55 protein-coding genes and 1 tRNA gene (2 of these 56 only partly in view) are annotated in these 56,806 nt (G+C 58.6%); 27 read left to right on the top strand and 29 right to left on the bottom strand.

Annotated features, from left to right (window positions below):
* Both groES and AC2TEL_RS11365 read right to left on the bottom strand, forming a co-directional pair.
* Positions 1-28, bottom strand: partial view of a co-chaperone GroES gene (gene groES, locus AC2TEL_RS11360; protein ID WP_010441779.1) — the 5' portion only. The gene continues 260 nt to the left of window position 1, outside the view; the window shows 28 of its 288 coding nt (coding positions 1-28); its start codon is at positions 26-28; the stop codon falls past the left edge of the window.
* 153 nt (positions 29-181) lie between these two features.
* A complete protein-coding gene (locus AC2TEL_RS11365) occupies positions 182-856 on the bottom strand; it encodes a DUF2161 domain-containing phosphodiesterase (protein WP_480903972.1) in 675 nt (224 codons plus the stop codon).
* Between the two features lie 127 nt (positions 857-983).
* Here AC2TEL_RS11365 and AC2TEL_RS11370 point away from each other — a divergent pair, with 127 nt between their 5' ends.
* The 7 genes from AC2TEL_RS11370 (at position 984) to AC2TEL_RS11400 (ending at position 7,306) form a co-directional block, all read left to right on the top strand.
* Positions 984-1,964, top strand: a complete 981-nt coding sequence (locus AC2TEL_RS11370) for a TraB/GumN family protein (protein WP_480903975.1) — start codon at positions 984-986, stop codon at positions 1,962-1,964.
* 110 nt (positions 1,965-2,074) lie between these two features.
* A complete protein-coding gene (locus AC2TEL_RS11375) occupies positions 2,075-2,995 on the top strand; it encodes a manganese-dependent inorganic pyrophosphatase (protein WP_480903978.1) in 921 nt (306 codons plus the stop codon).
* A 228-nt stretch (positions 2,996-3,223) separates the two neighbouring features.
* Positions 3,224-4,099 carry an HAD family hydrolase gene (locus AC2TEL_RS11380; protein WP_480843897.1) on the top strand — a complete coding sequence of 292 codons (876 nt, stop codon included), beginning with the start codon at positions 3,224-3,226 and terminating at the stop codon, positions 4,097-4,099.
* A gap of 101 nt (positions 4,100-4,200) precedes the next feature.
* A complete protein-coding gene (locus AC2TEL_RS11385; RefSeq protein ID WP_170763754.1) occupies positions 4,201-4,644 on the top strand; it encodes a MaoC family dehydratase in 444 nt (147 codons plus the stop codon).
* Positions 4,645-4,869: 225 nt separating this feature from the next.
* Positions 4,870-5,802, top strand: coding sequence for a bifunctional riboflavin kinase/FAD synthetase (locus AC2TEL_RS11390; RefSeq protein ID WP_480843898.1), 933 nt, complete (start codon positions 4,870-4,872; stop codon positions 5,800-5,802).
* The gene (locus AC2TEL_RS11395) at positions 5,799-6,272 is read left to right on the top strand and encodes a YcgN family cysteine cluster protein (RefSeq protein WP_480843899.1); all 474 of its coding nucleotides are present in this window, start codon (positions 5,799-5,801) and stop codon (positions 6,270-6,272) included. The genes AC2TEL_RS11390 and AC2TEL_RS11395 overlap by 4 nt, the downstream gene beginning before the upstream one ends.
* Positions 6,272-7,306 (top strand): threonine aldolase family protein, encoded by a 1,035-nt coding sequence (locus AC2TEL_RS11400; protein ID WP_480903980.1) that lies wholly within the window; start codon positions 6,272-6,274, stop codon positions 7,304-7,306. The genes AC2TEL_RS11395 and AC2TEL_RS11400 overlap by 1 nt, the downstream gene beginning before the upstream one ends.
* 12 nt (positions 7,307-7,318) lie before the next feature.
* On the opposite strand, the gene AC2TEL_RS11405 is transcribed toward AC2TEL_RS11400, so the two are convergent.
* Positions 7,319-7,924: a DsbA family protein gene (locus AC2TEL_RS11405; RefSeq protein WP_480903983.1), complete on the bottom strand. Its 606-nt coding sequence runs from the start codon at positions 7,922-7,924 to the stop codon at positions 7,319-7,321.
* Between the two features lie 108 nt (positions 7,925-8,032).
* On the opposite strand from AC2TEL_RS11405, the gene AC2TEL_RS11410 reads away from it, so the two are divergent.
* Both AC2TEL_RS11410 and rpiB read left to right on the top strand, forming a co-directional pair.
* Positions 8,033-9,052, top strand: coding sequence for a ribose-phosphate pyrophosphokinase (locus tag AC2TEL_RS11410; RefSeq protein WP_480843902.1), 1,020 nt, complete (start codon positions 8,033-8,035; stop codon positions 9,050-9,052).
* 21 nt (positions 9,053-9,073) lie between these two features.
* Positions 9,074-9,514 (top strand): ribose 5-phosphate isomerase B, encoded by a 441-nt coding sequence (gene rpiB, locus AC2TEL_RS11415; protein WP_480843903.1) that lies wholly within the window; start codon positions 9,074-9,076, stop codon positions 9,512-9,514.
* A gap of 36 nt (positions 9,515-9,550) precedes the next feature.
* Here rpiB and AC2TEL_RS11420 read toward each other — a convergent pair whose 3' ends face one another.
* The 7 genes from AC2TEL_RS11420 to AC2TEL_RS11450 form a co-directional block, all read right to left on the bottom strand.
* Positions 9,551-9,901 carry an H-type lectin domain-containing protein gene (locus AC2TEL_RS11420; RefSeq protein ID WP_480843904.1) on the bottom strand — a complete coding sequence of 117 codons (351 nt, stop codon included), beginning with the start codon at positions 9,899-9,901 and terminating at the stop codon, positions 9,551-9,553.
* A gap of 117 nt (positions 9,902-10,018) precedes the next feature.
* Positions 10,019-10,429, bottom strand: a complete 411-nt coding sequence (locus AC2TEL_RS11425) for a F0F1 ATP synthase subunit epsilon (RefSeq protein ID WP_170670045.1) — start codon at positions 10,427-10,429, stop codon at positions 10,019-10,021.
* A gap of 12 nt (positions 10,430-10,441) precedes the next feature.
* Entirely contained in the window at positions 10,442-11,866 is a 1,425-nt protein-coding gene (atpD, locus tag AC2TEL_RS11430) for a F0F1 ATP synthase subunit beta (protein WP_480843905.1), read from the bottom strand.
* Positions 11,867-11,884: 18 nt separating this feature from the next.
* Entirely contained in the window at positions 11,885-12,763 is an 879-nt protein-coding gene (locus AC2TEL_RS11435; protein ID WP_480843906.1) for a F0F1 ATP synthase subunit gamma, read from the bottom strand.
* A 12-nt stretch (positions 12,764-12,775) separates the two neighbouring features.
* On the bottom strand, positions 12,776-14,314 hold the full coding sequence (gene atpA / locus AC2TEL_RS11440; RefSeq protein ID WP_480903986.1) for a F0F1 ATP synthase subunit alpha: 1,539 nt from the start codon (positions 14,312-14,314) through the stop codon (positions 12,776-12,778).
* On the bottom strand, positions 14,315-14,875 hold the full coding sequence (locus AC2TEL_RS11445) for a F0F1 ATP synthase subunit delta (RefSeq protein WP_480843908.1): 561 nt from the start codon (positions 14,873-14,875) through the stop codon (positions 14,315-14,317).
* A gap of 312 nt (positions 14,876-15,187) precedes the next feature.
* Positions 15,188-15,922: a class I SAM-dependent methyltransferase gene (locus AC2TEL_RS11450; protein ID WP_480843909.1), complete on the bottom strand. Its 735-nt coding sequence runs from the start codon at positions 15,920-15,922 to the stop codon at positions 15,188-15,190.
* Positions 15,923-15,983: 61 nt separating this feature from the next.
* Here AC2TEL_RS11450 and gloB point away from each other — a divergent pair, with 61 nt between their 5' ends.
* From gloB to AC2TEL_RS11465, 3 genes are all read left to right on the top strand, one after another.
* Positions 15,984-16,751 carry a hydroxyacylglutathione hydrolase gene (gene gloB / locus AC2TEL_RS11455; RefSeq protein ID WP_480903989.1) on the top strand — a complete coding sequence of 256 codons (768 nt, stop codon included), beginning with the start codon at positions 15,984-15,986 and terminating at the stop codon, positions 16,749-16,751.
* 174 nt (positions 16,752-16,925) lie between these two features.
* Positions 16,926-19,250 carry an ATP-dependent Clp protease ATP-binding subunit ClpA gene (gene clpA, locus AC2TEL_RS11460; RefSeq protein WP_480903992.1) on the top strand — a complete coding sequence of 775 codons (2,325 nt, stop codon included), beginning with the start codon at positions 16,926-16,928 and terminating at the stop codon, positions 19,248-19,250.
* A gap of 160 nt (positions 19,251-19,410) precedes the next feature.
* On the top strand, positions 19,411-20,298 hold the full coding sequence (locus AC2TEL_RS11465; RefSeq protein WP_480903995.1) for a YHYH protein: 888 nt from the start codon (positions 19,411-19,413) through the stop codon (positions 20,296-20,298).
* An 18-nt stretch (positions 20,299-20,316) separates the two neighbouring features.
* Here AC2TEL_RS11465 and AC2TEL_RS11470 read toward each other — a convergent pair whose 3' ends face one another.
* From AC2TEL_RS11470 to AC2TEL_RS11480, 3 genes are all read right to left on the bottom strand, one after another.
* Complete coding sequence (locus AC2TEL_RS11470) at positions 20,317-21,996, bottom strand: peptidoglycan -binding protein (RefSeq protein ID WP_480903997.1); 1,680 nt, start codon at positions 21,994-21,996, stop codon at positions 20,317-20,319.
* A gap of 3 nt (positions 21,997-21,999) precedes the next feature.
* On the bottom strand, positions 22,000-23,178 hold the full coding sequence (locus AC2TEL_RS11475; protein ID WP_480903999.1) for a biopolymer transporter ExbB: 1,179 nt from the start codon (positions 23,176-23,178) through the stop codon (positions 22,000-22,002).
* Between the two features lie 69 nt (positions 23,179-23,247).
* Positions 23,248-23,778 (bottom strand): gamma-glutamylcyclotransferase, encoded by a 531-nt coding sequence (locus AC2TEL_RS11480; RefSeq protein ID WP_480904002.1) that lies wholly within the window; start codon positions 23,776-23,778, stop codon positions 23,248-23,250.
* 67 nt (positions 23,779-23,845) lie between these two features.
* Between AC2TEL_RS11480 and AC2TEL_RS11485 the strand changes: the two genes are divergently transcribed.
* Positions 23,846-24,847: a DUF2125 domain-containing protein gene (locus tag AC2TEL_RS11485; RefSeq protein ID WP_480904005.1), complete on the top strand. Its 1,002-nt coding sequence runs from the start codon at positions 23,846-23,848 to the stop codon at positions 24,845-24,847.
* Here AC2TEL_RS11485 and AC2TEL_RS11490 read toward each other — a convergent pair.
* From AC2TEL_RS11490 to AC2TEL_RS11505, 4 genes are all read right to left on the bottom strand, one after another.
* Positions 24,844-25,689 (bottom strand): extensin-like domain-containing protein, encoded by an 846-nt coding sequence (locus AC2TEL_RS11490; protein WP_480904006.1) that lies wholly within the window; start codon positions 25,687-25,689, stop codon positions 24,844-24,846. The genes AC2TEL_RS11485 and AC2TEL_RS11490 overlap by 4 nt on opposite strands.
* A complete protein-coding gene (locus tag AC2TEL_RS11495) occupies positions 25,689-26,606 on the bottom strand; it encodes a prephenate/arogenate dehydrogenase family protein (protein WP_480904009.1) in 918 nt (305 codons plus the stop codon). Before AC2TEL_RS11495 ends, AC2TEL_RS11490 begins: the two co-directional genes overlap by 1 nt.
* Positions 26,603-27,688 carry a histidinol-phosphate transaminase gene (hisC, locus tag AC2TEL_RS11500; RefSeq protein WP_480904011.1) on the bottom strand — a complete coding sequence of 362 codons (1,086 nt, stop codon included), beginning with the start codon at positions 27,686-27,688 and terminating at the stop codon, positions 26,603-26,605. The genes AC2TEL_RS11495 and hisC overlap by 4 nt, the downstream gene beginning before the upstream one ends.
* A 64-nt stretch (positions 27,689-27,752) precedes the next feature.
* Positions 27,753-29,168 carry an aminotransferase class V-fold PLP-dependent enzyme gene (locus AC2TEL_RS11505; RefSeq protein WP_480904014.1) on the bottom strand — a complete coding sequence of 472 codons (1,416 nt, stop codon included), beginning with the start codon at positions 29,166-29,168 and terminating at the stop codon, positions 27,753-27,755.
* 103 nt (positions 29,169-29,271) lie between these two features.
* Between AC2TEL_RS11505 and AC2TEL_RS11510 the strand changes: the two genes are divergently transcribed.
* A complete protein-coding gene (locus tag AC2TEL_RS11510) occupies positions 29,272-29,733 on the top strand; it encodes an Lrp/AsnC family transcriptional regulator (protein WP_480904017.1) in 462 nt (153 codons plus the stop codon).
* Positions 29,734-29,862: 129 nt separating this feature from the next.
* Here AC2TEL_RS11510 and rpsD read toward each other — a convergent pair whose 3' ends face one another.
* From rpsD to AC2TEL_RS11530, 4 genes are all read right to left on the bottom strand, one after another.
* Positions 29,863-30,483 (bottom strand): 30S ribosomal protein S4, encoded by a 621-nt coding sequence (gene rpsD, locus AC2TEL_RS11515; RefSeq protein WP_480843922.1) that lies wholly within the window; start codon positions 30,481-30,483, stop codon positions 29,863-29,865.
* A gap of 216 nt (positions 30,484-30,699) precedes the next feature.
* Entirely contained in the window at positions 30,700-31,206 is a 507-nt protein-coding gene (locus AC2TEL_RS11520; protein WP_480904020.1) for a hypothetical protein, read from the bottom strand.
* Positions 31,207-31,378: 172 nt separating this feature from the next.
* On the bottom strand, positions 31,379-33,661 hold the full coding sequence (locus AC2TEL_RS11525; protein WP_480904023.1) for an adenosylcobalamin-dependent ribonucleoside-diphosphate reductase: 2,283 nt from the start codon (positions 33,659-33,661) through the stop codon (positions 31,379-31,381).
* A gap of 28 nt (positions 33,662-33,689) precedes the next feature.
* Positions 33,690-33,797, bottom strand: a tRNA-OTHER gene (locus AC2TEL_RS11530).
* A 126-nt stretch (positions 33,798-33,923) separates the two neighbouring features.
* On the opposite strand from AC2TEL_RS11530, the gene AC2TEL_RS11535 reads away from it, so the two are divergent.
* Positions 33,924-34,355, top strand: a complete 432-nt coding sequence (locus AC2TEL_RS11535; RefSeq protein ID WP_480904026.1) for a DUF1489 family protein — start codon at positions 33,924-33,926, stop codon at positions 34,353-34,355.
* Between the two features lie 2 nt (positions 34,356-34,357).
* Here AC2TEL_RS11535 and hisG read toward each other — a convergent pair whose 3' ends face one another.
* The 3 genes from hisG to hisS are packed head-to-tail and all read right to left on the bottom strand — an operon-like array spanning position 34,358 to position 37,623.
* Positions 34,358-35,047, bottom strand: a complete 690-nt coding sequence (gene hisG, locus AC2TEL_RS11540) for an ATP phosphoribosyltransferase (RefSeq protein WP_480904029.1) — start codon at positions 35,045-35,047, stop codon at positions 34,358-34,360.
* Positions 35,044-36,132 carry an ATP phosphoribosyltransferase regulatory subunit gene (locus AC2TEL_RS11545; RefSeq protein WP_480843927.1) on the bottom strand — a complete coding sequence of 363 codons (1,089 nt, stop codon included), beginning with the start codon at positions 36,130-36,132 and terminating at the stop codon, positions 35,044-35,046. The genes hisG and AC2TEL_RS11545 overlap by 4 nt, the downstream gene beginning before the upstream one ends.
* Positions 36,133-36,135: 3 nt before the next feature.
* A complete protein-coding gene (hisS, locus tag AC2TEL_RS11550; protein ID WP_480904032.1) occupies positions 36,136-37,623 on the bottom strand; it encodes a histidine--tRNA ligase in 1,488 nt (495 codons plus the stop codon).
* A 158-nt stretch (positions 37,624-37,781) separates the two neighbouring features.
* On the opposite strand from hisS, the gene AC2TEL_RS11555 reads away from it, so the two are divergent.
* A complete protein-coding gene (locus tag AC2TEL_RS11555) occupies positions 37,782-37,976 on the top strand; it encodes a SlyX family protein (protein ID WP_480843929.1) in 195 nt (64 codons plus the stop codon).
* Positions 37,977-37,980: 4 nt separating this feature from the next.
* On the opposite strand, the gene AC2TEL_RS11560 is transcribed toward AC2TEL_RS11555, so the two are convergent.
* The 3 genes from AC2TEL_RS11560 to dnaE all read right to left on the bottom strand — a co-directional run bounded on the left by AC2TEL_RS11560 (position 37,981) and on the right by dnaE (position 42,154).
* Positions 37,981-38,328, bottom strand: a complete 348-nt coding sequence (locus AC2TEL_RS11560) for a hypothetical protein (RefSeq protein WP_480904034.1) — start codon at positions 38,326-38,328, stop codon at positions 37,981-37,983.
* A 26-nt stretch (positions 38,329-38,354) separates the two neighbouring features.
* Entirely contained in the window at positions 38,355-38,567 is a 213-nt protein-coding gene (locus tag AC2TEL_RS11565) for a YMGG-like glycine zipper-containing protein (RefSeq protein WP_480904037.1), read from the bottom strand.
* Between the two features lie 83 nt (positions 38,568-38,650).
* Entirely contained in the window at positions 38,651-42,154 is a 3,504-nt protein-coding gene (dnaE, locus tag AC2TEL_RS11570; protein ID WP_480904040.1) for a DNA polymerase III subunit alpha, read from the bottom strand.
* 28 nt (positions 42,155-42,182) lie between these two features.
* Between dnaE and AC2TEL_RS11575 the strand changes: the two genes are divergently transcribed.
* The 9 genes from AC2TEL_RS11575 to AC2TEL_RS11615 all read left to right on the top strand — a co-directional run bounded on the left by AC2TEL_RS11575 (position 42,183) and on the right by AC2TEL_RS11615 (position 53,386).
* On the top strand, positions 42,183-42,410 hold the full coding sequence (locus AC2TEL_RS11575; protein WP_480904043.1) for a hypothetical protein: 228 nt from the start codon (positions 42,183-42,185) through the stop codon (positions 42,408-42,410).
* Between the two features lie 88 nt (positions 42,411-42,498).
* Positions 42,499-43,860, top strand: a complete 1,362-nt coding sequence (xdhA, locus tag AC2TEL_RS11580) for a xanthine dehydrogenase small subunit (protein WP_480904046.1) — start codon at positions 42,499-42,501, stop codon at positions 43,858-43,860.
* Positions 43,857-46,271, top strand: a complete 2,415-nt coding sequence (xdhB, locus tag AC2TEL_RS11585; RefSeq protein WP_480904049.1) for a xanthine dehydrogenase molybdopterin binding subunit — start codon at positions 43,857-43,859, stop codon at positions 46,269-46,271. The genes xdhA and xdhB overlap by 4 nt, the downstream gene beginning before the upstream one ends.
* On the top strand, positions 46,271-47,206 hold the full coding sequence (xdhC, locus tag AC2TEL_RS11590) for a xanthine dehydrogenase accessory protein XdhC (protein ID WP_480904051.1): 936 nt from the start codon (positions 46,271-46,273) through the stop codon (positions 47,204-47,206). Before xdhB ends, xdhC begins: the two co-directional genes overlap by 1 nt.
* Positions 47,203-48,720 (top strand): ABC transporter ATP-binding protein, encoded by a 1,518-nt coding sequence (locus AC2TEL_RS11595; protein WP_480843937.1) that lies wholly within the window; start codon positions 47,203-47,205, stop codon positions 48,718-48,720. The genes xdhC and AC2TEL_RS11595 overlap by 4 nt, the downstream gene beginning before the upstream one ends.
* 63 nt (positions 48,721-48,783) lie before the next feature.
* Positions 48,784-49,866 carry an ABC transporter permease gene (locus AC2TEL_RS11600; protein ID WP_480904053.1) on the top strand — a complete coding sequence of 361 codons (1,083 nt, stop codon included), beginning with the start codon at positions 48,784-48,786 and terminating at the stop codon, positions 49,864-49,866.
* A 3-nt stretch (positions 49,867-49,869) separates the two neighbouring features.
* Positions 49,870-50,790, top strand: coding sequence for an ABC transporter permease (locus AC2TEL_RS11605; RefSeq protein WP_480843939.1), 921 nt, complete (start codon positions 49,870-49,872; stop codon positions 50,788-50,790).
* 35 nt (positions 50,791-50,825) lie between these two features.
* Positions 50,826-51,899 carry a BMP family ABC transporter substrate-binding protein gene (locus AC2TEL_RS11610; RefSeq protein WP_480904055.1) on the top strand — a complete coding sequence of 358 codons (1,074 nt, stop codon included), beginning with the start codon at positions 50,826-50,828 and terminating at the stop codon, positions 51,897-51,899.
* 128 nt (positions 51,900-52,027) lie between these two features.
* Positions 52,028-53,386 (top strand): MFS transporter, encoded by a 1,359-nt coding sequence (locus AC2TEL_RS11615; protein ID WP_480904058.1) that lies wholly within the window; start codon positions 52,028-52,030, stop codon positions 53,384-53,386.
* A gap of 45 nt (positions 53,387-53,431) precedes the next feature.
* Here the strand turns inward: AC2TEL_RS11615 and AC2TEL_RS11620 are convergent, their stop codons facing one another.
* Both AC2TEL_RS11620 and AC2TEL_RS11625 read right to left on the bottom strand, forming a co-directional pair.
* On the bottom strand, positions 53,432-54,664 hold the full coding sequence (locus tag AC2TEL_RS11620; RefSeq protein ID WP_480843942.1) for an HlyD family secretion protein: 1,233 nt from the start codon (positions 54,662-54,664) through the stop codon (positions 53,432-53,434).
* 3 nt (positions 54,665-54,667) lie between these two features.
* Positions 54,668-55,063 (bottom strand): hypothetical protein, encoded by a 396-nt coding sequence (locus AC2TEL_RS11625; RefSeq protein WP_480844005.1) that lies wholly within the window; start codon positions 55,061-55,063, stop codon positions 54,668-54,670.
* 188 nt (positions 55,064-55,251) lie between these two features.
* On the opposite strand from AC2TEL_RS11625, the gene AC2TEL_RS11630 reads away from it, so the two are divergent.
* Entirely contained in the window at positions 55,252-56,325 is a 1,074-nt protein-coding gene (locus AC2TEL_RS11630) for an NAD(P)/FAD-dependent oxidoreductase (protein WP_480904060.1), read from the top strand.
* On the top strand, positions 56,322-56,806 hold the 5' portion of the coding sequence (locus tag AC2TEL_RS11635) for a DUF938 domain-containing protein (RefSeq protein ID WP_480843943.1). Its footprint extends 166 nt past the window's final position; the window shows 485 of its 651 coding nt (coding positions 1-485); it begins with the start codon at positions 56,322-56,324; its stop codon lies off the right edge, out of view. The genes AC2TEL_RS11630 and AC2TEL_RS11635 overlap by 4 nt, the downstream gene beginning before the upstream one ends.

The raw sequence follows: 56,806 nt of genomic DNA on the forward strand, positions 1-56,806 counted from the left end.
CACGGTCATGAAGCGGTTTCAATGCCATCTTTGCAGCTCCTTGGGCTCAAAGTTTATCTATCCTCCCCTCACCGAATGGCGAGGCGTTAGCACTCGACCCTTGCGAGTGATAACGACGCATAGCTAGGAGGTCAGAAACCCTGAGTCAACAATCTGAGAGCGATTTTTTTTGTCATTTAGTTCAGTCAGCCTGTTCCCAACTGTAGGCCCAGTGTTTCAGGCCCTGGGTACCGGCATCCGACAGCATGTAGACGCCTTTTTCAACCTTGTCGAACCAGCCATAATGATTGTCCCTCATCAGACGCGTGGCCTCGGCCACACCGGTCGCTTTGGCTACTTCCGAGCCCTTGGTGGCGCCGTACTCGGCCAAGTGTGCCGCACATTTCAGCGCATCCTGTCGATAGGCCGTAACGATACCGTGCCGCGTGGCGCCGCCTGCATTTGGATCACCCTCCAGACGGTCGAATTCGCGAAGAAGCTGCGTGGCCTTGGCCTTGTTTTTGCGCGGCGCATAAGGACCCGGATCACACTGCACTTCAACCGCGCCGTCGGTACGAACAGTAATCAATCCCAGCCCCAGCCGACGGCACAGCGCAAGATTGTCCTTCAAGGCGCGGCGAGCCGTTCGCCCCTTTGGTTTACTGACACCAATATAGACTTGATCGGTGATCTTCAGTCGCGCGATGGCCTGATGGAACAGAGCAAGGCTGAACCTCAACTTCAACTCAACAATCACCGGCTCCTGCCCGTCGCGGATCGCGACAATATCGGCTGCACCAACCTCACCCTTGACGGTGTAACCTTGACGTTCCAACAACGCTTTGATCGGGGGATAGAGATCCTGCTCGCGGTTCATACAGGCATGCTATGCGGTTTCTCGTGGATTGCCAGATGCTATGTTCCGGGCACTCCGTCTTGCGCAGGCTTTGGTGCCGTGAATAAGTGATGAAACAATCGAAGAACTAAAGTCCGGGATGACCTTTATGCGCATTTTCAGCCTTATTCTATTTTTCCTTCTGCCCGCCTTTGCACATGCAGCCTGCGAGGGGCGTGATCTTAGGCTGGACATGAGTCCCGAAGACAAAGCCACACTGGAACAACGAGTCAGCAGTACCCTTTTCCCGGAAGGCAATCATTGGATAGCCCAAAAAGACGGGACAGTTCTGCATCTGATCGGAACACTGCACACCAACGATGAACGGATGGGAGCGATCGTCGAACGGCTGAAACCGGTACTCGGTCAGGCGGATGCCATCTACTTCGAAGTAACCGACGCGGACATGAACGCGTTCGAACAAGATCTGGCCAAGGATTTCAGCCCCGTTCTCATCACTTCAGGCCCGACACTGGTCGACCTGATGTCCGAAGAAGATTGGGCTGCCTTGTCCGTCACTCTGGCTGAGCGCGGCATTCCCAGCTGGATGGCCGCCAAGATGCGCCCCTGGTTCCTGAGCATGATGCTCGGCATTCCACCTTGCCTCATGGAAACACCCGAATTCGATCGCGGCATGGACAAACGCCTGAGCGAAATCGCCGAAGCGCTGGGTACGCCGCAGCATTCGCTCGAGCGGATTGCCGATCTGATTGCGATGTTCGACAGCCATCCGATAGAAGAGCAGGTCCAATCCCTGACGCGTCTGGCCGGGGCTCTGCATGCCGGGGACGATCAATTCATCACGATGGCCAACGCCTACATTGAAGAGCAGCATGCGCAGATTCTGCATCTCGCAAAAATGGAGGGTCTCGCGGCATCAGGACTGACGCCCGAGGAATTCGAAGAAGAGTGGGAAAGCTTCGAAGATCAGCTTTTGGTGCAGCGAAATACCAACTGGATGAAGACAATTCTGAATATTCAGGATCAATCCGTCGTCATTGCTGTTGGTGCAGGGCATTTGGGCGACGAGCACGGCCTTCTGAACATGCTACAAAAAGCCGGTTACTCCCTCAGCCGCGCCGCGTTTTGACCGGTACGAACGTTTCTTAAGACCAACAGTCGCAGAGCGCCTGCACCCGGGTGACAAGACCGTCTGGCAGTCCTATAAGGCGCGCAATTTCCATTCCTCAGGACGTTGACATGACAACCCTAGTATTTGGCCACAAGTCCCCCGACACCGATTCCACCGGCTCTCCAATCCTTTGGTCTTGGTATCTGAACGAAGTCAAAGGCGTACTGGCCGAACCTGTGCTGCTGGGCGAGCCCAACACCGAAGCCGCTTTCATGCTGGAAAACTGGGATCTGCCCAAGCCGCGCATTATCGAAGAACTGGCAGCGGATACACCGGTGGTTATCGTAGATACGAACAATCCTGCCGAGTTGCCCGCCAATATCAACGATGCAGACATCCGCGCCATAATCGACCACCACAAGCTGGTCGGCGGCCTGGAAACCAAAGGCCCAATCGACATCACGGTACGCCCGCTGGCCTGCACCGCCACGATCATGGTCGACATGATGGGCGACGATGCCGCCAAAATGCCCGATGCGATCAAAGGTGCAGCCCTGACCTGCATCCTGTCGGACACGCTGGAATTCCGGTCCCCAACGACTACGGAGCATGACCGTATGGTCGCGGAAAAGCTGGCGGCCGAGCTGGAGCTGGATATCTCGGCCTATGCGGCAGACATGTTCGCGGCCAAATCTGATGTCTCGTCATTCTCGGACGCCGAACTGATCCGAATGGACAGCAAGGAGTACGAAGTCGACGGCACCAAGTTCCGCGTCTCAGTGCTGGAAACAACGGCACCCGGCGTTGTATTGGATCGCAAGGCCAGCCTGGCGAACTCGATGGCGGACGTTGCCAAGGAAGATGGCGTCGATCAGGTTCTTCTTTTCGTTGTCGATATTCTGAACGAAGAAGCCACCTTGCTGGTGCCCAATGATCTGGTGAAATCCGTTGCGGAAAAAAGCTTTGGCGCTTCGGTTGACGGTGACGCCGTTGTTCTGCCTGGTATCATGAGCCGGAAAAAGCAAATCATCCCGAACCTCAAGGTTTGACATCCCAGCGTTCAGGGCGCCCAACTTGGGCGCCCTTCTTTTTGCGAGGCTCTGCCTCGCGCTCCGGGATATTTGAGGCCAGATGAAGCACGGATCCCCTGCTTCATCTGGCCAAAAGTATCCCGGGGGAGACGCCCGTAGGGCGGCGGGGGCAGAGCCCCCCTCTGGTCAAACGGAACAACCTCTGCCATAGGCTTGAACTGCCAATGCCCGCCAAAAGAGGCCCCAATGACCCAGATCATTCATTCGCTTGCCGAAATTTCCGACCGTTACCGGGCGCTTTTCGTCGACCTCTGGGGATGCGTCCACAACGGCATCACCGCGTTTCCCGAGGCCGTGGCGGCATTGCAGGCCTATCGGCAGAACGGAGGCGCAGTGGTCTTGGTCACCAATTCCCCCAAGCCGCGCGCAGGGGTTGCCGAGCAACTGGTTCAGTTCAACGTACCATCCGACGCATACGACACCATCGCCTCCAGCGGCGACTCGGCCCGGTCAGCCCTGTTCCGCGGCGCAGTTGGTGAGAAGGTCTATTTCATGGGCGAATGGCAGCGCGATGCGGGATTCTTCGAACCGCTGAAACTGCTGGACCATCCGCTGAAAATCGAACGCGTGCCTCTGAGCGAGGCCGAGGGTATCGTGTGCTGCGGTCCGTTCGACCCTATGGCGGATCCGTCCGTGAACAGGCCCGATTTCCTATACGCAAAGCAAAAAGGCATGAAACTGCTTTGCGCCAATCCGGATATTGTGGTCGACCGCGGGGAAACACGTGAGTGGTGCGCCGGTGCTTTGGCGCGGCTCTATACCGAAATGGGCGGTGAGAGTCTTTATTTCGGAAAACCGCATCCGCCGATCTACGATCTGGCAAGGCGCCGGCTACTTGCGCTTGGCATCGACGTCCCGGATTCGGAGATTCTGGCCATCGGTGACGGACCGCAAACCGATATTGCCGGCGGCATGGGTGAAGGTATCGATACTCTGTTCATCACCGGTGGTTTGGCCGCAGCAGAGACCAAAACGTCGCACCATCCGGATGAACACGCCTTAAGAGACCACAACGAAAAAGAAAATATCAATCCGACCTACTCGATCGGCCGGTTGCGGTAGTCAAAAAAGACTTGATTTTCTGCAAGTGCAAAGTAATAAAGTTGCTCAAGGGCGGCTACTGATGGTCTTTTGTTGCCCTTTCGATCTCGAGTGAGGGCAACATGTTGGACAATCTTCCGCGCGGAACGATCTGTATCGAAGACATCGAAATGGGCATGACCCGGCACCTGCGCAAAGTGGTGACCGACGAAGATATCGAGATGTTTGCCCAAGTCTCGACGGATCGCAATCCGGTGCATCTGGACGATGACTATGCCCGCGACACAATCTTTGAAGGGCGCATAGCCCACGGGATGCTGACCGCCGGGTTGATTTCAGCGGTGATCGGAGAGCAACTGCCCGGGCATGGCACTGTTTATATGGGGCAGTCGCTGAAATTCCTGGCCCCGGTACGCCCTGGCGACATGGTTTACGCCGAGGTCAAAGTCATCGACATCGATTTTTCCAAGAGGCGCGTAAAGCTGGATTGCCACTGTTCGGTCGAAGGAAAGAAGGTGCTTGTGGGCGAGGCGATGGTCCTGGCACCGTCGCGGAAGTTCGACTAACCCAACATCACTTGTTGACACCAAGGGCGCCTATATTGGCGCCTTTGACTTTGAAAGCCGTAGCAAGGCGTCAATCACGTGCCCACTCTGACAGCAAACCTGAAGGACGTTTTGAAAGGCAATTGGCCACCATGCGCTCTCTTGCACAAAACGGCAGGATCCAATCGGCGTCGGCATCTGAATCAGGTGCTTGAACCCAGTCCCTAGTCCCGCTAGGCAAACCACATGCAAATCATCCGGGATTTCCAGTTTGTTGAGCCAGAAGACCGCGGCGCCAGCGTTGCGATCGGCAATTTCGATGGCGTTCATGTCGGCCATCAATCCGTGATCGACATCGCCCGCAATGCGGCGCCTGAGGCTCCGCTTGGTGTACTGACCTTCGAACCGCATCCACGTGAGTTTTTCGCACCGAACTCGCCGCCGTTTCGCCTGATGCGCGGCAACACGCGGGCACACCGCTTGCAGAAGCTGGGCGTTCGGAAACTGTATGAACTTCCCTTTAATTCCGCACTGGCGGGTTTGTCACCCGAGGAATTTGCTCAAAACGTAATCTGCGATGGTCTTGGCTTGTCTCATGTGGTGGTCGGCGCGGATTTCTGTTTTGGCAAGGGCCGTAGCGGAACGGCCCAGGACATGAAGCGGTTTGGTGAAGAAATGGGTTTTGGAGTCACGATTGCGCCGCTTATGGAGCGATCCGAAAACGTTGTATCCTCAACCGCGATCCGCAGTGCATTGTCCGAAGGTCGTCCTCGCGACGCGGCGGCGATGCTGGGCCACTGGCACCGTATAGAAGGCGAGGTTGTGGGTGGCGAACAGCGCGGGCGCGAGCTGGGCTTTCCAACTGCCAACATGTCGATTGAAGGACTGCATCCGCCTAGATTCGGAGTATATGCGGTGTTGGTGGACGTGCTGGATGGTCCGCATCAGGGCAGCTATCACGGCGCAGCTTCTATTGGGACGCGACCAATGTTCAACGGCGAAATTCCGAATATCGAGACCTTCCTTTTTGATTTCTCCGGCGATCTGTACGGCACGACCTTGTCGATCGGACTGGTGGACTACCTGCGCCCCGAGATGAAGTTTGACGGGCTTGACGGCCTGGTTGCCCAGATGGAAGCGGATTGTGACAAGGCCCGTGAATTGCTGGCAGCCTCATGACCACCGACCCGATTGACCGCACAGGACTGGCCCCCCGCTTTTGGGAGCGCAAACCGCTGCAAAAGATGAACCCCCGCGAATGGGAGGCGCTGTGTGACGGTTGCGGAAAGTGCTGCCTGAACAAGCTGGAAGACGAAGACACCGGCGAAGTCGCCCTGACCTGCGTGGCCTGCCGCCTGCTGGACGATGAAACCTGCCGCTGCACACAATACGACATCCGGCACCAGTTTGTTCCCGAGTGCATCGTCATGAGGCCTGACAATATCGACGATCACGCCTATTGGCTGCCAGGGACCTGCGCCTATCGTCTGCTATGGGAGGGCAAGCCCCTTTACGACTGGCACCCCTTGTTGTCTGGTACGCCGGAAACGGTTCACTCCGCCGGTGTATCGGTCAGAGACCGCACCGTTTCCGAGTTCGAAACCCCCATTGAAGAGTGGGAAGACTACATTATCGAGGAGCCGAGCTGATGCACTTTGCCTCTGACAATTCCGGACCCGTACACCCCGAGGTTTTGGCCGCCCTCGCCGAGGCGAACCAAGGGTACCAGATGGCTTATGGCGCGGACACGCTGATGAATGAGGTGCGTGACAGGATTCGGGGGATTTTTGAAGCCCCTGGTGCAGCCGTCTATCTGGTGGCCACCGGCACGGCGGCGAATTCACTGGCTCTGGCCACGCTGTCCCAACCCTGGGAGACCATTTTCTGCTCGCCTGTCGCCCATATCCATGAGGACGAATGCAACGCGCCGGAGTTCTATACGGGTGCAAAACTGACCCTTGTGCCGGGCGGCGACAAGATGACACCCGATGCCTTGCGTCAGTCGATTGAAGGCGAAGAAACCCGGGGCGTCCACGGCCCGCAGCGCGGTCCGGTCTCGATCACGCAAGTTACGGAACGGGGATCTGTGTACTCTCTGGAAGAGCTACAGGCGCTGTGCGGGGTTGCTAAAGACTATGACCTGCCAGTGCATATGGACGGGGCTCGCTTTACCAACGCTCTGGTTGCACTGAATTGTTCACCCGCCGAAATGACCTGGAAAGCCGGTGTTGACGCCGTCAGCTTTGGTGGCACAAAAAACGGTCTGATGGGTGTCGAAGCCGTTGTTTTCTTCGACGAAAGCAAAGCGTGGGAGTTCGAATTGCGCCGCAAGCGCGGAGCGCATCTGTTTTCCAAACACAGATATCTCTCTGCGCAAATGGCGGCATATCTGCGGGATGAACTGTGGTTGAAATCCGCCCGTAAGGCGAATGACAATTGTGCGCGTCTGGCAGACGGGTTGCGTGCCGCAGGTGCTTCGTTCCTTCACGAACCTCAGGCCAATATCATTTTCGCCAGTTTTCCTCGCAGCCAACACAAACGCCTGCATGAAGCCGCGGCAGTTTATCACCTGTGGGGAGATTCTCTGGACGGCGAGGACGAGGATGAGATGCTCGCCTGCCGACTGGTGTGCGACTGGTCGGTCAGCGCCGACCAGATCGATCGCTTCCTGGCCCTTCTCTGACGGGATCGCGCGTTACGCCTTTCTCAATTCGGTCAAATGCCGGTCAAGATCGTCCAGACGGTCTTGACCCCAGAACCGCTGGTCATCCGGCGTGATGTAGAACGGCGCGCCAAATACGCCGCGATCCACGGCTTCTTCAAGATTTGCAGCATAAGTCTCGGCGCCGACCAGCAGGCCGCTGTCTGCCAGGTTGGGATCGAATCCAGCCCGTGACAGGCAATCCCGGATCACCTCGTCCTGGGCAATATCCTTTTCTTCGGCCCAGCACGCGCGCAGGATAGAATGGCACAGTTGACCTACATCACCCGACCCATCCTTTATGGCCGCAATCACGGCATAGGAAGACGGCGCCATGTTGGTCGGCCAATGCGCCGGCTGCAGGTTGAAATCCATGCCCAGATTTCTGGACTGGCGCAAAAGTTCCTGCGCGCGGTATTCAATGCGCGAAATATGGCGGTCTTTCGGTGGCACTCCCCCGGTGCGGCTAAACAGGGCGATGATATCCAGCGGCTTGTAGTTGATCGTCGCACCATGTTTTGCGGCAATCTCTTCCAATCGTGTTCCCGCAAGGTAGGAATAGGGCGAGAGTGTCGCAAAAAAGTAGTCAATCTGGGTCATGTTCACTTTCTCCGCTGCGTTACCTTTGCGGGACGGTAAGGCCATGCTAAGCGGTGTCAACATCACGAATCTGTCACATTGCCACTGCTGCCCGGGGACCTTCAGCCGATGCCGACACTTCACGAACCCAAGCTTATCGCTGGGAACGCTAACCTTCCGCTTGCCGAAACCATTGCGCGCCGCATGAGCCTGCACCGCGGCGTCGACCAGGGGTTGGTCGATGCACGCGTCGAACGCTTCAACGATGGCGAGATCTTTGTCGAGGTCTTCGAGAATGTGCGCGGCGAGGATATGTTCATCGTCCAGCCGACCTCGAACCCGGCCAACGACAACCTGATGGAACTGCTGATCATTGCTGACGCATTGCGGCGGTCGTCAGCGCAACGGATCACTGCCGTGATCCCTTATTTCGGATATGCCCGCCAGGACCGCCGTACCAAGGCGCGCACGCCAATCAGTGCCAAGCTGGTGGCGAACATGCTGACCGGCGCGGGGATCGAGCGGGTTCTGACCATGGATCTGCACGCCGCTCAAATTCAGGGCTTTTTCGATATTCCGGTGGACAACCTCTATGCCTCGCCAATCTTTGCCCTGGACGTGAAGAAGCAGTTCAGGAACCAGATGGACGACCTGATGGTCGTATCTCCGGACGTGGGCGGCGTGGCGCGCGCACGGGAATTGGCGAAGCGGATCAACGCCCCGCTGTCGATCGTCGACAAACGCCGCGAGAAAGCCGGTGAAGTGGCCGAGATGACAGTGATTGGCGATGTCAAAGACAAGATTTGCCTGATTGTTGACGACATGTGCGATACCGCCGGAACGCTGTGCAAGGCGGCGCAAGTGCTGATCGATAACGGTGCGAAAGAGGTCCACTCATACATCACCCACGGCGTCATGAGCGGCCCTGCGGTTGAGCGTGTGACAAACTCAGTAATGAAATCTCTGGTTTTGACGGATACGATCCAACCCAGACCCGAAGTTGCCAAGGCTTCGAACATCCGCATCGTACCGACGGCTCCGATCTTTACTCAGGCGATCCTGAACATCTGGAACGGAACCAGCGTGTCGTCCCTGTTCGAGGACAAGACGCTAACACCGATCTATGAATCGCTTTACCACATGGACTGAGGCCCGCAGGGAAGCATGAGCATGACCGCCAACAAACGCATCGTTCTGTCCAGCGACCACGCAGCGATCGAGCTGCGCAAGGCCGTTGCCAATCACATTGCCGACCAGGGCTGGGAAGTAGTCGATATCGGCCCCACCACGTCCGAAAGCACCCACTACCCCCTGCACGGCAAGGCCGCGGCCGAGGCGGTTACTTCGGGCGATTGTCAACTGGGGATCGTGTTGTGCGGCACTGGTCAGGGCATCATGATGGCGGCCAACAAGGTCCCCGGCATCCGCTGCGGCGTCTGCTCGGACGCATTCTCGGCCCGCATGATCCGCCAGCACAATAACGCAAACATGCTGTCTATTGGCGCACGCGTCGTGGGCGAAGGTCAGGCGCTGGATATCGTGGATGCGTTTCTGTCTGCCGAGTTCGAAGGCGGCCGCCACGCAACGCGCGTGGATATGATCGAGGCGTAGCGCCTTACGACAGTTGGCCCCGGTCAACTATCGGGGCTATGAAATCTGCCAATCGTCTTCATGTGCGACTTCCCCTATTGCGGTCCAGGTCACGCGGATTCGTGCAATGCGGGTGTCTGACCAGGTGCGAAACACCGCGTCAAAACCCTCGGGCGTGATGTTTTCGGCCTGAACCTCGGCGCGCAAGGCCGAAGTGGTGTCAACGTCCCACAAAGACACACCTAGCTGAATCAGCGGGGGCGACCGAAACGGCTCGCTGAATCGGATTGCAGAGCGGCGTTCCCGTGGGCCTGCACCGGTCCACATATCTCCACCATTACCGAATTCGGAAAACAGAACGGCTTCGCCTTGGTCGACGCCAATGGGATGAGTTCGAAATGTCTTCATTGCTGTGGTCTTTATCTATCAATTTCCGCAACTTACCGGTCACCGCAGACAAAATCACGACAAAAAAACGGCCCCGCAAAGCAGGGCCGTTCCGAATGATCTAATTGCAACAAGCCCTTACAGGCTCATATGCGTTCCAAGGGCTTCCATGTCAGCCAGCAGTTTGGCGGCATCGTCGACGATGGTCTGATCATCGCCTGCTTTTGCCGCCTCGTGCGAAGCCCGCGCCTCGGCGATCAGGTCGTCCAGATGCGACCGGGTCACTTCGGCAACCGGGATGGCCTTTTCGGCCAGAACCGACAGGCCATCGCCGTTGATCTGGGCAAATCCGCCGGTGACCAGGTATTCGCTGGACCCTTCGGGTGCCTCGACCTTCAGGATGCCCGGGCGCAGAGTGGTGATGGTGGGGGCATGATCGGGCATTGCCGTCATGTCCCCGTCCGCGCCGGGAATCTGGACCGCGGTAGCCGCGAGCGAAGCGAGGCTCCGCTCGGGGCTGACGAGGTCGAATTGCATCGTGTTTGCCATCAGGGATACTCCTTAGGCGGCTTCTGCGGCCATCTTCTCCGCTTTGGCGATCACTTCTTCGATGCCGCCAACCATCAGGAAGGCCGCTTCGGGCAGGTGATCGTATTCGCCGGCCACAACGGCCTTGAACGACGCGATGGTCACATCCAGAGGGACCTGAACGCCGGGCGAACCGGTGAAGACTTCGGCCACGTCGAACGGCTGCGACAGGAAGCGTTCGATCTTACGGGCGCGAGCCACGGTCAGCTTGTCCTCTTCCGACAGTTCGTCCATGCCGAGGATGGCGATGATGTCCTGAAGCGACTTGTAGCGCTGGAGTATCTGCTGAACGTCGGTCGCAACCTTGTAGTGCTCTTCACCAACGATGGCCGGGTCAAGCAGGCGCGAGGTCGAGTCGAGCGGGTCAACCGCGGGGTAGATACCTTTTTCCGAAATCGCACGGTTCAGAACGGTGGTCGCGTCCAGGTGTGCAAACGAGGTTGCCGGCGCGGGGTCGGTCAGGTCGTCCGCAGGAACATAAATGGCCTGCACCGAGGTGATCGAACCGGCCTTGGTCGAGGTGATACGCTCCTGCAGGGCACCCATGTCGGTGGCCAGTGTCGGCTGATAGCCCACCGCCGAAGGAATACGACCCAGCAGAGCCGAAACCTCAGAACCCGCCTGCGTGAAGCGGAAGATGTTGTCGACGAAGAACAGAACGTCGGTACCGGACTGGTCGCGGAACTGTTCGGCCAGCGTCAGACCGGTCAGAGCAACGCGGGCACGCGCACCCGGAGGTTCGTTCATCTGACCGTAAACCAGGGCCACCTGCGATTCCGACAGGTTGTCCGGCTTGATCACGTTCGATTCGATCATCTCGTGATAAAGATCGTTCCCTTCACGGGTCCGTTCGCCAACGCCCGCGAACACCGAGAAGCCCGAGTGCACTTTTGCGATGTTGTTGATCAGTTCCATGATCAGAACGGTCTTGCCAACGCCGGCGCCGCCGAACAGGCCGATTTTACCGCCTTTGGCGTAAGGGGCCAGCAGGTCAACAACCTTGATGCCGGTTACCAGAATTTCCGACTCGGTCGACTGTTCGTCGAACGCTGGTGCGGGCTGGTGGATGGCACGGGTTTCGGATGCCTCAACGTCACCTTTTTCGTCGATTGGCTCGCCGACAACGTTCAGGATGCGGCCCAGCGTGGCGTTCCCAACCGGAACCGAGATCGGGCCACCGGTATCGGTGACTTCTTCACCCCGGACCAGACCTTCAGTCGCATCCATCGCGATGGTGCGGACGGTGTTTTCACCCAGGTGCTGGGCAACTTCCAGCACCAGGCGCTTGCCGTTGTTGGTGGTTTCCAGCGCGTTCAGAATTTCAGGCAGCTGATCTTCGAAGTGCACGTCAACGACGGCCCCGATGATCTGTGTGACTTTGCCTTTTGCATTCGCCATGTTTCGTCTCCGGTTTTCTTACAGCGCTTCGGCGCCGGAAATAATTTCAATCAGCTCGTTGGTGATCACGGCCTGACGCGAACGGTTGAACTGGATCGTCAGCTTGTCGATCATCTCACCCGCGTTACGTGTCGCGTTGTCCATCGCGGACATCCGTGCACCCTGTTCAGACGCTCCGTTTTCGAGCAGAGCCGAGAAGATCGCGGTCGCAACCCCCTTGGGCAGCAGGTCGGCCAGAATGGCCTCTTCGCTGGGCTCGTAGTCGAAGACCGCACCACTGTCGTCACCCATCGCTTCATCTTCGAACGAGGCGGGGATGATCTGGTGTTCCGTCGGAATCTGGGTCACGACGTTCTGGAACTTCGCATAGAAGATCGTGGCAACGTCGAATTCACCCGCGTCGAAACGGGACAGGATGTCCTTCGCGATGTCCTGCGCGTTGGTGTAACCGACGCGCTTGACCTCGCTCAGGTCGATATGGCCAACGAACAGATCGCCGTAGTCACGCTTGAGTGCGTCACGGCCTTTCTTGCCGACGGTCAGGATCTTGACCGTCTTGCCTTTCGCCGTCAGCTCATAAGCCTTGGCACGGGCCAGTTTGGCGATGTTCGCGTTGAAGCCGCCACACAGGCCGCGTTCAGCTGTCAAGACAACCAGCAGATGCACATCATCACTGCCCGTACCACGGAGCAGCTTGGGGGCGCTGTCGCTGCCCCCGACCGAAGCTGCCAGACCCGCCATCACAGCATTGAACTGCTCGGCATAGGGGCGCGAGGCTTCGGCAGATTCCTGGGCGCGGCGCAGTTTTGCGGCCGCGACCATCTGCATGGCCTTGGTGATCTTGCGGGTCGATTTGACCGACTCGATCCTGTTTTTAAGGTCCTTCAGACTAGGCATCGGAACCTCCTATCAAGCGAAGGTCGCGGCGTATTCGTCGATCGCTGCCTTGATCTTGTCGGACGCTTCACCTTTGATCTTCGGATCTTCGTCTGTGATCCACTGAAGCAGGTCAGCATGCTTTCCGCGCAGGTGCGCCAGCAGGCCAGCCTCATAGCGGCCAACGTCAGACACGTCGATCTTGTCGAGGTAGCCGTTGGTGCCGGCAAAGATGACGCAGACGATTTCAGCGTTGGTCAGCGGCGAATACTGCGGCTGTTTCATCAGCTCAGTCAGGCGCGCACCACGGTTCAGCAGCTGCTGGGTCGCGGCGTCGAGGTCGGAACCGAACTGCGCAAACGCAGCCATTTCGCGGTACTGAGCCAGTTCCAGTTTAACCGGACCGGCAACCGATTTCATCGCGTTGGTCTGAGCCGAGGAGCCCACACGCGAAACCGACAGACCGGTGTTCACAGCAGGACGGATGCCCTGATAGAACAGTTCGGTTTCAAGGAAGATCTGACCGTCAGTGATCGAGATCACGTTGGTCGGAATAAACGCCGAAACGTCACCACCCTGAGTTTCGATAACCGGCAGAGCGGTCAGCGAACCTGCACCGAAGTCTTCGTTCAGCTTCGCCGAACGTTCCAGCAGACGGGAGTGGAGGTAGAAAACGTCACCCGGATACGCTTCGCGGCCCGGCGGGCGGCGCAGCAGCAGCGACATCTGACGATACGAAACAGCCTGTTTCGACAGGTCATCATAGATGATCAGAGCGTGGCGGCCGTTGTCACGGAAGTATTCGGCCATCGCGGTCGCGGCGTAGGGTGCCAGGAACTGCATCGGCGCCGGATCGGACGCTGTCGCAGCAACAACGATCGAGTAGTCAATCGCGCCGGACTCTTCCAGTTTCTTCACCAGCTGCGCAACGGTCGAACGCTTTTGACCAACCGCAACGTATACGCAGTACAGTTTCTTCGACTCGTCGTCGCCTGCTGCGTCGTTGTAAACTTTCTGGTTCAGGATGGTGTCCAGAGCAACGGCGGTTTTACCGGTCTGACGGTCACCAATGATCAGTTCCCGCTGGCCACGGCCGATCGGGATCATCGCGTCAACCGATTTCAGGCCGGTTGCCATCGGCTCGTGCACCGATTTACGCGGAATGATGCCCGGTGCTTTAACGTCTGCAACGCCACGCTTGGTTGCGTTGATCGGACCTTTGCCGTCCAGCGGGTTGCCCAGACCGTCAACAACGCGGCCCAGCAGTTCGTCACCGATCGGAACGTCCACGATCGAGTTGGTGCGCTTGACGGTGTCACCTTCTTTGATGTCACGGTCGGAACCGAAGATAACGACACCGACGTTGTCGCTTTCCAGGTTCAGCGCCATGCCCATGATGCCACCGGGGAATTCGACCATCTCACCCGCTTGCACGTTGTCCAGGCCGTATACACGGGCAATCCCGTCACCGACGCTCAGCACGCGGCCGATCTCGGCCACTTCGGCTTCCTGACCAAAATTCTTGATCTGGTCCTTCAGGATTGCAGAAATCTCTGCAGCTTGGATTCCCATTTATCCGACCTCTTTCATTGCATTCTGTAGGGAGTTGAGCTTCGAACGGATCGAGCTGTCGATCATTTTCGAGCCCACTTTAACGACAAGACCGCCGATGAGGCTTTCATCAACGGTCGCATTGATTGTCACGGTCTTGCCCACACGCTCGGACAGCGTCTTGGACAGTTTATCCATTTGCGTCTTGGTCAGTGCCTTGGCCGAGGCGACATCGGCGGTCACTTCGCCACGCTCATCCGCCAGCATGTTGCGCAGAACCTGCACCAGCTGCGGGATAACAAACAGGCGGCGTTTCTCTGCCATCAGACCCAGCGTATTGCGCAGGATCGTATGCAGACCCATCTTGTCAGCAATAGCGGTAATCGCGGCTTCTTGTTCTGCGCGGGAAATCAGCGGCGAGGCGATCAGGTCGCGCAAATCGGCGCTTTCGCCCAAGGCTGCTGCCAGATCATTGATGCCGGTTTCCAGACCTGCGAGGTCATTATTCTCTTTGGCGATCTCAAAAATCGCGGTGGCATAGCGTTCGGCGATGCCTGTGGAAATCGAAGCTGGTTCGGACACGTCCACCCTTCCGATATTTTGGGCCCCGAATTCGCGTGCGGCAGCTACCCCGGGGGCGTGAAGAAACCCCGTCCATAAAGGGCGGGGATCAAAATCACCGGGGATGTAGCAGAGCCGAACCCAGCTAGCAACATATTATCATGGGAACGACTTTATCCACAAAACGTTATATTTCATACACTTACACAAGGTGCGACCCTTTTATCCGGCCTCGGGGCAGGAAAAATGTTACGAAAGTGTAGGTTTTTGCGATTCCTGTGACCTTTTTCCCTCAATTTTGCGGTTTGACGGGTCGAAATACGACCCGTAACGCTAGGCCGGTTTCAACAGGCCATCCAGCGCTTTGATCGGGCGGCGTTCAGCGTCTTTGGTGACGCTTCCACTGGGCGGCCGGATGTGCTTGGTGGCTTCGACCATCAGCACTCCACCTGCCATAACGGTCGGCAGGCGCTGTCCGGTTTTCTCGATCAGATTACCCGATTTCAACCAGAACCGACGAAACGACGGCGGCAAATACAGGGCCGAGCAGTGGTTCTCGGGGATGAAGTGATGCGCCTTGAGCTGACTTTCCAGTTGCGATGCCGAGTACGGTCGGCCAAATCCAAATGGAGTTCGGTCAGATCGCGACCAAAGACCCGCTCGGTTCGGAACAACGAAAAGCGCGCGCCCACCGGGGCCAAGCACACGCCAGCATTCATCCAGAAGTTCGCTTGGACGTCCCGACGTTTCGAGGCCATGCATCACGACCAGTTTGTCCACGTGACCCGTTTCAATCGGCCAGCGCGTCTCTTCCGTCAATACCGAGACATTAGGCATCCCTGCCGGCCAGGGCATGACACCTTGCGGCCCTGGCATCAGGCCGATTACACGCCTGGCATCGGCCAGGTAGGGCCGCAGCAATGGAACTGCAAACCCGAAGCCAACCACCGTTTGCCCCTTGGCCTCGGGCCACAGGTCGACCAGCCGCCCGCGGATCGCAGCCTGCGCCGCACGCCCCAACGTGCTGCGGTAGTAGAAATTCCTCAGATCCTGCACATCAAGATGCATTGCGGACACCTGACCAATCGGCTTAGCTGGGCGCAGTCTAGCAACGAAAGGGCAAAAGGCCATGCCTCTTGAGATCGTCACCATCCCCTGCCTTAGCGATAACTATGCTTTTCTGGCGCACGATGCCAACAGCGGTGAAACCGCGCTGATTGACGCGCCGGAGGCCGCACCGATCCTGGCCGAGTTGGACGCACGCGGCTGGACCCTAAGCCACGTTCTTTTAACCCATCACCACTGGGACCACGTCGACGGCCTGGCCGGGATTCTCGAAAAACACCCTGCCAAAGTCATCGGCGCGGCCGCTGACGCCTACCGCCTGCCTCCGCTGGATCAACAGGTAAGCGATGGCGACAGCTTCGAAGTAGGAGGAGAGCCGGTTCAGGTCATGGATGTCTCAGGCCACACCGTCGGCCACATTGCCTTTTACATGCCGAAAAGCGGGGCGGTGTTCACCGCGGACAGCCTGATGGCATTGGGATGTGGCCGCCTTTTCGAAGGCACGGCGCCACAGATGTGGGCATCTCTTGGCAAACTGGCCGCCCTGCCCGACGAAACAATCGTGTGCTCGGGCCACGAATATACACAATCCAACGCCAAATTCGCCATTACCGTGGACCCCGACAATGCCGCACTGCAAAAGCGCATGGCCGACATAGACCGCGCCAGAGCCGCCGGCGAACCCACAGTGCCGTCGACACTGGCACTGGAAAAGGCCACAAACCCTTTTTTGCGGGCCGCTGACCCCGCGATTCAGGCAAATTTGGGCATGGAGAATGCTGACCCTGCGTCAGTTTTTGCAGAGGTACGGGCTAGAAAAGACCGCTTCTAATGCCTATTTCGCGCTCTTCATGGCCACGGTCACGGGAAATGTGACTGTCAAGAGCAAGAAAACCCTTGAAGCCGGGCCACGATCAACCAAACTCTAATAGTATGAGGACATGGTTGGGATGGGGTTCCGGCCGCCGCCTGCCCCCGTTTCGACCCAAGACAGAGGAGCACCCGCGTGCCTTCATTCTCGAGCACATTAGAACAAGCCATTCACGCGGCCTTGGCGGCTGCGAATGAACGGCGGCATGAATTCGCAACGCTGGAACATCTGTTACTGGCGCTGCTGGAAGAACCCGATGCCATTCGGGTGATGAAGGCGTGCAGCGTGGATCTTGATGAATTGCGCAGCACTCTGGTCGAATTCATTGATGAAGACCTGTCAAATCTGGTGACGGATATCGACGGGTCCGAGGCTGTGCCGACCGCAGCCTTCCAGCGCGTTATCCAGCGCGCTGCGATTCATGTCCAAAGCTCGGGCCGGACCGAAGTCACCGGTGCCAATGTTCTGGTGGCAATTTTTGCCGAGCGCGAAAGCAATGCCGCGTATTTCCTGCAGGAACAGGACATGACGCGGTACGACGCGGTGAATTTCATCGCCCATGGGGTGGCAAAAGATCCGGCTTATGGCGAGAACCGTCCGGTGTCGGGTGCCGATCAGGTCGAGGATGAGGCCCAGCCAGCGGCCAGCGAAGGTGAGCAGAAAGAAAGTGCACTTGGAAAATACTGCATTGATCTGAACGCAAAATCTCGGGCGGGCGACGTCGATCCGCTGATCGGCCGCAGTGATGAGGTCGAACGCTGCATCCAGGTGCTGTGCCGCCGCCGCAAGAACAACCCGCTGCTGGTGGGTGATCCCGGTGTTGGCAAGACCGCTATCGCCGAGGGGCTGGCGCACAAGATTGTCGCTGGTGAAGCACCCGAGGTTCTGGCGAACACGACAATCTACTCTCTGGACATGGGCGCCCTGCTCGCCGGAACCCGCTATCGCGGTGATTTCGAAGAGCGCCTGAAGGCTGTCGTGACCGAATTGGAAGAACATCCGGATGCGGTGTTGTTCATTGACGAAATTCACACGGTAATCGGTGCCGGAGCGACGTCTGGCGGCGCGATGGATGCGTCGAACCTGCTGAAACCGGCCTTGCAAGGTGGCAAACTGCGCACCATGGGCTCGACGACGTACAAGGAGTTCCGCCAGCATTTCGAAAAAGACCGCGCATTGTCACGCCGGTTCCAGAAGATCGACGTGAACGAGCCTTCGGTTGAAGACAGCGTGAAAATCCTGCGCGGTCTGAAGCCCTATTTCGAAAAGCATCACGACATCAAATATACCGCCGATGCGATCAAGACGGCCGTGGAGCTGTCCGCGCGCTACATTAACGACCGCAAACTGCCGGACAAAGCCATCGACGTCATCGACGAGGCCGGTGCCGCGCAGCACTTGGTCGCCGAAAGCAAGCGCCGCAAGACCATCGGCGTCAAGGAGATCGAGGCGGTCGTCGCCAAGATCGCGCGTATTCCGCCGAAGAATGTCACCAAGGACGATGCCGAGGTTCTGAAAGACCTCGAAGCTGCGCTCAAGCGGGTTGTGTTTGGTCAGGATGAAGCCATTGAGGCGCTGTCCAGCGCGATCAAACTGGCCCGTGCCGGCCTGCGCGAACCTGAAAAGCCCATCGGCAACTACCTGTTCGCCGGCCCGACCGGTGTGGGTAAAACCGAGGTGGCGAAACAGCTGGCAGATACGCTGGGCGTGGAGCTGCTGCGCTTCGACATGTCGGAGTACATGGAGAAACACGCCGTTTCCCGTCTGATCGGCGCGCCTCCGGGCTATGTCGGGTTCGATCAGGGCGGCCTGTTGACCGATGGTGTTGACCAACATCCGCATTGCGTACTGCTGCTGGATGAGATCGAAAAAGCACATCCGGATGTGTTCAACATCCTGTTGCAGGTGATGGACCACGGTGAGTTGACCGATCATAACGGTCGTACTGTGAACTTCCGCAACGTGGTGCTGATCATGACCTCGAACGCAGGTGCGCATGAACAGGCCAAAGCGGCAATCGGTTTTGCACGCGATCGTCGCGAAGGCGAGGATACCGCTGCGATCGAACGGATGTTCACGCCGGAATTCCGCAACCGTCTGGACGCCGTAATCTCGTTTGCGCCGCTGCCGAAAGAGGTCATCTTGCAAGTGGTCGAGAAATTCGTGCTGCAGCTTGAGGCGCAATTGCTGGATCGCGGTGTGACCATTGATCTGACCCCGAAAGCTGCCGAATGGCTGGCAGACAAGGGCTACGACGACAAAATGGGCGCACGTCCGCTTGGCCGTGTGATTCAGGAACACATCAAGAAACCTCTGGCCGAGGAATTGCTGTTCGGCAAACTGGCCAAAGGCGGCGTGGTTCGCGTTTCGGTCAAGAAAGGCGAGCTGAACCTGGAAATTCTAGGCCCAGATCAGCCGCGTATTCCGGGTGACAAGCCACCGCTTTTGACAGCGGACTAGTCCTGGCAGGCAAAAATCACTGATCGCCCGGTTGGCTCTCCAACCGGGCGACTTGATTTCCATCGCCCGAAAAATATTGCTTTCAGTCATTGAGAACATTTTCGACGGAATCCCGAACGGCACGCGTTTCAACGTCACAGTTGAAACGAAAGGGATTTCGATGACCAAAGTCGCCACCGTTTGGAGCGTTGCATTCGCCATTTCAACCATCGCCGCAATAGCGACCGCGCAACACAGGTTTCGATACCATGATGAAACAGAAACGAAACCGCTGACCCTTCAACCCGCTACAGTCAATCCGGGGAACAGTCGTTCCGAATTCGACGAGTACCGCAATACTCTGCGCGTTACGGCCAATGGCATCCCGGATCACCTTGTCGGGCGATTTCCGAACCGAGGGAACCCAAACCGGATATCAGAGCAGATGGTGAACTTAAAGATACCGTCCAGCCCGAAGGCCAAGGGTAGTATAACCCCCTTAAATCTTGGCTGGAATTTTGGTGTATCCTTGAACGGTGTTGTGTTTGATCCATTGGCCGCCGAGTTTTGGCATGGCGATCCCCGCTCCGGCTGGTCGTATAATGCACTGGGTGGTGCTATCGTTCTTGGGTTAGATGAGAATTTTGCGCATGTTCAGCCCAATGGAAAGTACCACTACCACGGTGTCCCGACCGGGTTGATTGAGTTGCTGAACTATGCACCCGACCGACACTCACCGCTGGTCGGATACGCAGCTGACGGGTTTCCGATTTACGCAATGACCGGTGTGCTGAACGGACATGTGACGGAAATGGAGTCATCATACCGGTTGAAAAGCGGCAACCGTCCTGGGGGCAGTTCACCAGACGGCAAACATGATGGAACTTTCAACGAAGACTTCGTCTATGTTCCCGGACACGGAAATCTGGACGAATGCAATGGGGCCTTTACCACCTCGCCCGAATACCCCTCGGGTACATATGCCTACTTTCTGACCGGGGACTATCCCGTCGTGCCCCGGTGCTTTGTCGGAACGCCAGATAACAGCTTTCGTTTCGGGCGGCGCTGACCACCGTACGAGGCAGATTTACCTTTCGGTCAGTTTCAGCTCGATCCTGCGGTTCTGTGCCCGGGCCTCTGGTGTATCCTCAGGATTGACAGGCTGGAACTCGCCGAACCCGTTTGCGGCCAGCCGGTCTGGCGGAATACCCAAAGCGTCAACCATGTATCGCACAACCGACAGCGCCCGCCCCTGGCTAAGCTCCCAATTGTCGCGATAGCGTCCGGAGCCGGCCAGCGGCACGTTGTCTGTATGACCATCGACCCGGATCACCCAATTGAGACCCTCGGGGATTTCCGCAGCCACGCTCCGTAGGATATCCGCGACCTTGGCAACTTCCCGACGCCCTTCGTTCGAAAGAACTGCCGACCCGGTGTCGAAAAGCACCTCGGAGGAGAAAACAAAACGATCTCCTTCAATACGCACACCTTCCTGATCGCCCAGCACATCCCTTAGTCGCCCGAAGAACTCGGACCGGTAGCGTTGCAGGTCTTCGGCCTGAGCGGTCAGTTCCAGGTTTTGACCGGCCAGAGCCTCGGCCTCGGCTTCCAGACGAATGCGCTCGGCCTCTTCCAGCAAACGACGGCGACGTTCTTCGGATGCGGCGCGCGCCAGTGCCGCGTTCAGGTCCTGACCCAGCGTCTGGATTTGGATCTCAGCTGCTTCGTTTCGCTCTTCGTAATCGTCCAGCAAGGCCTGCAATGACCCCAACTGGCTGCGCAAGGCCGACATTTGTTGGTTCAGCAAAGCCGTTCGGCGTTGTGCCTCGGTCGATGTTTCTTTCTCGGACGCAAGCGTGTCGCGGGCCACGGCCAAAAGCGCCGCGCGTTCTTCGGCCAAAGATCGCTGAGTCTCTGCTTCGGCTTGCGCCTCGCTCTGCGCATCCAAAGCGGCCTGCAACTGCGCTTTGAGTTCCTCGGGCTTCAGGTCACCGAATTGCCGTTCCAACTCGGCTTTGGCAGCCTGTGCTGCGGCCAGCAGGGTCAAGGTCTCTTCGGCCTCCTTACGCTGCGCTTCCAGGGCAAGCGTCATTGCGGTCAGTTCGGCATCTGCGTTCTCAAGCCGGGTGCGCAGTGCTTCTGCCGCAGCGGCCTCGGCCAGTCGGGCTGTTTCTTCATCCGATAGCTGCTGTTCCAGATCGGCAATTTGTGCGGTCTGCGCTGCGTCGCTACTTTCCAGGTCAGCGACCAGGGCCTCCAGTGCTTCGCGCCGGGCTGCGGCCAAACGAGCAGCTTCGGCCTGAGCATCAATTTCCTGCCGGCTTTGCGCCAAGGCCAAGTTCAACGCTTCCTGCTCGGTCAGCAACTCGTCCCGTTGGCTTTCCAGCGCCGCGATATTGCCCTGCGCGCGCTCCTGATCCGCTATCAGGGCGGCAACTTGCGCCTCGAAGTCGGTAATACGGGACCGCGCCTGTGCCAGATCTTCCTCTACGGTGGACAAGGTCGTGTTTAACGCCCCAAGACGCGCTTGCAGGCGGCTGTTCTCGCGCTCTTCCAATCCCAGCGCCCCGGCCAGGGCGGCGATCTCATCGGACAGCGCCGTCAATTCGTCCTCTTGCCCTGAGATCGTTTCGCGCAAAACAAACTGCACCACCATGAAGATGGTCAGTACGAAAGTCAGAACCATTAGCAGACCCGTCATCGCATCCACGAAACCAGGCCAGACCGAGCCCTGGAAACGTTGACCGGTGCGACGAGACAGGGCCATCGGTTATTCCCCTTCCGGCGGGGTTCGAACCGCACCGCGGGGCAGTGTCAGCGCTTTGACCAACAGTTCAAAATCCTTGCGCAGCTCGTTCATGCTGTCCTGTCGGCCCGCCGAGATTTCTTCTAGGATGCGCAGCAACTGTACATCCATCGAACGCAATCGCATTCGGCTTTCAGCATCGATCCCCTCGCCTGCGCCATGTTCGCGCATGTGGTCCAGCAACGCGTCCTGCCCCAGCGCAACGCGCTCCAGCGCCCCCGTAACACCCTCGGTCTGTGCTTGACGCTGGTTCATGTCGCTGATCACGTCGACAAGCTGTCCCAGTTTGGAGGAAACTTCGACGCGGTCCCGCTCCTGCGCCGAGAACATGTTCTGCAAGGCATCCATTTGCTCGGCCATTGTATCCAGTACAGGCGTCAGAACCGCCAGTTCGGCGCTGCCTTCGTCTGATCCGCTGAACCCGACGCGGGTGATGCTGGACAGCCATTCCTCAAGCTCACGGTAGAATCTGTTTTGGCCATGCCCCGCGAACAGTTCCAGCAAACCAACGATCAGCGAACCGGCCAGACCAAGCAACGAGGACCCAAAGGCGACGCCCATGCCCTGCAACTGGGATTCAAGACCGGTCATCAGGCGATTGAAGACCGCCAGACCTTCCTCGCCGGCCTGCGGGTTCAGGCTGCGGATCGTATCCACAATTGCGGGCACTGTCGTGGCGAGGCCGAAGAACGTCCCCAAAAGGCCAAGGTAGATCAGAACATTGGTAATATAGCGCGTGATCTCGCGTTCTTCTTCGATCCGCTCGGCCACGGAATCCAGAATGGATCGGGTCGAACTGGAACTGATCTGCGATCGCGCGCCCCGTGCCCGCAACAACGAGGCAAGCGGGGCCAACAATTGCGGCGGGCTGGTGTCATCTCGCTCGACACCGCCGACAAAGGCTTCGATCCAGCGGACCGAGCCGATCAGCTGGGTCACCTGCAAGAAACAGGCCAGCACGCCTATGACGAAGACCAGAATAATGAACCCGTTCAGATAGAGGTTCGCCTGAATGACCGGCAGCACATAAGGCAGTGCCAGGAACACGCCCGCCCCCGACAACCCAATTGCGATCAGCATCATCAAGATCTGACGGATCGGTTGCGAGAAATGTGGTCTCGCGCCCTGCTGTGCCTGCGCCATGCGCGTGGTTCCCGGTGTTTTTCTGCTCTGGCCAGAGCCTAGCGAAATCCTGCCGATGACGCCAAGGGTTTATGCGCTGATTTTGCGTACGCGTTGCGACAACCACTCAAGATCTGGGTCATTCAATCCGATCTCGGCCAGATGTGAAGCGGTGTTGTACAGGTACTCGGTATTCGGGCCCCGACCGCCAACCGCATGCGCAATGATCTGGGCCTGCTCCTCCAGCGGCATGCCACCGCAATACTGAACATGGTGGGGGTCGATCACATAAGTGACGGCGTTCACCACCTGCCCGCAATCCAGATGCACGTCCAGTATCCGTTCCAGATAGGCGGAAGAAATCAATTCCCGCTCGCGTAGTTCTTCCAGCGTCCGCTCTTCGTGGCCTTCTTCAACGGCCAGAGCCAGCCCGGTGCAATAAGCTCCGGATTGTTCGTCCAAAGCAAGCACCAGTCCGGGTTTTTCTTCAGTCCCCCGATGATGGATGGAGCTCATGCAAAAGGAACGGGCATAACCATGCAGCGTGGCCCGCTCGCTGCGCGCGACCGGGAATCCCGGATTCCACAGCAGCGATCCATATCCGAAAACCCACATCGTCATTCTACTGGTCCTTGCCTGTTTGCGCCTATAAACATCAATTCCAAGGCAGGAAAAAGGGCCATTTGCCATGCGCCGTCTGACACGCGTACTCATTTTTGCAGCCATCGCATGGAGCGCATACTGGTTCATCGCCGGATATGGGTTGCGAACGGCAATCACCGGTTGGTTCGACAAGCAGCAGGAGCTTGGCTGGCAGGCCGAGTTTTCCGGCGTCAAAACGGCCGGATACCCGGCACATCACGCGACAAGGCTTGTCAACCCGGCGCTAGCGGATCCAGTCAATGGCACCGCCTGGAGCGCGGATTGGATCGAATTCCAAAGCCCTGCCATCTGGCCCGGTCGTCAGGTATTGCGATTTGCCGATACCCCGCAGCGATTGTCATATTTTGATCAGACCGCGACCATACAGGCCCAAAACCTTCAGGCCGAGTTGCAATTGCAACCCGGAGTCGCGCTGACATTGGAAAAGATGGCGCTGACAGCCGACGCATGGTCCGTCACAAATGACGAAATTCCCTGGGCTGGTGGGGACACGCTTGCCCTGGTCATGGAACAGACCTCTGATCCCGAAGCCTATGTCATCGCCGCCCGTGCCGATGGCTTTGCCCCGGGTGACGATCTGCGCGACCTGATGCGCTCGGCCACATCATTGCCTCAGGCGTTCGAAACGCTTGAGCTGGACATGGTGGCAACGTTTGACAAGCCATGGGACAGAACCACGCTGGAGGAAAGCAGGCCCCAACCGGTCGCAATCGACCTGCGGCTGGCCGAGGTCAAATGGGGTGAACTCCGCCTTTTTGCCACTGGCGAACTGGAAGTCGACGATCAGGGCATCCCCACCGGAGAAATTGCCGTCAAGGCCGAAAACTGGAGGGATATGATTGCCATGGCCAACGCCGCAGGCGCACTGCCCGACCAGGCAGTTGATCCTGTTACGCGTGCGTTGAATTTCATGGCAGGGCTGGGCGGCAACCCTAACGCACTGGATATGCAGCTGAATTTCCGCGATGGATTTGTGGCACTGGGACCGCTTCCGCTGGGTCCGGCGCCTCGTCTGATCCTACGTTAACGGCAATAGGGACCGTTGCGGTACCGCGCGGTATCCAGGTGGAAATGGTCGCGATGGTAACGATCCGAATTCGGCCCCAGAACGGTACCGAACGGTCCGCAGGCCCCGCGCCACACTTTGATCAGCTGCTTTTGTGAAGGGTTTTTTCGCCAGCCATTCAGGACGGTCACCACTTCTCCATCCGCCATCTTGAATCCCGAAATGTCGATGGCCCGCCCCTTTCCATGTTCAGAAATCCGGGCGCCCTTGCGGTTGTTACGCGAACGGCAGGCGTAGTGGGCGGCGACCTGCAGCTCAACCACCGGACCGCGCCGCTTGAACGTCGGTTTCACCGTCTTGTCGACCCACTTGTTCAGGGCAATCGCAGTACCGCAATCCATGGTCGACGGACGGCTGAGTGCCACACCTGAAATGGACGAGATCTGCACCGCGTCCTTGATCCCGCACGCTTTGATCTTGCCCGGCACCGTGCCCACTGGTTTACCCTGAATGGCGATGTCTCCGCACACAGAACCTTTGCGCAGTTTCCGTTTTTTGAAGAGCACCTGTTGCTCCAACGACTTTGGCCGCATGTAAGGCATCAACGAAGTGTCAGGTCCGAGCAACGGCAGATCAGTCGGTCGGGCGGCAACCGCTAACACCTGTGGCGAAGCGGGGCGAAGTTCAGGGCGCAAATTCGGGATTGAAATGACCGTTTCTGCGCTGACAACTACGGCTTGCGCGAGCGTAGCCTCAACAGGACGGCTCACCGGGACAAGAGATCGTTCGAGAGGGGACGCGTAAGAGGTCGAGGCCAGCACGGCCCCACATCCAATCAAAACAGCGCCCCACCGCAATCGCATCAGCTTGCCTTTCCGCGCCCAAAATCCGGAGCATCCGTGTCCTGCCCTGCATCGATGATCCCACGTCGGATCGCACGCGTGCGTGTGAAATAGTCGAACAGGTGATCACCGTCACCGGTGCGGATCGCCCTTTGCAGGGCAAACAGCTCTTCGGTGAAACGGCCCAGTATTTCCAGCGTGGCGTCCTTGTTGCACAGGAAGACATCCCGCCACATCGTCGGGTCCGAGGCTGCAATTCGGGTGAAATCCCGAAAACCGGCGGCCGAGTATTTGATGACCTCGGTGTCTGTAACCCGCCGCAGATCGTCCGCAACGCCCACCATGGTGTAGGCGATCAGGTGCGGCGCATGAGATGTCACGGCCAGCACAAGATCATGGTGTTCGGCATCCATTTCATCGACATTCGACCCAAGCCCTTCCCACAGCGCGCGAAGCCTGGCGATTGCGTCCGGATCAGAACCCTCGACCGGTACCAGCAGACACCAGCGGTTGTCGAACAACTCGGCGAACCCCGATTCCGGACCGGAATGTTCCGTTCCAGCCAGAGGGTGAGCCGGGATGAAATGCACACCATCTGGAACGTGCGGCCCAACCGCCTGAATAACAGCCCTCTTGACCGAACCCACATCGGTTATGGTCGCGCCGGGTTTCAGAGCCGGGGCAATGTCGGCCGCCACTGCGCCCATGGCACCGACCGGAACGCACAGAGCAACCAGATCGGCACCCTCAACCGCCTCTTGCGCAGAGTCGCAGACACGGTCGCACAGCCCGATACGACGAGCTGTGTCGCGGGTTGCCTCGGAACGGGCATACCCCGTCACTTCGCCCGCGAGCCCGGCGCGCTTGATCGCCCAGAACATGGACGAAGCGATAAGGCCCAACCCGATCAGCGCCACACGGTCGTAAATCTGGCTCATGCGGCATCTCCTTTGAACGCAGTGATGGCTGCAACCACGCGGCGACATGCCTCTTCATCGCCCACAGTGATCCGCAGGGCGTTGGGCAGGTTGTAACCTGCAACCCGGCGCACGATCAAACCCTGCGTCTTGAGGTAATCATCACATGCCTCGGCCTCGGCCCTGTCCGCAAATCGCGCTAGGATGAAATTGGTGCAGGACGGATCAGAGGCTACACCGATCTTTGCAAGCTCGTCGGCGAGCCAGACACGCAGACGCGCGTTTTCAGAGTGGCAGAAGGTCAGATACTCATCATCTCTGACCGCCGCCTCGGCCGCAGCCAGCGCCGTCAGCGACAGGTTGAACGGCTGACGTACCCGATTGAGGACATCAATGATGGCCTGATGCGCGTAACCCCAGCCAACCCGCATGCCGCCCAGCCCGTATATCTTCGAAAAGGTCCGCGTCATAATAACGTTGGGATATCGGTCGACCAAAGCTGCGCCACCGTCGAATTCCGGAACGAACTCTGCATAGGCGCCATCGAGTACCATCAGGCAGGTCTCGGGCAGACCTTCGGCAAGGCGCGCCAGCTCTGCCTCGGAAATCATCGTCGAAGTCGGGTTGCCCGGGTTGGTGACAAAGACGATTTTCGTTTTGTTCGTCACCGCAGTCAGGATTGCATCCACATCCACCGTCCGATCCCGCTCAGCGACCATTACCGGTGTCGCACCGACCATGCGGGCAATGATTGGGTACATCGAGAACCCGTGCTCGGTGTGGATCACCTCGTCTCCGGGCCCGGCATAGGCGTGCGCGATGAATTGCAGCACTTCGTCGCTGCCCACACCGCAGATGATACGATCAGGGTCCAGCCTGTGCCGATCGCCAATCGCCATTCGCAGGCTGGCGTGATCGGTGCTCGGGTACCGATGCAGCGTAGAAGCACTTTCGCGCACCGCCTCAATGGCCTTGGGACTGGGACCAAACGGGTTTTCGTTCGAACTCAGCTTGATGACATCCGCCACACCCGCGATATGCGACTGGCCGCCCTGATACAGAGCGATGTCCATTATACCGGGCTGCGGGGTGATCTTGGTCATGAGAGGCTCCTTACCTGAGGCCCCTCATACCTGTCTCAACGGGTTGAGAAAAGCGGCAATTCTTTCACGCGGCTTTGAAGCGCGCCGTCGCCGGATCGGCTGTGTAAAACGGCGCGTACTCCTCGGTCCGGCGTGACAGATCGTTGACACTGTTGATGACGAACTGAACCGTTTCTTCGGTCATAAGGTATGAGAAGTTCAGCCGAACCCAACCGGGCTTCTTCATCTCTTCCCCCGCCGACAAGGCGGCATGCAACACTTCCGAAGTCGTACGATCGATCCCCAGCAGACGATGCGCATATGGTCCTGCGCATGCACACCCACCCCGGGCCTGAATTCCGTAAATGTCGCTGAGCATCCGCGTAAACAGTTGCTGATGCACCGGCTGCCCAGCATTGTCACGCACCAGGAAGGAAAAGATCGGCAATCGATGCGGATTGTTGGTCCCCAGCAAGGTCAGATGCGGATTTTCCGCCCAACCGTCCAACGCCATTTGGTTGTACATGGCCTCTCGTCTGGCAATTTCGTCGGCTCCGACGGCATCCTTGACGATAAAGGCCAGCGCGGCACGAATATCGCCGATCACATTGGGCGTTCCGGCCTCTTCCCGCGTGGCCAGATCGGCACTGTAATCATGCCGCCAGGGCGAGACAAAGCTGACAGTTCCGCCGCCTGGCCAGCTGGGGCAAGTTCGCTGGACCGCATTGCCGTTGACGATCAACACCCCGGACGCACCCGGCCCGCCGGGAAATTTATGAGGCGACACCACAACAGCGTCCTTGCGCGCATCATCCGGGCCCATATCCATCGGCAAATATGGCCCGCCGCCAGCATAGTCCCAAACAACCAGCGCGCCGTGTTTCTTCAGCAGTCGCGTCACCGGATCTGGGTCGGTTATGACACCGGTCACGTTCGACGCCGCCGAAAAGGACCCGATCACCAAATCTGCCTCTGCGTTCTCGACCAGCGCAGCCTGCAGGGCGCTCAAATCCAACCCGCCTTGTTTCGCTTCAGGAATCTCGACCACCCGGGCCTTGCTTTCGCGCCAGGGCAGAATGTTCGAATGATGCTCATACGGCCCGATCAAAACAACCGGCCGGTCAGCCTCTTGCACTCCCAGCAGGCTGACCAGCCGGTTGAGCCCTGCAGTGGCACCCGACCCGGCGAAAATCACCGCGTCCTCTTCCCTTGCACCAACAATGCGGGCGATTTCAGATCGCGCCTCACGCCGCAGCCGCGTCATGTAGGAACCGCAATAAGAGGCCTCGGTGTGACTGTTTGCATAAAATGGCAGCACATGTTTTGCCACAAAGTCTTCGACCTGCCGCAGGGCGCGGCCCGAAGCGACGTAATCCGCGTATACCAGCGGCACGTCCCCATGCAGACCCGGGATCATCACATTCTCTCCGATTAGCCCATCACGCAGAGTATTGTCGTGAGCGGCGGCCTGGATCTCTGCGCGAAATCGGGAAAGGGTCATGTCATCGGCTCCATATTGCATTTACCAATATGATTGATGCGAAGTACAAATACTTCACCATTCTTTGCTATTTTTTCCCAATAATTGTGTCATATGATCATGTATGAGGAAAAATTTAGACCAAATTGACACACGCATTCTGAAAGAGCTGCAAAAGGACGCCACTCTGTCACAACGAGAACTGGCCGACAGAGTAGGCCTGTCTCAGAACGCCTGCTGGCGTCGCCTGAAGGCGCTAAACGATGAAGGAGTACTGCTCGGATCCACCGCGCGTATTGCGCGGGAGAAACTTGGGCTGAGCCTTGTGGTCTTTGTCATGCTGCGCACCCGTCACCACTCGACCGAGTGGCTGGAGGCTTTTCGCGGTCATGTGCTGACCATCCCCGAGGTTGTGGATTTCCACAGGATTGGTGGCGACTACGACTATCAACTCAAGGTCGTCACGCAAGATATGGCGTCCTATGACAAGGTCTATCAACGCCTGATCGAGAAGGTCGAGCTGGACAGCGTCACCTCGTATTTCGCGATGGAGGCAATTGCCGAAGGGCGCCCGCTGCCGATCTGATCCCCCCTTCATCTGGCCAAAAGTATCCCGGGGGAATCGCGGCCCGCCGCGATGGGGGCAGAGCCCCCCCCTCCAACAAAATAAGACCGCGCATTGCGCGGCCTTTGGGATCTCAAAAGTCGGCGAAGATCAGTTCTTCGCGTAGAATTCGACGACCAGGTTCGGTTCCATCATGACCGGGTATGGCACATCGCTCAGACCCGGTGCACGCACGAAGGTCGCGGTCATTTTCGAGTGATCGACATCAATGTAGTCCGGCACATCACGCTCAGCCAGGGCAGCAGCCTCCAGAACGACAGCCAGTTGCTTGGACTTGTCACGCACTTCGATCACGTCGCCTTCTTTGACGCGGTAGGACGGGATGTTCACCCGCTTGCCGTTCACTTTGACGTGGCCGTGGTTCACGAACTGGCGTGCAGCAAAAACGGTCGCAACAAACTTGGCGCGGTAGACGACGGCGTCCAGACGACGCTCCAGCAGTCCGATCAGGTTTTCACCGGTATCGCCGTTCACACGCACGGCTTCGGCGTAGATGCGGCGGAACTGCTTCTCGGTCAGGTCGCCATAATAGCCTTTCAGCTTCTGCTTGGCGCGCAGCTGCAGACCGAAGTCAGACAGTTTGCCTTTGCGGCGCTGGCCGTGCTGGCCGGGGCCGTATTCACGACGGTTGACCGGGGATTTCGGACGACCCCAGATGTTTTCGCCCATCCGGCGGTCGATTTTGTACTTGGCAGACGTGCGTTTGGTCACGGCTGATCTCCTTCGTTTTGGTCGAGGCCCGAGCGGGCCACTATGAAGGGCGTTGTCCTCTTGGGGTTTCCCCCATGACAGGCATCCCCTTGCGAGGGCCACCAACACCAATGAAGCCGCGCTTATATCTGTGAAAACCGCAGAGTCAACACGCCCAATTGGGCCCAGAGGCATTTCCTGAAAAAATATGCCCGCGACACTTGTTCTCTGGATAGATTACTCGGCCGCCGTCAAAACCAAAGGCTGCGCCTCGCTCAGATCCTGCTCGACAATCGGACGCTGAACTGGAAACGCGACAACGGTTTCGTCGGGCGCTTCCAGGCGGCCTCTCTGCTCCGACAGATCTGACACACGGCTGATCCAGAATTCCTGGTCCCGCACGGGGCACCCGTTTTCGAAGATCAGTACAGGCATGTCTTCGCCTTCGATCCACAACAGGTCTGCAATGAACCGTTGCGCACCGTTGGAAATTTCGACCACAGAACACTCCAGCCCAGCGCGCGCTGCTACAGCGACCTCTATCCGATCCGACAGTAGTGAAACGGCACCGACGTAGATGGCCTGCTCGGGGGCAACAGCTTCCGACGCCGAAAGGGCCAACCCCCGGCCTCGCCACGACCACGCTGCTCCAACAGTCAAGTGGGCAAGCGGCGCAGCCTCAAGCCCATCCAGTTCTGTTTGCTTCCAGGTTATTGCTGTTCGACCGTTATCCCCGGCTCTCATCTGCCCGCCTGTACCTTCAACACCCCAACCGCTCACAATTCGTGTGTATCAACGATGATTCCGGCAGAAAAGAGACGGAAATACAGCATTCCGGAGAATGTTGCTTCTGAGTCAAGTCAATCTGAGACTTTGCAATTCGAAATTCTATTCAAGGTTGCGCAAATACCCCATGCTACCCGCATTTAGAGTGTCCGCAGCTTCGGCACGTCATGCAACCCTCGATCATGACCATGTCGAACTGCCCGCAGGACGGGCAGGCCTTACCGCGAGGCGCGTCCATATTCACCACCTGCGCCTGCGGATCGGATTTCAGCCCCATGCCTTCGCCTTCCAGAAACCCGATGGCGATCATGTGCTGTTCGATCACGCCCCCGATCGCCGCAAGGATTGATGGAATGTATTTGCCCTTCACCCAGGCACCACCGCGCGGGTCAAACACGGCTTTCAACTCTTCCACAACAAAAGACACGTCGCCCCCGCGCCGGAACACGGCAGAAATCATCCGGGTCAGCGCAAGCGTCCACGCATAATGTTCCATGTTCTTCGAGTTGATGAACACCTCGAACGGGCGTCGGCGCCCACCGATGAAAATATCATTTATGGTCAGATAGATCGCGTGCTCGCTATCGGGCCATTTCAGCTTGTAAGTCGAACCTTCCAATGACTGAGGGCGGTCCAGCGGTTCAGACATATAAATAACGTCGCCGCCATCGACCTCATGCGGCGCATTGGCGCTTTCGCCCGGCGCCCTGTCATCGTTTTCCGATACACTCAGCACCGATCCGGTCACATCGTTCGGGCGATAGGTCGTGCAGCCCTTACAGCCCTGATCCCAGGCTTGCATGTAGACATCCTTGAACGCGTCAAAGCTTATGTCTTCCGGGCAGTTGATCGTCTTTGAGATTGAGCTGTCGATCCACTTCTGCGCCGCCGCCTGCATCTTGACATGGTCAGACGGCGAGAGCGTTTGAGCGTTGACGAAAAAGTCAGGCAGCTCCTTATCACCGAACTTGTCGCGCCACATCTGCACGGCGTAGTCCACGACCTCTTCCTCGGTCCGAGAACCGTCTTTCTGCAGCACCTTGCGGGTGTAGGCATAGGCAAAGACCGGCTCGATCCCCGAGGACACGTTGCCTGCGTAGAGTGAAATCGTTCCGGTCGGGGCAATCGAGGTTAGCAGCGCGTTGCGAATACCATGTTCTCGAATGGCATCTCGCACGTCCTCGTCCATCTGCTGCATGGTGCCGCTGGCCAGATACTTCTCGGCATCGAACAAGGGGAAAGACCCTTTTTCCTTCGCCAAATCCACCGAAGCCAGATACGCGGCGCGGGCGATCGCGTGCAACCAGCGCTCGGTCTGACGCGCCGCCTCGCCGGACCCATAGCGCAGGCCCAGCATGAGCAAAGCATCCGCAAGACCGGTCACGCCCAGGCCAATACGGCGCTTGGCCTGTGCTTCGGCGGCTTGCTCGGGCAGCGGGAATTTCGATGCGTCCACGACATTGTCCATCATCCGGACTGCGGTGGCGACGAGCTCTTGCATCGCAGCATCGTCCAAATGGGCATTCTTTTCGAACGGTTCAGCAACAAGCCGCGCCAGATTGATCGAACCCAGCAGGCACGCGCCATAAGGCGGCAATGGTTGCTCTCCGCATGGGTTCGTTGCGGCGATTGTTTCGACATAGCTGAGGTTATTGGCCTGATTGATCCGGTCGATGAAGATCACACCCGGCTCGGCATAATCATAAGTTGCCTGCATGATCTTGTTCCACAGATCACGCGCCTGAACGGTGTGATAAACCTTGTCGCCAAAGACCAGCTCCCACGACCCATCTGCCTTGACCGCTTCCATGAATTCATCGGTCACCAGCACTGACATGTTGAACATACGCAACCGTGCCGGGTCGGACTTGGCGGTGATGAACTGTTCAATATCGGGGTGGTCGCAGCGCATCGTCGCCATCATCGCCCCGCGGCGAGATCCCGCGGACATGATCGTGCGGCACATCGCATCCCACACATCCATGAACGAAAGCGGCCCCGAGGCATCCGCCGCCACACCATGCACATCGGCACCGCGCGGGCGAATGGTCGAGAAATCGTATCCGATCCCCCCACCCTGCTGCATGGTCAGAGCGGCCTCTTTCAGCATGTCGAAAATGCCGCCCATGCTGTCCGGAACGGTGCCCATGACAAAGCAATTGAACAGGGTCACCTGCCGTGCGGTGCCAGCACCAGCCGTGATGCGTCCGGCGGGCAGGTATTTGAAGTCTTCCAACGCCTCAAAGAACTTCTCTTCCCAATGTACCGGGTCTTTCTCTACCCGTGCCAGATCACGCGCGATACGCCGCCAGCTGTCCTCGACTGTCTGGTCGATGGGCGTGCCATCCGCTTTCTTGAAGCGGTATTTCATGTCCCAGATCTGCTCGGCGATGGGGGCGGCAAAACGGCTCATTCGTGCTCCAGTGTTAATAAATGATGGGACGTGGCGGCGGGACTTGAACCTGCAACCTCCTCGCCGTAGTTTATCGGTGGTCAAACCTAAAAACTAACTCGAAAGCGAGGCGCTCAATCCGTTGAGCTTCGCCACGTATACGCCGATTCCTCGACAGGTTTCTACGTTACAGCAGAGCGCACCCCCACCACAACACCTTGATGACAGCGCCTGGCGAGCTACAATATAAAGATGGGCTTAGGGACGACTCTGTGGGTAAGCTGTGGATAACTACGTAAACCTCATAAAACTGTCGGTCGGATCGGAAAGCGTCGACAGCCTGATCGCGTGGCAGGACAGCTATTGCCAGAGGTTCGAGGACGGCTTGCCACGGCACGTCACCCGCATGTGGCCCAAGCGCGAAACGGAAATATTGAACGGCGGATCAATCTATTGGGTGATCAAGGGCGTGGTTCAGTGCCGTCAGCGAGTATTGCGACTGGACGAAGCGCGTGGAGATGACGGCATCCGCCGCTGCGCTATTGTGCTGGAGCCCGAGGTTTATCGAACGCAAAATGCCCTGAAACGACCATTCCAGGGTTGGCGTTACCTGAAACCCGAAGATACGCCCGCCGATCTACCGAAAAACCGCGCGCAGGACGACGCGCTGCCCGAAGACCTGAACCGCGCGCTTGCCGAAATCGGCGTGCTCTAGGTTCAGGCCAATCGATCCAGCAATTCGGACAAAACCGCTTTCTCCTCAGCAGAATAGCGTGCCATGCGGCTGCGCCACAGCGTAGCCTGCGATTGCAGGATCAGCCCATCCGACAAGATCTTCAAATGGTTCGCCCGCAAGGTTTCACCGGTTGAGGTAATATCCGCGATCGCTTCGGCGGTCTCGTTCATCACTGTACCTTCGGTCGCGCCCTGACTGTCGACCAGCGTATAGTCGGCAACCCCGGCATCGGTCAGGAATTCCCGCACCAGCCGGTGGTATTTGGTGGCAATCCGCAACCGATGGCCATGGGTCTTGCGAAACGCCGCCGCCGCCGCGTCCAGATCGTCCACCGTATCCACGTCTACCCAGCAGGCCGGAGTGGCAATGATCAAATCGGCCTTGCCAAACCCAAGTTGCGATATTTCTTCGACCTGTTGCTCCCAGCGCGGCAGTTTTTCCTGCACCAGATCAATCCCGGTCACGCCAAGGTGGATGCGGCCAGCGGCCAGTTCGCGGGGGATTTCTCCTGCAGACAGCAGGATCAGCGAGACGTCTTCGATGCCCTCGACCTTACCGGCATATTCCCGATCCGATCCACTGCGCGACAGTGTAATGCCGCGTTTTTGGAACCACGAAATGGTTTTCTCCATCAATCGGCCTTTGGATGGCACGCCCAGTTTCAGGCTCATTGCGCATCCTCCTCAACCATAAGCATCAGGTCAGGCCGCAACACGCCGCCCACTGCGGGGATTTCAGCCCCGTTGCCCAATTGACGCGTCAGCGCATCGTAGCGCCCACCTGTGGCAATGGGTGGCAGATCAGGCCGACCTTCGGCATAAAACCCAAAAACGAAACCGTCGTAATATTCCATCGAGGTCCGGCCATAGGCGGCCTCGAAATCCAGCCTTTCCACATCAACACCACGCGCCTGAAGCGACGCGATGCGCGCCTCAAGCCGGTCCAGCGCCGGGGTGATCTGCGGCAGGTCGACAGCCACATCCCGCAGCTGTTCCAGTGCGAAGGGCATGGTTTCCCGAACATTCAGCAGTGTTTCCAGCCCCACGAGCTCGTTATCGGAAATCGGTGGCGTCTCGCGGTCGTCGCGCAGCGCTTCGATCCGCGCCTCTATTTCCTGGGCACGACGTTTGCCAATCATCGGAAATTCGAAGGCCATCGGGTCAGCCGCATCAAGCAACGCGTCGCGTCCTTCCGGTGCCGGCTTCCGGCCGGCAAAGCGATCCAGCAATACTCGGAACCGGCGCGGTCGCCAAAGGTGCCGCATCAATGCCGCCTTGCGTCGATCCGTCGTACGCAGACCCTCGACAGCCGCTGTCAAAATACCGATATCACCTGTCGCCGCCCGCAGAGGCAGACCGCGCAGTTGCAGGGCGAACAGCGAAAACACCTCGGCATCGGCGCCAGCAGGGTCATCGCGGTCAAAAACCTCGTAACCCACCTGAATATACTCGTTGGCCCGATCCGGGTCGTGTTCCTGCCGCCGGAAAACTTCGCCCGAATAGGTGTAGCGCGCAGGCTCTGCTCCATCGCTCATATGCATCTGCACAACGGGCAATGTGAAATCCGGGCGCAGCATCTGCTCGCCCCGCACCGCGTCAGAGGTCACATAAGCCCGGGCGCGTATGTCCTCGCCGTAAAGGTCCAGAAGCAATTCAGCGGGTTGCAGCAGCGGCGTGTCCACAACCTGCGCGCCGGCGGCTTCGAACCGGACACGCATCATTGCAGCGCGCGCCTGTATCTGGGAACGGTTGGCCATTAGTCAGTCCTGACTGTCCAGAATTTCGCGCACCTTGGCGACCAGATCGCCGCGCGGCACTTCGAATTGGCTGGGACGCTCTTTCCACTCCTCCAGCGTGGCGCTTTCGGCAATTTTTGCGCCTAGGATCAGGTCCTTGATCTGCACGATGCCGTTGGCCTTTTCATCACCGCCTTCGATCACTGCAATCGGAGAGTTTCGCTTGTCCGCATATTTCAGCTGATTGCCGAAATTCTTGGGATTGCCCAGATAGACCTCGGCCCGTATGCCCGCGTTGCGCAGCTCGGCCACCATCGCCTGATAATCCGCCATGCGGTCGCGATCCATCACAGTGACAACCACTGGGCCTGTGGCCTGCGCAGCGATCCGACCCTTTTCGCGCAGCGCCGCCAGCAGGCGGTCAACGCCAATGGAAATACCAGTCGCGGGCATTTCCTGCCCGGTGAACCGCTTGACCAGATCGTCATAACGCCCACCGCCCGCAACCGAGCCGAACTGACGCTTGCGGCCTTTTTCGTCGAAAATCTCGAAGGTCAACTCGGCCTCGTAGACCGGCCCGGTGTAGTAGCCGAGGCCGCGCACGACCGAAGGATCAATTTCAATCCGGTCCGCGCCGTAGCCGCCCGCATCCAGCAGAGCGCCGATCTGTTCGAGTTCGGCGATACCGTCGAGACCTATCTTGCTGTCCCCCACGGCGGCACGCAGATTGGCCAGCGTACCGGCAGTGTCGGGGGCTTTGGAGGTCAGGAAGGCGATCACCGGCTCGGCTTGATCGTCGCTGAGACCGACACCCTCAATGAATGCACCTGACGCATCCAACCGACCCTTGGTCAGCAACTCGCGCACGCCCTGCTCACCCACTTTGTCGAACTTGTCGATGGTGCGCAGAACGTTATCTCGGGCCGCGACGTCTTCACCCAACCCCATCGCCTCAAGCACGCCATTCAGAACCTTGCGGTTGTTGACGCGCACCAGATAGTCGCCGTGCGGAATACCGACCGTCTCCAGCGTATCCGACAGCATCGCGCAGATCTCGGCATCAGCGGCCATCGACGCCGTACCCACCGTATCCGCATCACACTGATAGAACTGACGATACCGCCCCGGCCCAGGCTTTTCGTTGCGCCAGACCGGTCCCATCGCATAGCGGCGATAGGGCGTCGGCAAATCGTTGCGGTGTTGCGCGTAGACTCGTGCCAGCGGGGCGGTCAGGTCATAGCGCAGCGCCATCCAGTCGCCCTTGTCGTTCTCGTCGATTTCCTGCCACGCAAAGACACCTTCATTCGGGCGGTCCACGTCGGGCAGGAACTTGCCCAGTGCCTCGACGGTCTCGACCGCGCTGCTTTCCAAGGCGTCAAACCCGTAGCGATGATAGACGCCAGCAATGGTCCGCAGCATCTCGGTGCGCTGCGTGACTTCCGAGCCGAAATAGTCGCGGAACCCTTTCGGCGTGACTGCCTTGGGGCGGGGCTGTTTCTTGGGCTTGGCCATTTGGGGCGTCCTTGGGATTTTCTCGTTCCGCGCGCGGTCTATCCCATGGTCCGGATCGGGGCAAGCCAAGCCTCTGCCGCAGGTGTTCTTTCTCTGGCCTTGGCGGTCGCAGGCCGCTATGACCAGCATAGGAACAGGAGCGCTCGCAGGAACCCGAAATGCAGCATCTGGAAGAACAGGTCGCCCATCTGACTCGCACGGTCGACGAACTGAACACGGTGGTCACCAGTCAACAGGCCGAGATCGACCGCCTAACCCGCCGGGTCGAAATGTTGTTGCAGCGCGAGGCTGAGCGGGCACAAGAAGGATCCGGCGGGGTTGTATTCGGAGACGAACGTCCGCCGCATTATTGAGGGTTTACAACCCCAGAGTGGTTTTTACCGCGTTGTCGACCACGCCGCCTAACAGGGCATCCTTATCCGCAGCACATCCTTCCGACAGCGCGGCTATGAACGCTTCGCGCAGCTGGGCCTTTTCCTCGTCAGTGGTTGCGTGATCTTCGATATTGATCTGGCGATTGTAGAGAGATAAGGCCGTCATCTTTTCAATAACGGTCACAACAAAAGCTTCGTCGCCGTCTGCCTCCTCGGCGATCGAGGCGCAAGTATAGTGCATCACGGGCAATGCATCCTGTACCATCTGTTCAGCGGCGTCATCGGCCGTTGCCGCACTTGGAACCGCCAGAATAGCGGCGCAAGCGGACATTCTTAGTTTTTTTAACAGCATCGCCATCACTTCCAGTTATGCCCAATAATGGCTCCGGCTACGCCACCAATCGCAGCACCTTTGCCGTCGCCGATCAGCGCACCGACACCGGCGCCAATCAAGGCTCCCTCGATGGTTTTCTTTTTCTTCTTGTCATCAGCCATCCCGGCCGATGTCATCGCCAGCGACGCAACAACGGCCAATGTGAATGCCCTGAAACCAATACCAGAGTATGTCATATCGGATCCCTCCTATGACAGTATTCAAAAGGATATGACCTCAGACTAGCCGCGCGATTTCCACGTGGCAACAAATCGGTGTGTCAGATTTCCTCGACCGACATCACACCATCCAAGGATTTTATAGCACCCTTGATCTGCGGATTGATCGGGAATTCCTGTCCCAAATCCATTTCGACTTCACCCGGCAAACCCGGGTCCATCAGGCATAGCTGTATCGGTCCTTTCGAGGCGTTTTTGGCTGCGCTAGCCGCGTCCTCAAGCACTTTGGCGACAGTTGGCAGCACCTGCGGCTCATCGATAAATATCTTGAGCCCGGTCGCCCCGGCCTCGGCCACTACGGCATCAACCGGTCCAACCGAACGGCCTAAAAGCTTCAACTGATCCGCCTCCATCGTCGCTTCGGCGGTCAGCACTACCTGCGCGCCGGTTTCCAGAAATTCACGCGATTTTTCTAGGGTTTCCGAGAATAGCGTGACCTCATAGGCGCCCGTCGGGTCGGAAAGCTGGGCAAAGGCAAAGCGATTACCCTTGGCGGATTTCCTTTCCTGCCTCCCAGACACCACGCCCGCCATTTTGACCAGCATCATGCCCTTGTGCTGCACGTGTTTGATAACCTGCTCCAGGGTCATGACGTCGCGCCGTTTCAGCGCGGGCATATAGTCGTCCAGCGGATGACCAGACAAGTAGAACCCGATGGCTTTGAATTCCTCGCTAAGCCGTTCAGCCGGCAACCAGTCCGGCGACAGCGACAGGCGGGGCTCGGGCAGATCGTCGCCAGCCTCACCAAACAGCGACACCTGGTTCGAGTTCTTCTGTTCGTGGATCGCTGCCGAGTACTGCACCAGCGGGTCAAGGCTCTCGAACACGCGGCGGCGGTTCTTGTCGAGTTCGTCGAATGCGCCGGCCCGCGCCAGCATCTCAAGCGGGCGTTTGCCGACCTTCTTCAGGTCAACCCGACGTGCGAAATCGAACAGATTCACAAAAGGCTTATCAGCACGCCCTTCGACGACAAGATTCATCGCCTCGACGCCGACATTCTTGAGCGCGCCCAACGCGTAGACCAGTTCGCCATTCACCACGTCGAACGTCGCCAACGAGCGATTAACACAGGGCGGAACATAAGGCAGTTCCAGTCCCTTGCGGACCTCTTCGAAATAAACGGCCAGCTTGTCGGTCAGATGGATATCGCAGTTCATGACGCCCGCCATGAACTCAACCGGGTGGTTCGCCTTCAGCCAGCCGGTCTGGTAACTGACCACCGCATAGGCGGCCGCGTGCGATTTGTTGAAACCGTAGTTGGCGAATTTCTCCAGCAGGTCGAAGACTTCGCTGGCCTTTTTTGCATCCACGCCATTCTCGCCCGCGCCCTTTTCGAATTTCGGGCGCTCGGCATCCATCGCCTCTTTGATCTTCTTACCCATCGCGCGCCGCAGCAGGTCGGCGCCGCCGAGAGAATACCCGGCCATCACCTGCGCGATTTGCATCACCTGTTCCTGATAAACGATAATGCCCTGCGTTTCCTCAAGGATGTGGTCGATCAGCGGATGCACAGATGTGATCTTGCGCAGCCCGTTTTTAACCTCGCAATAGGTCGGGATGTTCTCCATCGGGCCGGGGCGGTAGAGCGCCACAAGGGCCACGATATCCTCGATGCACGTCGGCTTCATGCGCTTGAGCGCATCCATCATACCGGTGGATTCCACCTGGAACACCGCCACCGTCTTGGCCGCTGAATAGAGCTTGTACGTCGCCTCATCATCCAGCGGGATGGCGTTGATCTGGTTCTCGGCCCCGTCAGCGGGTTCATAAAGCTCGGTGCCGTCCGCCGCCACATGCAGGGGACGGTCAGACTTGAAGATCAGGTCCATCGCGTTCTGGATCACGGTCAGCGTTTTCAGGCCCAGAAAGTCGAACTTCACCAGCCCGGCCTGTTCCACCCATTTCATATTGAACTGGGTCGCAGGCATGTCGGATCGCGGGTCCTGATAAAGAGGCACCAGCGCGTCCAGCGGCCGATCTCCGATCACAACCCCCGCTGCGTGGGTCGAAGCGTTTCTGAGCAGCCCTTCGACCTGCTGGCCATAGGTGAGCAGACGGTCAACAACCTCTTCGTTGCGTGCCTCTTCCCGCAGACGTGGCTCGTCTTTCAACGCTTTCTCGATGGAGACCGGTTTGACGCCCTCAACCGGGATCATCTTGGACAGGCGGTCCACCTGCCCGTAGGGCATCTGCAAAACCCGACCGATATCGCGCACCGCAGCTTTTGACAGCAACGCACCGAAGGTGATGATCTGCCCCACCTTGTCGCGACCATATTTCTGCTGCACGTAGCGGATCACCTCTTCTCGGCGGTCCATGCAAAAGTCGATATCGAAGTCGGGCATCGAGACCCGCTCGGGATTCAGGAACCGCTCGAAAAGAAGGCTATAACGCAAGGGATCAAGGTCAGTGATTGTCAGCGCATAAGCCACAAGCGAGCCCGCACCCGAGCCCCGCCCCGGCCCGACCGGGATGTCGTGATCCTTGGCCCATTGGATAAAGTCCGCAACGATCAGGAAATAGCCGGGAAAGCCCATCCCCTCGATGATGCCCAGTTCGAAATCCAGCCGTTCCTGATATTCTTCAGGCGTCACCGCATGGGGGATCACGGCCAGACGTTTCTGCAAGCCTTCGTTGGCGATGCGGCGTAGTTCGGCGACCTCGTCATCGGCGAATTTCGGCAGGATCGGATCACGGCGATAGGCCATGAAGGCGCAGCGTCTGGCGATCTCAACCGTGTTCTCAATGGCTTCGGGCAGGTCGGCGAACAGGGTCACCATCTCCTGCTGCGATTTGAAATAATGCTGCGCGGTCAAGCGACGGCGGCCATCCTGCTGGTCGACATAGGCGCCCTCGGCAATACAGATCAGCGCGTCGTGCGCCTCGTACATGTCCGAGGTTGGAAAATACACGTCATTGGTGGCGACCAGCGGCAGGTTCTTTGCATAGGCCATCTCGACATGCCCACGCTCGGTCAGGCGTTCGGCCTCGGGCTGGCCGTCCTCACCCGGATGGCGCTGCAACTCAATATATAGGCGGTTCGGGAACATGTTCGACAGACGATCCACCAGAGCCTCAGCGGCTGGCCGCTGCCCCTGTTGAAGCAGACGACCCACCGGCCCGTCCGGCCCACCCGACAGACAAATCAGCCCGTCCGAACGTTCGGCCAGCTCGTCCAGCGTCACCTGCGGCAACTGCCCGCCCTTGTCCACATACAGACAAGTGCTGAGCTTCATCAGGTTCTCGTACCCCGTCTCGGACTGTGCCAGCAGCACCAGCGGCGCGGGCGCCTTGGGTTTTTCCCCCGGTTGCGCCTGCACATAGGTCAGATCGACCTGACAACCCATGATCGGTTGCACTCCGGCCCCGCTGGCCGTCACGGAAAACTCCAGTGCCGAGAACATCGAATTTGAATCCGTCACCGCAACGGCAGGCATCTGCATCTGCTCGCAAAGCCCCGGCAGCTTCTTCAGCCGCACGGCGCCTTCCAACAGGGAATATTCGGTGTGAACGCGGAGGTGAATGAATCGAGGTGTACTGCTCATGACCGGCAGGCTACCCCAGCCAGCGGGTATGAAAAAGCCGGAACCTGAGCCTCGAAAGGTCAAAACAATCGGTGTGGATTATTCGGCTTTTTCAGAAGGTGCTTCGGACTCGAATGTCTTGGCAACGAAGAAAATGCTTTGGTTTCAAGCGACTGACCCTTATGCAATCAACACGATTTCACGCCGTTCGGCCGTAATGGTGCATCACATAGGCAGTTTTTCTTGCCAGACAACACGCGCTGTTTCTAACATCTGACGGCAAGCTATCCGCCCGCCGCTCTTTCTACGTCGCATCGAAGGAGGGCACCGAGGGGCGCAACCAGGTAAGGCGACGGGTTTCACGCATGAATATCACGTTTCTTCTAAACGGAGAGACTGTGGAGCTGGCGGATGTCGATCCGACAGCGACTCTGCTGGATTGGCTGCGCGAGGATCGCGGTCTGACCGGCACCAAGGAAGGCTGCAACGAGGGCGATTGTGGTGCCTGTACTGTCATGGTGACGGATGAGGATGGCGCCAAAGCGCTGAACTCCTGCATCCTGTTCCTGCCGCAGTTGCACGGCAAAGCCGTGCGCACAGTGGAAGGCGCCAGCGGTCCGAACGGAGAGGCACATCCGGTCCAACAGGCCATGGTCGACCTTCACGGTTCGCAGTGCGGTTTCTGTACACCCGGCTTTGTCATGTCGATGGTCGCCAGCCACGCTAACGGGGCGACCGATCACGATACTCAGCTTGCCGGAAACCTGTGCCGTTGCACAGGTTACGCGCCGATTATTCGCGCCGCGAAGGCTGCCGAGGAACAGCCGGTTCCGGTTTGGGTCAAGGACAAGCCCGTCACCACAAAGTCGACATCGCGCTTGCTTCCCGGATCTTCCAACGAGTTGGCCGCTGTCTACGCTGAACACCCGAACGCAACTCTGGTCGCCGGTGCTACGGATGTCGGGTTGTGGGTCACTAAGCAGTTGCGTGATCTGGACCCGGTGATTTTCCTCAACCGCTGTGATGATCTGAAGGAAATCGAATTTACCGACACGGAAATCCGCTTTGGCGCCATGGTCGACATGAACCGCATGGGCGAAGCTCTGGCCGATTTGCATCCGTCTTACGCCGAGATGATCCGCCGCTATGCCAGCGTTCAGGTCCGCCATGCCGCTACCGTCGGTGGCAACATCGCCAATGGCTCGCCCATCGGGGACAACCCGCCTGCACTGATTGCCCTGGATGCGACCCTGCATCTGCGCAAGGGTGATGAGCGTCGCTCGATCCCGTTGGAGGAGTTCTTCATTGACTATGGCAAGCAAGACCGCGCGCCGGGCGAATTTGTCGAGGCGGTCAGCTTTCGCCTACAAGCGGATCGGCTGAAGGTTTACAAGCTCAGCAAGCGGTTCGATCAGGATATCTCGGCCGTTTGCGGATGTTTCAACGTCACCGTTTCGGAAGGCATGGTTACCGAAGCGCGTATCGCCTTTGGCGGCATGGCCGGTATTCCCAAACGGGCCGCGAGTGTCGAGACCGCACTGGTTGGAAAACCATGGACGCGCGAGACCGTTCAGTCCGCTCTGCCGGCATTTGCCGACGACTTTACGCCGATGACGGACATGCGCGCCTCGGCCGACTACCGACTGGAGACCGCCAAGGCGATGCTTGAACGCTACTTCTTCGAGGATCAGGGTGAAGTGATCAACGTGCTGGAGGTGACGGCATGAGCGTGACCAAACCTCTTCCGCACGACGCGGCACCACTGCATGTCTCTGGCACCGCGCGCTATGTCGACGACATTCCAACACCCAAGGGGTCGCTGCACCTGGCATTTGGGCTCAGCCCGATTGCCAAGGGCACGATCACTTCGATGGACCTGTCTGCGGTGAAAGCCGCCGAAGGTGTTGTCATGGTGATGTCTGCCGAAGATTTACCATTCGCAAATGATGTCTCCCCCTCGATCCACGACGAACCGCTGCTATCTGACGGCACGATCCATTATATCGGTCAACCCGTCTTTCTGGTCATTGCGACAAGCCATCTTGCAGCACGCAAGGCGGCGCGTCTCGGCAAGATTGACTATGCCGAAGAGAAGCCGATCCTGACGGTCGAAGACGCGCTGGCCGCCGACAGCCGCTTCGAAGAAGGCCCGCGCATCTACGCCAAGGGCGACGCGGACGCAGCTATTAAAAATGCGGCACACGTTATCGAAGGCTCGTTCGACCTCGGCGGGCAGGAGCATTTCTACCTTGAAGGTCAGGCCGCGCTGGCCGTGCCCAATGAGGGCGCGGATATGCTTGTACACAGTTCGACCCAGCACCCGACCGAGATCCAGCACAAAGTAGCCGACGCTCTGGGCGTTCCCATGCATGCGGTTCGGGTGGAAACCCGGCGGATGGGAGGCGGCTTTGGCGGCAAGGAAAGCCAGGGCAACGCGCTGGCCGTCGCCTGTGCCATCGCGGCCCGGGCGACCGGCAAGGCCTGCAAGATGCGCTATGACCGGGATGACGACATGATCATCACCGGCAAACGCCACGCCTTCCGGATTGCGTACAGGGCCGGTTTCGATGAGTACGGCCATATTCAGGGCGTTTCGTTCCTGCATCATGCCATTTGCGGCTGGGCACAGGACCTGTCCCTGCCGGTCGCGGATCGCGCAATGCTGCATTCCGACAACGCCTATCTGCTGCCCAATGCGCGGATTGAAAGCCATCGATTGAAGACCAACACCCAATCCGCCACCGCGTACCGTGGGTTCGGTGGCCCGCAGGGGATGGTCGGGATCGAACGCGTGATGGATCACGCCGCGTTTGAGCTGGGGATCGACCCGGTCGAATTGCGTCGTCGGAACTTTTACGACCCCGCACATGCGCCGACCATGGAACCTGAGCATCTGGCGAAGCGCCCGTTGGGTCATGTCGACCCGCACGAGGATCTGACCAGCTTGGGTGCTGTCGAGCAGGTAGAGACTGCTCCACCAGTCCGGCCGGTGCCCGAAGGCGGCAATACAACGCCCTACGGCATGGAAGTCACTGATTTCGAGCTGCATGAGATGACAGAGGCATTGCTGAAATCCAGCGACTATACCGCGCGCAAGGCAGCGATCGAGAAATGGAACGCCGAGAACAGCGTGATCAAGAAAGGCATCGCTTTCTCTCCTGTCAAGTTCGGCATTTCCTTTACGCTGACTCACCTGAACCAGGCCGGCGCGCTGGTGCATGTCTATCAAGACGGCTCGGTCCACCTGAACCACGGCGGCACCGAAATGGGCCAGGGGCTGTTCCAAAAGGTGGCTCAGGTCGCCGCTTCGCGCTTTGGTATCCCACTGGAAATGGTGAAGATCACGGCCACCGACACGGCCAAGGTGCCAAACACATCCGCGACCGCGGCGTCCTCGGGCAGTGATCTGAACGGCATGGCGGTAAAGGCGGCGTGCGACACGATACGCGACCGGATGGCGAATTATCTGGCCGAACGGCATCAGGCCGATCCGTCAACCGTCACATTTTCCGATGGCAAGGTCTCGGTCGGTGAAGAAAGCTATCCCTTCGCTGAGGCCGCCGCGCTGGTCTATCAGGGCCGTGTCAGCCTGTCAGCGACCGGTTTCTACAAGACTCCCAAGATCGAATGGGATCGGATCAAAGGCCGTGGTCGTCCGTTTTTCTACTTCGCCTATGGTGCAGCAATCACCGAAGTCGCCGTGGACACGCTGACCGGTGAAAACCGCATTCTGCGCGCAGATATTCTGCATGACGCAGGTGCATCGCTGAACCCGGCGCTGGACATCGGACAGGTCGAGGGCGGTTATGTTCAGGGCGCGGGTTGGCTGACAACCGAAGAACTCGTCTGGGATGACAAGGGCAGCCTGCGCACGCACGCCCCTTCGACCTACAAGATCCCGGCCTGTTCCGACCGCCCGGACATCTTCAATGTGGCGCTCTGGGACGGCGAGAATCGCGAGGACACGATCTATCGCTCCAAAGCGGTCGGAGAACCGCCGTTCATGCTGGGCATCTCAGCCTGGCTGGCCTTGTCGAACGCCGTGGCAGCCTGCGGCGAGAGTTACCCCGCACTGAATGCACCGGCCACGGCAGAGGAAGTCTGGCGTGGGGTCCAAAGGATGAAGGGAGGCATCTGATGGGATTTGATCGGGAGGCTTTGAGGGAGGCGGTCAAGACCCACAGGAAAGTGGTCCGGGTGGTCATCGCAGGGATCAAGGGATCGTCACCCCGCGAAGTTGGTGCCGCGATGCTTGTCTGGGAGGACGGGCAATCCGGTACCATCGGCGGTGGAACGCTGGAGTTTCAAGCCGCCGAGGCAGCGAGGACTCAGACCGTGCCATCGCGGTTGACGCAGCATGCTCTTGGCCCTGATCTGGGGCAGTGTTGCGGCGGAGCGGTGACGCTGTTGAGCGAACTCTATGACATAGACACCGTTGACCACCTGGACGACACTCTGATCGCCCGCCCGGTTTTCGGCAACGAGATGCCGCTATCCGTCAAGCGCCTGCAGACGCAGGCCCGTGGCCAGGGTGTACATCCGGAACCGCAACTGATCGACGGCTGGATGGTCGAGCCGGTGCACAAACCGGCGCGCGATTTGTGGATCTGGGGGGCTGGCCATGTTGGCCGGGCTCTGGTCGACGTTCTGTCACCGTTGCCCGATCTGGCAATCACCTGGGTCGATACCGGGCCGGAGCGATTTCCTGATTCAGTACCGAGCGGTATTGCAGTCACGCCTGCGGCGAAACCTGCCGAACTTGTGCGCTATGCGCCTCGCGGGGCTGAACACCTTGTACTGACCTATTCGCACAATCTGGATCTGGAGCTGTGCAACAGACTGCTTTTGCATGATTTCCGCTTTGCGGGCCTGATCGGCTCGGCTACCAAATGGGCGCGGTTTCGATCGCGGCTGGCGTCCCTTGGGCATCCGCCCGAGCGGATAGCCCGGATCACTTGCCCGATTGGTGACCCAAAGCTGGGCAAACACCCACAGATGATCGCCGTCGGCGTCGCAGCGCAAATCCTGCGCCCTGCCCGACAGAATGACTTGAAGAAGGACCTGAGCGCGTGACCACTCCATTATTGAGTTTGCAAGGGCTGACCAAAGCCTACCCCGGCGTTGTGGCCAATGATCAGGTGTCCTTTGACATCGGCGAAGGCGAGGTACATGCGCTTTTGGGCGAAAACGGCGCGGGAAAATCCACGCTGGTTAAAATGATCTATGGCCTGGTGAAACCCGACAGTGGCACCATGTTGCTGCGCGGTCAGGTATTCGCGCCTCCGGAGCCCCGTGCCGCGCGCGCCGACGGGATTGCGATGGTGTTCCAGCATTTCTCGCTGTTCGACGCGTTGAACGTGGCCGAGAACATCGCATTGGGAATGGAAAACCCGCCGCCGATGGGAGATCTGGCTTCGCGCATTCGGGAAGTGTCCGAGACATACGGGCTGCCGCTGGACCCCTATCGAACGGTCGGCGACCTGTCAGCGGGTGAACGTCAGCGGGTCGAGATCATCCGCTGTCTGCTGCAGGACCCAAAGCTGTTGATCATGGATGAACCGACATCGGTTCTGACGCCGCAAGAGGTCGACATCCTGTTCGAAACACTGAAAAAACTGCGCTCGGAAGGGACCTCGATCCTCTATATCTCGCACAAGCTGGAAGAAATCCGCACGCTGTGCGACCACGCGACCATTCTGCGTCTGGGTAAGAACGTGGGCGAATGCGTCCCGCGCGAAACCTCGGCCCGGGATATGGCGGAGATGATGGTCGGTTCGACCCTGCAAACGCCCGAGCGCGCGGGGCGCGATTATGGTGAGGTCGCGCTGGATGTCAGCGGGCTTTCGGTACCATCGCCCTCGGAATTTGGAACCGCCCTGAAAAACGTGCACATGACCGTGCGCAAGGGCGAGGTTTTGGGCATTGGCGGCGTAGCAGGCAACGGACAGGACGAACTGCTGGGCGTATTGTCCGGAGAAATCCTCACGGCGGCCGATGCGATCAAGTTCAACGGCCAGTCAATCGGCAAGCTGGGCCCGACAGCGCGACGCAAGCTTGGCGTTTTGACCGCGCCCGAAGAACGGCTGGGTCATGCCGCTGCGCCGGACATGAGTCTGACCGAAAATGCCTTGTTGACCGGCTCGGTTCGCGAAAACCTGGAAAGCAACGGGTTCCTGAAGTGGAGCGAAACGCAAGGCTTTGCCGAAAAGATCATCAAGGCCTTTGACGTCCGCACACCGGGTCCTGAAAACGCCGCGCGGTCATTGTCGGGCGGGAACCTTCAGAAGTTCGTGATTGGGCGCGAGGTATTGCAAAACCCCGACGTGCTGGTGGTGAACCAGCCGACCTGGGGCGTTGACGCCGCAGCGGCCGCTGCGATCCGTCAGGCGATCCTGGATCTCGCGGCCAAGGGCACGGCCGTCATTTGCATCAGCCAGGACCTGGATGAACTGATGGAAATCTCGGACAGCTTCGCCGCCCTGAACGAAGGTCGGCTAAGCGCGCCGCGCCCGACGACGGGTCTGACCGTGGACGAAATTGGCCTGATGATGGGCGGCGCGCATGGCATGGAGGTGGCGCATGTCTAAACCGTTTGACCGCCTCCGGCGGGAGTATTTGCAAAAAGATGAAGAACTTGGGGGGATGAGCAGGTGATTGTATTGGAGAAACGGCCGCAACCGTCCAAAGCGTGGTCCTATGCGACCCCTTTGGTGGCGGTGCTGGCAACGATGATCTTTGGCGGCCTGTTGTTCGCCATTCTGGGCAAGAACCCGATTGAGGCTATTGGCACCATTTTCTGGGAACCACTGTTCGGAGAGTTTGCGTTTTACTATCGCCCGCAATTGCTGGTGAAAGGCGCACCTCTGGTGTTGATCGCCATCGGCCTTTCACTTGGCTTTCGTGCGGGTATCTGGAATATCGGCGCCGAGGGGCAATACATCATGGGCGCCATTTTCGGCGCGGGCGCAGGTTTGGCCTTCTACCCGTTGGATGCCTTCTATGTCTTTCCGATCATGGTGATCGCAGGCGCGTTTGGCGGCTGGATCTGGGCGATGATCCCGGCCTTTCTGAAGGTGCGCTTTGGCACCAACGAAATCCTCGTCTCGCTGATGCTGGTCTACGTGGCGGAACAGATGTTGGCGTCCGTTTCGCTTGGCTTGCTAAAAAACCCCGAAGGGTTCGGCTTTCCCGGCTCACGCAACCTGCAGTCCTATGACAGCGCGCATAATGCCGAACTGATTGCCGGATCCGGTATGCATTGGGGTGTCGTTACTGCACTGATTGCGGTGATCTTTGCCTACATCCTGCTGAACCGCCATATGCTGGGCTTTCATATCCGCCTGACAGGCGAAGCGCCCCGGGCTGCCAAATTCGCAGGGGTAAATCCGGCGCGGTTGATCCTGTTCTGTCTGGGTCTGTCCGGTGCGCTGGCCGGGCTGGCGGGATTGTTCGAGGTCTCAGGGCCATCGGGCGTGGTCAGTATCGACTTTAACGTCGGATACGGCTTCACCGCTATCATCGTGGCCTTCCTCGGTCGTCTGCACCCTATCGGGATTTTGCTGGCCGGCGGTCTGATGGCCCTGACATACATCGGTGGCGAAATTGCGCAGTCTCAACTGGGCCTGCCCGCCGCTGCCATTCAGGTGTTCCAGGGGATGCTTCTGTTCTTCCTGCTCGCCTTCGATCTTTTGACCAACTACCGCATCCGTGCGGCCCGTAGCGAGGTAGCCTGAGCCATGGACCTTTCCGAAATCAATCCCGTCCTGCTGGTCGCCTCACTGATGGTCGCCGCAACCCCGCTGTTGCTGGCTGCGATCGGAGAGCTTGTGGTCGAAAAAGCAGGCGTTCTGAACCTTGGGGTCGAAGGCATGATGATCGTAGGTGCGATCAGCGGTTTTGCCATCTCGGTCGAAACCGGCTCACCCTGGCTGGGTTTCGTTGCCGCGGCGATTGGCGGTGCCCTGTTGTCCCTTCTCTTCGTCGTGCTGACCCAGTTCGCATTGGCCAATCAGGTGGCCAGCGGTCTGGCCCTGACTCTGTTTGGCCTCGGTTTCAGCGCGCTTATGGGGCAAAGCTATGTTGGCGTTAAGCCGCCCGACATGGATGAGATCCACATCCCGCTGATCAGCGACATTCCGGTCATCGGCCCCATTTTGTTCCAGCATGATCCAATCCTGTATGTCGGTATCGCTCTGACCGCCGCTGTCTGGGCTGTCCTGAAATACACACGCGTCGGTCTGATACTGCGTGCGGTGGGTGAAAACCACGATGCAGCACATGCCTTGGGCTACAAGGTCATCAAGATCCGTATTCTGGCGATCCTGTTCGGTGGCGCGTGTGCCGGACTGGGCGGTGCCTACATCAGCCTGATCCGGGTCCCTCAATGGACCGAGGGTATGACTGCCGGTGTCGGCTGGATCGCACTTGCGCTGGTGGTCTTCGCCAGCTGGAAACCGTGGCGCGCATTGCTGGGGGCGTATTTGTTCGGCGGAATCACAGTGTTGCAGCTTAATCTGCAGGCAGCAGGCGTTGCCATTCCTGTCGAGTATCTGGCAATGTCGCCCTATATCATCACGATCCTAGTGCTTGTGATCCTTTCGGCCGACAAGAGCAGCGCACCTGCCTCTCTGGGCCGAACCTTCCATGCTTCGCACTAAGCGGGGCCAACTGAACCAACTTGGGGAGTAACCACATGAAATTCACTACACTACTGACAAGTGCCGCAATGGCACTGGGTCTGGCAACAGGTGTCATGGCCGAAGACAAAACCAAGGTCGGCTTCGTCTATGTCGGCCCGGTCGGCGACGGCGGCTGGACTTATGAACACAACAAAGGCCGTCTGGCGGTCGAAGAAGAGTTCGGTGACAAGGTTGAAACCGTTTTCGTGGAATCGGTTCCCGAAGGTCCGGATGCCGAGCGTGTGATGACCCAGATGGCGCTGGAGGGCGCTGATCTGATCTTCACCACCTCGTTCGGTTACATGGACCCGACGATCAACGTGGCCAAGAAATTCCCGAACGTGAAGTTCGAGCATGCCACCGGATATAAAACTGCTCCGAACGTCTCGGTCTATTCGGCACGCTTCTATGAAGGCCGCGCCGTTCAGGGCCACATCGCGGGCAAGATGACTAAGTCGAACATCGTGGGATACATCGGCTCCTACCCGATCCCCGAAGTGATCCGCGGGATCAACTCGGCCTATATTCACGCCAAGAAGGTGAACCCGGATGTCGATTTCAAGATCGTCTGGGCCTACACCTGGTTCGACCCCGCAAAGGAAGCGGACGCTGCCACAGTTCTGATCGAGCAAGGCGCGGACGTGATCCTGCAGCATACGGACTCGACTGCGCCGCAGGCGGCCGCGCAAGAAGCGGGGAACGTGATCACCTTTGGTCAGGCTTCGGACATGAGCGAGTATGCTCCGATGCCCCGTGTTTCGTCGATCATCGATAACTGGGCACCCTACTATATCGCACGCACCAAAGCGGTGATGGACGGTACGTGGGAAACCGTGAATACCTGGGACGGAATTGCCGAAGGTATGGTCGAGATCGGTGAAATCACCGACGCGGTGCCTGCTGACGTCAAAGAAGAGGCACTGGCACTGAAAGCGTCCATCGCGGATGGCAGCTATCACCCATTCACTGGCCCGTTGAAAAAGCAGGACGGCAGCGACTGGCTGGGCGAAGGTGAAACCGCAGATGACGGCACGCTGGCCGGCATGAACTTCTACGTCGAAGGGCTGGAAGGCGAAATTCCACAGTAAACACAGCCACATGAAATCAAGAAGGGCCGGCCGTTGCGCTGGCCTTTTTTGTGCCCGATGGCTTGACGCCTGGTTTTCCGTGGGACCTGATAGGCAAGAGGTCGGTTCGCTAGAAGCGGAGAAACTCAGTGACGCGAAGGCACAGCCGTTGGTGGATTTTGGCCGCAATGGGCGCCATCCTTGGCGTGATCCTGTTAGATGAGACCGTTATCAGCGTCGCACTGCCTACCATTCAAAACGATCTTGGCTTGTCTCAGCTGGATTCGCATTGGGTCGTGAATGTCTACCTGCTGGTTCTGGCCTGTTTTGCGGCGGCTGCTGGGCGCATCGGAGACATTCTTGGTATTCGATGGCTTTTGAGCGCCGGATTGATGGTTTTTGGACTGGCCTCCGCTTTAGGAGGTTTTGCCCAGAACGGAATTGAATTGCTGCTGGCACGCGCCGTTCAGGGCTTTGGGGCGGCGCTTATTTTTCCGTTGTCCCTTGTGGTCTTAGTGCAGTCTTTCGACGAGGACGAACGCGGCCTGGCACTAGGTCTCTACGGCGGGATCGGCACCATATTCCTGTCGCTGGGTCCGTTGGTCGGTGGGTTGTTGACCGAGTATCTGTCATGGCGTTGGATTTTTTGGGTCAATCCGCCAATTGTCTTGGGCGTCGCGGCAATCGCATGGATCTTCTGGCGCGATCCGTCGCACGCACCCGAAGAGGGGTTTGACTGGAAAGGTCTTGTTCTGCTGGTGCCGGGCATGGCGGCAATTGTGTTCGGGATCATGGAAGGACCTGATCGCGGATGGCTGCAGCCCGATGTTTTGGGCGCGCTGGCGGCAGGGCTGGTTCTGCTTGCCCTGTTTATTCGGGCCGAGACGAGGTCATCCAACCCGCTTATCGCGGTTTCCCTGTTTCAAAACGCCAGTTTCGCGGCCTCGAACATGATCCTTTTCACAGCTCAGTTCGGCAAGATTGTGCTCTTTGTGTTCGGCGCACTCTTCTTTCAGGTCAGGCTCGGCTATTCGCCATTGGCGGCAGGCGCTGCTCTTCTGCCGATTGCCGTTCCGCAGATATTCATCGCTCCTCTGGCAGGAAAGATCGCTGATCTTTTTGGAACGCGCGGCGCATCTCTAACGGGATTAACACTGGGCGTACTGGCGATCCTGATGGTTGCCACCGGGACATGGCAACACTCCACCGCCTTACTTTACGCCGGTTTCGTGCTTTGGGGTGGTTTCGTGCCCTTCCTGTTTGTGCCACCACGGCGCGCCGTCATGTCGGCTGTTCCCAAGGACCTTCACGGTCAGGCCAGCGGTATTTCAATGACTTTTCAGTTGCTGGGAGGAACAGTTGGAATGGCGCTGGGGAGCTCGGTCTACGCGATTACCGGTTCGTTTCCGATGGTGTTCGGCTTTGTCGCAGCATTTGCAGCCTGCGTTCTGGCCTTTTCATATGCTTCACTGGAGGCAAGAAGCAAGCCCGGCCCAGCACCCGGATAAACCGGGTTACTTGGCGCGCGACAGTTCTCTTGACCGGCGATTGCATCAATGCCCGCTCAGAACCAGCGTGTTCACGGGCATCAGGATCAGGCGCAAACGCAATCCAGCGGCATGAACAACTCCAATCGTGTCAACAACATGCAGGAACGCTTTTTCCCAGAAACCCAGATTTTCGTCCTCCAGCTTGGCGTGATTGTCGGTATAGACATTGGCCAGACAGTTGCTGCCCGGTGGGATCCGATCTGCCATTCCTTTGTACAAAGGCTCAAGATAGACCAGAATTGAACCCGGATTGGTGTTGGTCTGGACGTCGCGCAATTCGTCCGAAGGGCGAATTTGCCCGGACGGGATCACATCCTGTACCTGAACCACTACGACCGGAATAACCGTAAACGGTTTCGTCATGCACCCAAGTTCGCCAATCATCCCCGGCTTGATGACCTGAGCTGACAATTGGTTGAACGCCGCCTGAAACCGGTCATGACCGGACGATGAGGGCACCAGAATGCCTGCGGGACGCAGCAGCGGGCTGACGTAGTCACCGACCTGCAGCCCGAACTGCTCAACACGGCCCGTCACGCCTGCACTGATCACGGTCTTGTCCAACTCGGTCAGGGCGGCATCAAGCTGTGCGTTGGCGCTGGCGAGTTGGGCGGGGATCAGTTCTTCGATCTGCTGAACCACGGCGGCACGCTGAGATTGTGCCGCGACAACCTGAGCCTCCCGTTCGGCCACCAGGTTTTCGAGGCGGTCGATTTCCGCCAGACGAACCGCGCTGGACCCTTCGTCGCGCAGTGTGGTATTCCGCTCCAGATCTTCCAGCGCCTGATCCAGTGCCGCGCGCGCGCCTGCGATACTGGCATCAGCCTCGGCCAGGTCAGTTTGCGCCACCTTCAGCGACGCCTGAACCTGAGCGATTTGCGCATGGGCGGCTTCTACCTGAGCGGTCTGCGTGAAGTCCTCGATGCGAAAGATTGGCTGGCCAGCAGTGACCTGCTGGTTGTTGGTGACATAGACCTCGGACACGCGCCCGCCCAGTTGCGGCAGGATCGTAACCGTGCGGAAATAGGATGCCGCAGCGCTGCTGGACGGGTGGAAGTAGAACAGAGTCGTAATCACGGTCAGCGCCAGAATCGCGCAGGTTGTCAGGCCCCACCGCAACTCGTACCACATGGTGAACAACGTGATCTCGTGACCGATCCGCTTGCCCTGTACAAAACGGCGGAACAGAAAATCGGGTAGCACGGTCACAAGCGCGCACATCAGTGTTTCCAGCATGTTCTAGTGCTCCTGCGGCGCGGCTGTTTGGGGGCCCGGGTCAGCGGGTGGCTCATCAACCGTCGGCACAGACGCACTTTGCGGCGCTAATGAGCGGATGGCGTCGGCGATGGCTCGCAAAGGCGCTGCAAAGTCAGGAAACTGGAAACCCGCCACCAGAATGGCTGCCACCCAGAACAACCCGTTATGCGTAAACAACGCAAGCAACGCCAATATCCCAACCAACTGGAATTGCGGGTGATTTGACTCATGCGCAATTTTTTCCGGGATCGAGTGCAATGTGAAATACGCAACCCCGATCAAGACGATAACGACAACCGTAAAAACCAGCATGAATGTAAAAAGAAAGTCGCTGCCGTCGGCCTGAACCACATAGGCCGGGATATGTCCTGTGGCCATCGGGTGTGTTTCCGCAGTGTTCACCCTGCCCTCCTGTCACCTGTTTATTCATTGTTTGGATGGGTTGATGCACAATTTCAAGCCTGCTTATAGTCTGCGGGCCGACTGAACGGTGTCACGGAACAGGGCTGAGAAACAATGATTAGTGATACACGCTTGGCCGAATCCTCGCGCCTGATCGAATGGCAATGATCGATTTTCTTGTAATCGGCGGTGGAATTGCAGGCCTCAGCGCCGGCGCGCGCCTGTCATCTTACGGTTCGGTCACCGTGCTCGAAGCCGAAGACGCCCTTGGCTATCACGCCTCGGGCCGGTCGGCGGCGCTGTTCGAGGAAAGTTATGGTCCGCCCTCTGTTGTTGCCCTGAACAGGGCCGGTGCGGAGTATCTGAAATCTGAAAACGGCGGTTACCTGACCCCGCGTGGGCTGATGCTGGTTGGTGCAAGGGATCAGGCGGAATTGTTTCGCAATGACCTAGCCAGTTTGGGTATGCAAAGCATCTCGGTCGATCAGGCAATAGCGCGCGTGCCCATCCTGAATCCGGTCACGGTCGGGTTCGCCGCTGTAAGTGAAGCCGCGTTCGACATAGACACGGACCGCCTGTTGCAGGACTTTGCCCGAACCATTCGCGCAAACGGAGGGTCGGTCCTGACCCGGCAAAAGGTGTGCGGCATTCGCAAGTCGGGGCACTGGGTTGTGGAAGCAGGCCAAACCTTCGAAGCCCGGACCCTTGTGAACGCGGCCGGTGCCTGGGTGGATGACATCGCCGAAATGGCGGGAATAAGCCCAATCGGGATTTCACCCCGGCGCCGATCCATGGCGCGAATCCCGGCACCCGACGGGCATGATGTGACAGGTTGGCCGATGATATTGGGCGCGGGTGAGGGTTGGTACGCCAAGCCTGATGCAGGAAAGCTGCTGGTGTCCCCTTCCGAAGCCGACGCCACTACGCCTCATGACGCCTTTGCGGACGACATGGTTCTGGCCGAAGGACTGGCACGATATGAAGAAATGGTCACGGTACCTGTGACCCGAGTTGAAACCAACTGGGCCGGGCTGCGCAGTTTTGCACCGGATGGCACTCTGGTCCTTGGCCCGGACCCTTCTGATCCAACATTTATCTGGTCCGCCGGTCAGGGGGGCTACGGATTTCAGACTGCTCCCGCTGCCTCGCAACTGGTGGCGGATCTGGCGGTGGGGCGCAGTCCCGATCTGGATCCGCCGCATGTCGCGGCTTTAAGGCCGGAAAGGTTGAGAATATGACCAATGAGACGCCGCCGAAGGCCAGCGTCGTGGTCCAAAGTGACGGCGACAAGCTTATCGCCCCGGCGGCCAATCGAAATGTCGACGTTTTGTGCGAGCTGATTGAACGCATTGCGCCTGTGCAGGGTCGTGCCCTGGAACTGGCAAGCGGGACCGGGCAGCATGTTATGGCGTTCGCCCGGCGCCGGCCGCGCTTGACCTGGCAACCCACAGAGGTCGAACCCGAACGCCGGGCCAGCATCAACGCTTATACCGTTGACTTGCCAAACGTCACCGACGCTGTGCATCTGGATGCGACCGAGCCCGGTTGGCACAAGTCGTTCGGCGAACAGGATCTGATCGTACTCATCAATCTTTTGCACCTGATCACCTGGCCCAGCGCCAAAACTCTGGTTGCCGAGGTGGCGCTGGCCCTGCGCCCATCGGGCCACCTTGTGCTTTATGGTCCTTTCAAACGTTCAGGTCGCCTGACCAGCGACGG

Source organism: Ruegeria sp. HKCCD9138 (assembly GCF_057220975.1).

Bases quoted from the DNA above. Each gene is read 5' to 3' on its own strand.
- AC2TEL_RS11365 (WP_480903972.1), bottom strand. From the start codon at position 856: ATGAACCGCGAGCAGGATCTCTATCCCCCGATCAAAGCGTTGTTGGAA.
- AC2TEL_RS11370 (WP_480903975.1), top strand. From the start codon at position 984: ATGCGCATTTTCAGCCTTATTCTATTTTTCCTTCTGCCCGCCTTTGCA.
- AC2TEL_RS11375 (WP_480903978.1), top strand. From the start codon at position 2,075: ATGACAACCCTAGTATTTGGCCACAAGTCCCCCGACACCGATTCCACC.
- AC2TEL_RS11380 (WP_480843897.1), top strand. From the start codon at position 3,224: ATGACCCAGATCATTCATTCGCTTGCCGAAATTTCCGACCGTTACCGG.
- AC2TEL_RS11385 (WP_170763754.1), top strand. From the start codon at position 4,201: ATGTTGGACAATCTTCCGCGCGGAACGATCTGTATCGAAGACATCGAA.
- AC2TEL_RS11390 (WP_480843898.1), top strand. From the start codon at position 4,870: ATGCAAATCATCCGGGATTTCCAGTTTGTTGAGCCAGAAGACCGCGGC.
- AC2TEL_RS11395 (WP_480843899.1), top strand. From the start codon at position 5,799: ATGACCACCGACCCGATTGACCGCACAGGACTGGCCCCCCGCTTTTGG.
- AC2TEL_RS11400 (WP_480903980.1), top strand. From the start codon at position 6,272: ATGCACTTTGCCTCTGACAATTCCGGACCCGTACACCCCGAGGTTTTG.
- AC2TEL_RS11405 (WP_480903983.1), bottom strand. From the start codon at position 7,924: ATGACCCAGATTGACTACTTTTTTGCGACACTCTCGCCCTATTCCTAC.
- AC2TEL_RS11410 (WP_480843902.1), top strand. From the start codon at position 8,033: ATGCCGACACTTCACGAACCCAAGCTTATCGCTGGGAACGCTAACCTT.
- rpiB (WP_480843903.1), top strand. From the start codon at position 9,074: ATGACCGCCAACAAACGCATCGTTCTGTCCAGCGACCACGCAGCGATC.
- AC2TEL_RS11420 (WP_480843904.1), bottom strand. From the start codon at position 9,901: ATGAAGACATTTCGAACTCATCCCATTGGCGTCGACCAAGGCGAAGCC.
- AC2TEL_RS11425 (WP_170670045.1), bottom strand. From the start codon at position 10,429: ATGGCAAACACGATGCAATTCGACCTCGTCAGCCCCGAGCGGAGCCTC.
- atpD (WP_480843905.1), bottom strand. From the start codon at position 11,866: ATGGCGAATGCAAAAGGCAAAGTCACACAGATCATCGGGGCCGTCGTT.
- AC2TEL_RS11435 (WP_480843906.1), bottom strand. From the start codon at position 12,763: ATGCCTAGTCTGAAGGACCTTAAAAACAGGATCGAGTCGGTCAAATCG.
- atpA (WP_480903986.1), bottom strand. From the start codon at position 14,314: ATGGGAATCCAAGCTGCAGAGATTTCTGCAATCCTGAAGGACCAGATC.
- AC2TEL_RS11450 (WP_480843909.1), bottom strand. From the start codon at position 15,922: ATGCATCTTGATGTGCAGGATCTGAGGAATTTCTACTACCGCAGCACG.
- gloB (WP_480903989.1), top strand. From the start codon at position 15,984: ATGCCTCTTGAGATCGTCACCATCCCCTGCCTTAGCGATAACTATGCT.
- AC2TEL_RS11465 (WP_480903995.1), top strand. From the start codon at position 19,411: ATGACCAAAGTCGCCACCGTTTGGAGCGTTGCATTCGCCATTTCAACC.
- AC2TEL_RS11470 (WP_480903997.1), bottom strand. From the start codon at position 21,996: ATGGCCCTGTCTCGTCGCACCGGTCAACGTTTCCAGGGCTCGGTCTGG.
- AC2TEL_RS11475 (WP_480903999.1), bottom strand. From the start codon at position 23,178: ATGGCGCAGGCACAGCAGGGCGCGAGACCACATTTCTCGCAACCGATC.
- AC2TEL_RS11480 (WP_480904002.1), bottom strand. From the start codon at position 23,778: ATGACGATGTGGGTTTTCGGATATGGATCGCTGCTGTGGAATCCGGGA.
- AC2TEL_RS11485 (WP_480904005.1), top strand. From the start codon at position 23,846: ATGCGCCGTCTGACACGCGTACTCATTTTTGCAGCCATCGCATGGAGC.
- AC2TEL_RS11490 (WP_480904006.1), bottom strand. From the start codon at position 25,689: ATGCGATTGCGGTGGGGCGCTGTTTTGATTGGATGTGGGGCCGTGCTG.
- AC2TEL_RS11495 (WP_480904009.1), bottom strand. From the start codon at position 26,606: ATGAGCCAGATTTACGACCGTGTGGCGCTGATCGGGTTGGGCCTTATC.
- hisC (WP_480904011.1), bottom strand. From the start codon at position 27,688: ATGACCAAGATCACCCCGCAGCCCGGTATAATGGACATCGCTCTGTAT.
- AC2TEL_RS11505 (WP_480904014.1), bottom strand. From the start codon at position 29,168: ATGACCCTTTCCCGATTTCGCGCAGAGATCCAGGCCGCCGCTCACGAC.
- AC2TEL_RS11510 (WP_480904017.1), top strand. From the start codon at position 29,272: ATGAGGAAAAATTTAGACCAAATTGACACACGCATTCTGAAAGAGCTG.
- AC2TEL_RS11520 (WP_480904020.1), bottom strand. From the start codon at position 31,206: ATGAGAGCCGGGGATAACGGTCGAACAGCAATAACCTGGAAGCAAACA.
- AC2TEL_RS11525 (WP_480904023.1), bottom strand. From the start codon at position 33,661: ATGAGCCGTTTTGCCGCCCCCATCGCCGAGCAGATCTGGGACATGAAA.
- hisG (WP_480904029.1), bottom strand. From the start codon at position 35,047: ATGAGCCTGAAACTGGGCGTGCCATCCAAAGGCCGATTGATGGAGAAA.
- AC2TEL_RS11545 (WP_480843927.1), bottom strand. From the start codon at position 36,132: ATGGCCAACCGTTCCCAGATACAGGCGCGCGCTGCAATGATGCGTGTC.
- hisS (WP_480904032.1), bottom strand. From the start codon at position 37,623: ATGGCCAAGCCCAAGAAACAGCCCCGCCCCAAGGCAGTCACGCCGAAA.
- AC2TEL_RS11555 (WP_480843929.1), top strand. From the start codon at position 37,782: ATGCAGCATCTGGAAGAACAGGTCGCCCATCTGACTCGCACGGTCGAC.
- AC2TEL_RS11560 (WP_480904034.1), bottom strand. From the start codon at position 38,328: ATGTCCGCTTGCGCCGCTATTCTGGCGGTTCCAAGTGCGGCAACGGCC.
- AC2TEL_RS11565 (WP_480904037.1), bottom strand. From the start codon at position 38,567: ATGACATACTCTGGTATTGGTTTCAGGGCATTCACATTGGCCGTTGTT.
- dnaE (WP_480904040.1), bottom strand. From the start codon at position 42,154: ATGAGCAGTACACCTCGATTCATTCACCTCCGCGTTCACACCGAATAT.
- AC2TEL_RS11575 (WP_480904043.1), top strand. From the start codon at position 42,183: ATGAAAAAGCCGGAACCTGAGCCTCGAAAGGTCAAAACAATCGGTGTG.
- xdhA (WP_480904046.1), top strand. From the start codon at position 42,499: ATGAATATCACGTTTCTTCTAAACGGAGAGACTGTGGAGCTGGCGGAT.
- xdhB (WP_480904049.1), top strand. From the start codon at position 43,857: ATGAGCGTGACCAAACCTCTTCCGCACGACGCGGCACCACTGCATGTC.
- xdhC (WP_480904051.1), top strand. From the start codon at position 46,271: ATGGGATTTGATCGGGAGGCTTTGAGGGAGGCGGTCAAGACCCACAGG.
- AC2TEL_RS11605 (WP_480843939.1), top strand. From the start codon at position 49,870: ATGGACCTTTCCGAAATCAATCCCGTCCTGCTGGTCGCCTCACTGATG.
- AC2TEL_RS11610 (WP_480904055.1), top strand. From the start codon at position 50,826: ATGAAATTCACTACACTACTGACAAGTGCCGCAATGGCACTGGGTCTG.
- AC2TEL_RS11620 (WP_480843942.1), bottom strand. From the start codon at position 54,664: ATGCTGGAAACACTGATGTGCGCGCTTGTGACCGTGCTACCCGATTTT.
- AC2TEL_RS11625 (WP_480844005.1), bottom strand. From the start codon at position 55,063: ATGGCCACAGGACATATCCCGGCCTATGTGGTTCAGGCCGACGGCAGC.
- AC2TEL_RS11630 (WP_480904060.1), top strand. From the start codon at position 55,252: ATGATCGATTTTCTTGTAATCGGCGGTGGAATTGCAGGCCTCAGCGCC.